Raw genomic sequence first — 56328 nt, forward strand, 5'->3', positions numbered from 1 at the left:
CGACCCGGACGGCGTCTTCAACCCCGGCGTGCTCGTGGACCCGGAGCCCATCGACCAGGGCGTGCGCCCCGGGCCCGGCGCGCGCACGTTCGAGCTGACGCCCGTGCACGCGTTCTCCCGCGACGGCGGCTCGTTCTCCAGCGCGGTCAACCGGTGCGTGGGCGTGGGCGCGTGCCGCTCCGACGTCGGCGCCATGTGCCCGTCCTTCCAGGCGACCCACGACGAGGTGCACTCGACCCGCGGCCGCGCCCGGTCCCTGGCCGAGATGCTGCGTGGGGAGTCCATCACGGACGGCTGGAAGTCGAAGGAGACCCTCGAGGCCCTCGACCTGTGCCTGTCCTGCAAGGCCTGCGCGTCCGAGTGCCCGGTCAACGTGGACATGGCGACGTACAAGGCCGAGTTCCTGCACCACCACTACCGGCACGGCCTGAGCTCCTTCCTGGGCCGGAACCGGCGGCCGATGGCCCACTTCACGATGGGCTGGATGCCGCTGCTGATGCGGATCGTGGAGAAGGTGCCCCTCTCCTTCCGGCTGATCAACCTCCTCGAGTCCAACCGTGGCGTCGAGGAGCTGACCAAGCGGCTCGGCGGGATCGAGCCGAAGCGGCGGATGATCTCCTTCGCCGAGCAGCCGCTCACCCGGTGGTTCCGCGGCCGTCCCGCCGCGCGGTCCGAGGGCGGGCCCGCCGAGGCCGGACCGTCCGTGGTGCTGTGGCCGGACACGTTCACGAACTTCTCCGCCGACGCCCCCGGCAGGGCCGCCGTGGAGGTCCTCGAGGCCATGGGCTACCGGGTGCTGATGCCCATGGGCAACGTCTGTTGCGGGCTGACCTGGCACTCCACCGGGCAGCTGGAGATGACGCAGAAGGTGCTGCGCCAGACCCTGGACGTGATGGAGCCGCTGATCGAGGCCGGGTACCCGATCATCGGGCTCGAGCCCTCGTGCACGGTCATGCTCCAGGAGGAGATCACCGAGCTGCTCCCCGGCGACCCCCGGGCCCGGCGGGTCACCGAGCTGACGACGACGATCGGCGCGTTCGCCGCCCGCCACCTGGCCGAGGGCGGCGCGTGGCCGTTCCGGGAGCTGGCCACCGAGGCGGGCCCCGCCGGTGCCGTGTGCCAGGTCCACTGCCACCAGCAGTCCATGAGCGGCTACGGCCCGGAGCTGGAGGTCCTCGCGAAGCTGGGCGTGGACACCGCCGTGGTCGGCGGCGGGTGCTGCGGGCTCGCGGGCAACTGGGGCTTCGAGCCCGGCCACTACGAGGTCTCGCAGACCCTCGGCGAGCGGGAGCTGTTCCCCGCGATCCGCAGTGCGGCGGACGGGACGATCGTGCTCGCCGACGGCTTCTCGTGCCGCACCCAGATCGCCCAGGGCACGGGCGCGGACGGCGTCCACCTCGCCGAGGTGATGCGCGCGGCGCTGCCCCCGGCGGAGCCCGGCGAGCGGTAGCCCCGCCGGGAGCGGCCCCGGCCGGGGCGGGCGCCGCCTCCGGCAGCGGTGTCGGTGGCCCTGCCTAGAATGGAGCACCTGGGAGGGATCGCTTCCCGGGACGTGGCACGCCACGACGTCCGTCCGAGGAGGATATCCCCCCGTGTCTTCGCTCTCCCCCGCCCCCCGCCCCGTCCTGGGGGCCCTCGCCCTCGCCGCAGCCCTGTTCCTCACCGCCTGCGCGGGCGAGGAGCCGGAGCAGACCGGCACCGCCGGCGCCCCCGCCGAGAGCGGGCCGGCCACGCCCTCGGCGGCGCCCCCGGAGACCGCCCCGGCCACCGGGACGGAGGACGCCACGGCGCCGGCCGAGGACCGGGCCGGCGGCCAGGACACCTCCGGGCCGGCGGAGGACCCGTCGGCGGAGGACCCGGCGGCGGAGCCCGCCGCGGACGGGCCGGACGACGACGGGGCCGACGACGACGGGACGGACGAGCCGGCGGCGGAGCGGACGGACGGCGGCGCCCCCGACGCCGGCGCGGAGGGCAACGGCACGGCCGCCCGCGGCGGCACCGCGGGCACCCGCACCGGCGGCTCGCCCCTGTGCACCACCTCCCGGCTCGAGGTCGCGGCCGCCCCCGTGGGCGGCGCCGCCGGCTCCGTCCACGTGGACGTCGTCCTCACCAATGCGGGCGAGGACCCGTGCACGCTCGCCGGCTACGCCGGGGTGTCCTTCGTCGACGCCGACGGCACGATGATCGGCTCCCCGGCCCTGCGGGACGCCACCGTCCCCGGCACCGGCCAGGTCCTGGCGCCCGGGGAGTCCGCCACCGCCGGCCTGCGCGTGAGCCAGGCCGGCAACCACCCGACCTGCGACGCCCGGACCGCCACCGGTCTGCGCGTCTACCCGCCCGAGAACACGGAGTCCGTCGTGATCCCCTTCCCCGTGGAGGCCTGCGGTGATCCGCGGATCCACCAGCTCGAGATCCAGGGCTTTGGCGCCTGAACCAGCCCTGAGCCTGTTCACCGAGCACACCCGGGCCTGGTTCTCGGGTGCCTTCGCCGCGCCCACCGCCGCCCAGGAGGGCGCGTGGCGGGCCATCGCCGCGCGGCGCCACGCCCTGATCGTGGCGCCCACCGGCTCCGGCAAGACCCTGGCCGCGTTCCTGTGGGCCCTGGACCGGTTCGTGGCGGAGGCCGCGCCCGGCGCCGGGACGCCGGCCGCCGGGCCCGCCCCCGGCGCTGCGGGCGGTGCCCCGGCCCCCGGCGGGACCCTGCGGGCCAAGGCCCGCTCCGCGAGCACCGCTGGCGAGCGGCGCGGGACCCGCGTCCTCTACATCTCCCCGCTCAAGGCCCTGGGCGTGGACGTGGAGCGCAACCTGCGGGCCCCCCTGATCGGCATCTCGCAGACGGCCCGGCACGCCGGGATCGAGCCGCCGGAGATCAGCGTGGGCGTCCGCTCCGGGGACACGCCCCAGGCGATCCGCCGGGCCCTGCTCACGAATCCCCCGGACATCCTCATCACCACCCCCGAGTCGCTGTACCTGATGCTGACCTCCAAGGCGCGGGAGACCCTCACGGACGTGCAGACGGTCATCGTGGACGAAGTGCACGCCGTGGCCGGCACCAAGCGGGGCGCGCACCTGGCGCTCACGCTCGAACGGCTGGACGCCCTGCTGGAGCAGCCGGTGCAGCGCATCGGGCTGTCCGCGACCGTCGAGCCGATCGAGACGGTCGCCCGGTTCCTGGGCGGCCGGGAGCCGGTCACCGTCGTCGCGCCGCGCACGGAGAAGACGTGGGACCTCACGGTCTCGGTGCCCATCCCGGACATGACCGTGCTGGGCGGGCCGAGCGCCTCGCCGTCCCTGGCCGGCTCGGCCTTCGGGGACGACGACCTCGATGCCCTCGCCCCCACGACCACGGCGTCGATCTGGCCGCACGTCGAGGAGCGGGTCGTGGACCTGGTGCTCGAGAACCGGTCGACCATCGTGTTCGCCAACTCCCGCGGCCTCGCCGAGAAGCTCACCGCGCGGCTCAACGAGATCTACGCGTTCCGCATGGAGCACGCGGACCCGGACGGCGGGGCCCGGGACGGCGCCCCCGCGGACGGCACCGGTCCGGGCGACGACGGCGCGCCGGGGCCCCCGGCCGGCTCCGCGCCCCAGCAGGTCGGGGACGTGCTGCGCTCCGCCCTCGCCGGGCGGGAGCCGGCCGCGACCGGCGAGCCCGCCGCCCCCGAGCCCGCGGACCTGCGCCGGCAGACCGGCCGCTACGAGGGCGCGGCGCCGGTGCTGGCCCGCGCCCACCACGGGTCGGTCTCGAAGGACCAGCGGGCGGTGATCGAGGACGACCTCAAGACCGGACGGCTGCGCTGCGTGGTGGCCACCTCCTCCCTGGAGCTGGGCATCGACATGGGCGCGGTGGACCTGGTGGTCCAGATCGAGGCCCCGCCCTCGGCGGCCTCGGGCCTCCAGCGCGTGGGCCGCGCCGGCCACCAGGTGGGCGAGATCTCGCGCGGCTGGTTCTACCCGAAGCACCGCGGGGACCTGCTGGACGCCGCGGTCACGGTGGAGCGGATGCTGCAGGGACGGATCGAGCCGCTCGCGGTCCCGCTCAACCCCCTGGACGTCCTGGCCCAGCAGACGGTCGCGGCGACCGCGCTGGGGCCGATCGACGTCGAGGAGTGGTTCGACACCGTCCGCCGGTCCTGCCCGTTCCTGACCCTGCCCCGCTCCGCCTACGACGCGACCCTGGACCTGCTGGCGGGCCGCTACCCGTCCGACGAGTTCGCCGAGCTGCGCCCGCGGATCGTGTGGGACCGGGAGACCGGCACCATCGAGGGCCGGCCCGGGGCGCAGCGCCTGGCCGTGACCTCCGGCGGCACGATCCCGGACCGCGGCCTGTTCGCGGTCTACCTCGTGGGCGAGCAGGACGGGAAGAACTCCCGGCGGGTGGGCGAGCTCGACGAGGAGATGGTCTACGAGTCCCGCGTGGGGGACGTGATCGCCCTGGGCGCCTCGAGCTGGCGGATCGAGGAGATCACCCACGACCGCGTCATCGTCTCCCCCGCCCCGGGCGTGCCGGGCAAGCTGCCGTTCTGGCACGGCGACGGCCCCGGCCGGCCCGTGGAGCTGGGCCGCGCGGTGGGCCGGTTCAACCGCGAGATCGCCGGGGCCTCCGCGGAGGACGCCCGCGCCCGACTGCGCGCGGCCGGTCTCGACGAGTGGGCCGCCGACAACCTGCTGGCCTACGTGGGCGAGCAGAAGGAGGCAGTGGGGCAGGTCCCGTCGGACCGGCTGTTCGTCGTCGAGCGCTTCCACGACGAGCTCGGGGACTGGCGCGTGGTGCTGCACTCCCCGTTCGGGATGCCCGTGCACGCCCCGTGGGCGCTGGCCGTGGGGGCCCGGCTGCACGAGCGGTACGGCCTCGACGGCTCCGCGCAGGCCGCCGACGACGGGATCGTGCTGCGCGTGCCGGCCATGGAGGACGAGCCCCCGGGGGCGGAGCTGTTCCTCTTCGACGCCGACGAGCTCGACCAGATCGTCACCGAGGAGGTGGGCGGCTCCGCGCTGTTCGCCTCCCGGTTCCGGGAGTGCGCCGCCCGGGCCCTGCTGCTGCCCCGGCGCGACCCCGGCCGGCGCTCCCCGCTGTGGCAGCAGCGCCAGCGCTCGGCGCAGCTGCTGGACGTCGCCCGGAAGTACCCGCAGTTCCCGATCATCCTGGAGACGATCCGCGAGTGCCTCCAGGACGTCTACGACCTGCCCGCGCTCAAGGAGCTGCACCGGGCGGTCGAGCGGCGCGCGATCCGGGTGGTCGAGACCACCACGGAGCAGCCCTCGCCCTTCGCCCGGACCCTGCTCTTCGGCTACGTGGCCCAGTTCCTCTACGAGGGCGACTCCCCGCTGGCGGAGCGCAAGGCGGCCGTCCTGTCCCTCGACGCCGCCCTGCTCAACGAGCTCCTGGGCCGCGCCGAGCTGCGGGAGCTGCTGGACCCCGAGGTCATCGAGCGCACGGAGGCGGAGCTGCAGCGCCTGGCCCCGGACCGGCGGCTGCGCGGGGTCGAGGGCGCGGCCGACCTGCTGCGCCTGCTCGGCCCGCTCACCACCGCCGAGGCCGTCCGCCGGCTCCAGGACCCCGGGGACCCGGAGTCCGCGTGCCCCGAGGACGTCGCCGCCGGGTGGCTCGAGCAGCTCGTGGCCGCCAACCGCGCCCTGCGCGTGCACCTGCGCGGCGTCGAGCACTGGGCCGCGATCGAGGACGCCTCCCGGCTGCGCGACGCGCTGGGCGTGCCCCTGCCCATGGGGGTGCCGCTGGCCTTCGTGGAACCGGTCGAGGACCCGCTGGCCGACCTCGTCTCCCGCTACGCCCGCACCCACGGGCCCTTCACCGTGGACGAGGCCGCGGCGCGGCTCGGGCTGGGCACGGCCGTGGTGCGCACCACGCTGGAGCGGCTGGCCGCGGACCGGCGCGTGGTCGAGGGCGAGTTCCGGCCGGTGCGCCCCGACGGCGGCGGGGCCGGCCCGGCGGCTTCCGAGTGGTGCGAGTCCGAGGTGCTGCGCCGGATCCGGCGCCGCTCGCTGGCCGCGCTGCGCCGGGACGTGGAGCCCGTCTCCGGGCAGGTCTACGCCCGGTTCCTGCCGGCCTGGCAGCACGTGGGCCGGGGCCACCAGCTGCGCGGCGAGGACGGGGTGCTGACGGTGGTGGACCAGCTCGCGGGCGTCGCCGTCCCCGCCTCGGCCTGGGAGCCGCTGGTGCTCGCGGCCCGGGTGGCCGACTACCGGCCCGAGCTGCTGGACGAGCTGACCGCCACCGGGGAGATCCTGTGGTCCGGAGCCGGGTCCCTGGCGGGCGACGACGGATGGGTGTCGCTGCACCTGAGCGAGGCGGCCCAGCTCACCCTGCCCCCGGCCGAGACCCTCGAGGTCGCGGCGGCGGCCCTGGACTCCACGCTGGAGCGGCGGGTCCTCGACGTCCTGGCCCCCGGCGGCGCGTGGTTCTTCCCGCAGCTGCTGGGCCTGCTCGACGCCGCCGGGGACCCGGTTCCCGCCCCGGCGCTGACCACCGCGCTGTGGAACCTCGTCTGGTCCGGGCTGATCACCAACGACACCTTCCTGCCCGTGCGCTCGCTGCTCTCCGGCGGGCAGGCCGCCCACCGGCACCGGGCCCAGGCCCCGCGGGGACGCACCACGTCCCGCCGGGGCGCCGCCCGGCTGCGGCCCGGCGCGGCCTCCCGCCCGGGGATCGGCGGGGCGCTGCGCGCCCCGGCGCGGGCGGCCACCCTGGAGCGCCACGACTCCCCGCTCGTGGCCGGGCGCTGGTCGATGCTGCGCCCCGAGCCCCTCGACCCCACGCTGCGGGCGTCGGCCACCGCGGAGCTGCTCATGGACCGCTACGGCGTGGTGACCAAGGGCCCCGTGGCGGTCGAAGAGCTCCCCGGCGGCTTCGCCACCGTCTACAAGGTGCTCTCCACGCTCGAGGACACGGGCCGGGCCCGCCGCGGCTACTTCATCGAGGGCCTGGGCGCCGCCCAGTTCGCGCAGGCCGCCACGGTGGACCACCTGCGCACGTTCAGCACCGACGACCAGGTCCGCGCCGAGGAGCCCGTGGCGCTGGCGCTCGCCGCGACCGACCCCGCCAACCCCTACGGGGCGGCCCTCGAGTGGCCGGAGCCCGTGTCCGTGCCCGCCCCGGACGGCGGGGACGCGCCCGCGGGGCGGCACCGGCCCGGGCGCAAGGCGGGCGCCGTCGTCGTGCTCGTGGACGGCGCCCTGGCCCTGTACGTGGAGCGCGGCGGGCGCACCGTCCTCGCGTTCACCGACGACGCGGCCGCCCTGGCCGCCGCCGGACCCGCCGTGGCCGAGACCGTCCGCCGGGGCGCGGTGGACAAGCTGACCGTCGAGAAGGTCAACGGCGCCGGGGTCCTGGGGCACGGACCCGTCGAGACCGCGGTGCGGGAGTCCCTGCTGGCCGGCGGGTTCTACTCGACGCCGCGCGGCCTGAGGATGCGCCGATGAGCGCGGACCCGAGCACCGGGGGCGGCCGTGCCCGAGGGTGACACCGTCTACCGCCAGGCCGTCCTGCTGCGCCGCGCCCTGGCCGGGAGGATCCTGACCCGCAGCGACCTCCGGTTCCCGTCGATCGCCACCGCGGACCTCTCGGGGCGCACCGTGACCGAGGTGGTGCCGCGGGGCAAGCACCTGCTGGTCCGCACCGACGGCGGGCCCGACGGCCTGCCCCCGCTCACCCTGCACTCCCACCTGCTCATGGAGGGCATGTGGCACGTCTACCCGCGGGGCGCCCGGTGGCGGCGCCCCGGCCACCAGGCGCGGGCTGTGCTCGAGAACGCGGCCGCGCAGGCCGTCGGCTTCGACCTCGGCATGCTGGACCTCGTGGCCACCGCCGACGAGGACGAGCTCGTGGGCCACCTCGGCCCGGACCTGCTGGGCCCCGACTGGGACCGGGCGGAGGCCCTGGTCCGGCTCGCCCGCCACCCCCGCCGGCGCGTGGGGGCCGCGCTGATGGACCAGCGCAACCTCGCCGGCATCGGCAACGTCTACCGCAACGAGATCCTGTTCCTCCAGCGGCTGCACCCCTTCACCCCGGTGGCCGAGGTCCCGGACCTCGGCGCGGTCGTGGACCTCTCCCACCGGCTGCTGCACGTCAACCGGGACCGCTCGCAGCGCTCCACGGTGGGGGGCCCGGCCCGTCGCGGCGAGCAGTTCTGGGTCTACGGCCGCGGCCGGCAGCCGTGCCGCCGGTGCGGGGCCCCGGTCCGGGAGGCGCGGATCGACGACGCCGAGCTCGTGCCCGGCGAGCCGTACCCCGGGCCGCCGCGGGACCGGGCGGTGTGGTTCTGCGAGCGCTGCCAGCCCCTCCCCTCCTGAGTCCGGCCGTCGCGGCTTATCATGAGATCGCCGCCCCAGCGGCCCGACACCATGAGGAGGCACCATCAACACGACCCTGCTCGGCGCAGAGTACTTCGCGGCACCCGAGGACGGCACGGACGGCGAGGTGTTCCGCTCCGCGTCCCGTGCCTCTGCCGCGGCCCTGGACCAGCGCGAGGACGTGGTCCGCTACAAGGACCGCTTCGCGCTGCGGATCACGGACCAGACCCCGCACGACGTCATGGTCCAGAACCTGCTCTTCCTGCGCGGGGTCCTGGACTCGGCGGGCGTCGACTACCTGCTGGTGCGGGGCAACGACGAGCGCCCCGTCATCGCCGTGGACCTCAAGGACCGGCCGCGGCTCCGGCAGGCCCTGGTGGACGCGGCCGTGGGCGAGCCGTACTACGTCAAGCCGATGGACACCAAGAAGAAGACCGTGCAGCTGCTGGCCGACGGCGAGCTGTCCTCGCGCCGCAACGCGCGGGTCCTGCGGCTGTTCCGGCCCCACTACTCCGCGGAGGCCAGGCTCTACTACGGCGCCGGCACCGGGGTGCAGGTGGAGCTGTGGGAGTTCGGCGAGGACGAGATCCGGCTGCCCATCGAGAACTCGCTGACCCGGCGCACCGTCCCGGTGGCCGAGGCCGTGCGCGGCACCGTGGAGCGCTTCGGCCTCACCTGGCCCACGATCGAGAACATGTTCGCCGATCACGCGATCGACATCGACTTCGCGGTCGACATGATCTTCTCGTGGGTGGACGGCTCCGACGAGGAGTACCGCAGGGTCCGGGCCTCGTACATGGCCGACGCCGTGGTGGGCGAGGGCGACGCGCACGAGGCCCGCTTCCGGCAGGTCGACGAGCTGAAGTACGCCCTGCGCTCGGTGCACATGTTCGCCCCGTGGGTGCGCAACATCTACATCGCCACCGACTCCCGGCCGCCGGCGTGGCTGGCCGAGCACCCGCGCGTGCGGGTCGTGCGCAGCGAGGAGTTCTTCGCGGACACCTCGGCCCTGCCGATCTACAACTCCCAAGCGGTGGAGGCGCAGCTGCACCACATCGGGGGGCTCTCGGAGCACTACCTGTACTCCAACGACGACATGTTCTTCGGCCGCCCGATCGGCCCGGCGCTGTTCTTCTCGCCGGGCGGGATCACGAAGTTCGTGGAGAACGAGACCCGGATCGGCCTGGGCGAGAACTCCGCCGAGCGCTCCGGCTTCGAGAACGCCGCCCGCGTCAACCGCCGGCTCCTGTGGGAGCGCTTCGGCCGGATCACCACCCGCCACCTGCAGCACTGCGCCGCGCCCCTGCGGCGCAGCGTGGTGGCCGAGATGGAGCGGGAGTTCCCGGCGGAGTTCGCCCGCACCGCGTCCAGCCGCTTCCGCGCGGCGGACAACATCTCGGTGACGAACTCGCTCTACCACTACTACGCGCTGCTGACCGGCCGGGCCGTGACCCAGGAGACGGCCCGCACGGAGTACGTGGACACCACCACGCGCTCCGGGCTGCAGCAGATGGAGAAGCTGCTCGGCCGCCGCAACCTCGACATGTTCTGCCTCAACGACGGCAGCTTCCCGGAGGTGCCCGGTCCCGAGCGCGCGGAGCGGATGACGGAGTTCCTGGAGCGCTACTACCCCATCAAGGCTCCCTGGGAGAAGTGACCGCGGAGAGCGAGCGGGGCCGGTGCGGGGATCCCGCACCGGCCCCGCTCGCTCTCCGCGGCTCGACGGCTGCCGCGTCCGGGCCGGGGCTCAGGTGCGCGGCCGGTCCCCGGGGCCGAGGTCGCCGTCGGGGCGGGTGCTGCCGTCGTGCAGGGTGTCGCCGTCGCTCCGGGCGTCGCCGTCGTGCCGGGTCCGGGTGTCCGGTCCGGCGTCGCCGTCCTGCCAGGGAGCCTCGTCGGAGCGCGTCCCGGAGGCGTGGTCGGTGACGTCCTCGCGGCGTCCGCGGGAGGTGTCAGCGGGGGTGGAGTCGTCCCCGTCCGGGACGAGCGAGGCGGCGTCCCGGCGGTGGGTCTCCGCCTCCTGGCGGACCTTCTCGGCGTCCTCGGTGCGCCGCTGGGCGTCCTGCTCGAGGCGGTCGGCCTCGATCCGGGCCTTCTCGGCCTCGGCGCGGGCCGCGTCCGCGTCCGCCTTCCGCTCGCGGGCCGAGAGGTCCTCCTCCTCGCTGCGGGCGCGCAGCTCGGCGGCGCGCTGCTGGTTCTCCCGCCGCTCCACGACCTCGCGCTCCTTCTTCTTGCGGCTCCCGGCCAGCGCGGCCAGGACGACCACGGCCAGCACGGCCAGGGCCAGCACGATCCAGATCCAGGTTTCCATCGGATGTTCCTCCTCGGTAGGTCCCCACGTTCCTCAATAGAAGCAGAGCCGGACGGGTCCGGCTACAGGCCCCGGCGCCCCGGCGGACGGCTCCGTGCCGGAGCACCCCGGGGTCGTGCCACCGGCACGGGGCGCACCGGCCGCCGGACGGCGTGCGCGGAGGACCCGCGCCGCCCGGGTGCGTGCTCCACCGGCGCAGTGGCCGGGGGATCGTGCCTTGCCAGCGGCGGTTCCGGCAGGACGCTTCCCGCTCCGCCCCGCCGCGCTCCCGGGCCGCCCGAGCAGCGCGGCGCCGGGCCGGGGAGCACGGGTCGCCCCGCGGGACACGAGGCGCCGGCGCCGTCGTGACCGAACATGACCCTCCGCGTCGGAGGGGGGCGCCGCCGGGCGTGCACCATGCCCCCTCGGCGCGTCCCGCATGATGCGACATGGATTTGCTTTACTTAACGAAGTCGTGCTCCGCCCGCCCTCCCGAGAGGACCTCACCATGCGCCTCAACCCCGCCGGACCCCTGATCACCATCGCCGTCGGCCTGATCCTCTGGCTGGCGCTGCCGTCGGTCGTGGGCCCGCTGAACCTCGCGCTCGCCGGCCAGATCATCTTCTGGGTGGGCGTGGCCTACCTCGCGCTGGTCCTGATCGCCGCCGCCGTGCCGTCCCGGCGCCGCTCCACCCGCCGCACGGTGGCGGACCCCGGCACCGGGGAGCGCATCGAGCGCTCCGAGACCGACCTCGTCTGAGCGGACGCGGAGCGGCTCACACCAGGGCGGGGACCTTCCGCAGTGCCTCCTGGAGGGCGCCCAGGACGAGGGCCACCGACCCGGCGTCGGCGTTGGGGCCCATCAGGCCGATCCGCCACACGGTGTTCGCGTACTCCTTCACGCCCGCCCCGATCTCCACGGAGAAGTGCTCCAGCAGGTAGGCCCGCACCCAGGCGGAGTCGACACCCTCGGGCACCTTCACCGTGGTCAGTTCCGGGAGGCGGTGCCCCTCGGCGGCGAACAGCTCCAGCCCCATGTCCTGCAGCCCGGCCTGGAGCGCGTCGCCCGCGGCCTGGTGACGGGCCCAGACGTTCTCCAGGCCCTCCTCGGCGATCCGGCGCAGCGCGGCGTCCAGGGACGCGATCATCGCCGTGGGCGCGGTGTGGTGGTAGGTCCGTGCCCGGCCCTGGGCCTCGCCCACGTAGCCGCCGAGCATGCCCAGGTCGAGGTACCAGGAGCGGGGGTGCTGCACCCGGCGCTCGAACGCGGCGTCCGAGATCGTGAACGGCGCCAGGCCCGGGGCGACCCCCAGGCACTTCTGGGTGCCCGCGTAGCCGAGGTCCACCCCCCAGTCGTCCGCGCGCAGCTCGATGCCGCCGATGGACGTGACCGCGTCCACGAGTAGGAGGGCGTCGCCCTTGAGCTCCCCCAGCGCGGCGATGTCGGAGCGCACGCCCGTGGAGGTCTCCGCGTGCACCGCCGCGATGATCTTCGGGGACGGGTGCGCCTCCGCGACGCGCTGCGGGTCGATCGGCTCCCCGTAGGGGAAGTCCACGCGCACCACCTCGGCGCCGCACCGGGCCGCGACGTCGCACATGCGCTCGCCGAACAGCCCGTTGACGGCGACGACGACGACGTCGCCCTCCTCCACCGTGTTGACGAACGCCGCTTCCATGCCGGCGGAGCCGGTGGCGCTCAGCGGCAGGGTGCGCCGGTTGTCCGTGCCCCAGACCGTGCGCAAGCCGTCGCAGGCGCTGTCCATGACGTCGAGGAAGGCGGGATCCAGGTGGCCGAGCAGCGGGTGGCCCAGCGCCGCCGTGGCCTCCGGGTAGGGGTTGGACGGGCCGGGGCCGAACAGGTGTCGCTGGATCAGGGGCACGGTGCACTCCTCAGGGGAACGGGTGGACGGGTCCGCCGACCAGCCTATGGCCTGCCCACGCCGGAGGGCGTCAGCGTGCGGCCCCGCAGGTCGCCGGAGGCCTCACCGGCGTCCGAGCCGGCGGAGCAGCGAGCCGAGGCGTCGCGCCGGAGCGCTCCGCGGATGGCCGCCCGGGCCGCCGTCCGGCCGGCGGGGCCGCTGGGCGGTCCGGGACCAGGAGGCGAACATGGCGCTGCCCTCGGTGGCCGTCATGCGGTCCTGGAGCGTGGGCCGTCCCGCGGGGCCCCGGACCACGCCGGTGCGCTTGTCGTAGGTGAAGCCGTCGTCGAGGACGATGTGCCGTTCCGTCTCGGCGACCACGGTGTATAGCACCGCGTGCTCGCCGGAGCCCGCTCCGGGGTGGACGGCAGCGCGCGCGCCGGGGTGCGTGGCGCCGCCGTGGTTGAAGTCGAACAGGTCGGCCATGGGAGGGGCGTCCTCCTGAGAGCTCGGGGACTCCGGTCGCCGGCACGGCGCCGGCGACGGTCCGGCCCGGGCCCGGTGGGGTGCGGACCCGGTGCGGCGGGTGGGCGCTCCCCACTCTAGCGACCGGTCGCGGGGCCCTCGAGGCCCGGGGCGCTCCCCCGACCGGGACCTCCCGGGCCGCACGGCGGCACCCGGGAGCTTCCCGCCCCGCGGGCTCGGTCCCGTGGGCTCGGTCCCGCGGGCTCGGTCCCGTGGGCTGAGTCCCGTGGGCTGAGTCCCGCGGGCACAGTCCCGCGGACTCAGTCCCGCGGGCCGGCCGGGACCGGCTGGTGGGTCTCGTACATCCGCACCGCCACGACCAGGGCCGAGACGGCGCTGATGCCGGCGGCGGCCCAGACCGCGGCGTGCAGACCCAGCAGGTCGGCCACGATCCCCCCGAGGACGGCCCCGACCGCGTAGCCCAGGTCGCGCCAGACCCGGTAGACGCCCACGGCCCGGCCGCGCCAGACGGGGTGGGCGACGTCGCCCACCACCGCCAGCAGCGTCGGATAGACCATCGCGGTGCCCGCCCCGAGCAGGACCGTCCCGGCGGCCCAGCCGCCGAACCCGTCGCCCAGGGCGATGACGGCCAGGGCCGCGGCCTGGGTGCTCATCCCGGCGGTGATCAGGTGCTTGCGCCCGACCCGGTCCGACAGGGCGCCGGTGACCAGCTGCCCCACGCCCCACACCCCGGGGTAGAGGGCGAAGAGCAGACCGATCTGGGACACGGTGAGCTCGGCGGTGGCGAACAGCAGGGGGAACAGCCCCCAGGAGAGCCCGAAGTTGAGGTTGTTGACCAGCCCCGCCTGGCTGGCCGAGGACAGCGCGGGCTCCCTCAGGCTGGTCTGGGCGAAGATCTGGCGGTCGGTGAGCTCCGCGTGCAGGTGGTCGTGCAACCCGTCGGCGCGGGGGGTGTGCCGGCCGGCGTCGAGCAGCGCGTGACCGCGGGTCTCCCGCACGAACGCCCCCGACAGCAGCAGCGCGAGAGCGGTGTAGGCCAGGCCCAGCAGGAACGGGGCCGGGCGCAGTCCGTACTGCTCGGCCAGGTACCCGGCCAGCAGGGAGGTCACGGCCACCGCACCGTAGCCGGCGGCCTCGTTGAGCCCCATGGCCAGCCCGCGCTGGGCCGGGCCCACGAGGTCGATCTTCATCACCACGGTCGTGGACCAGGTCAGGCCCTGGTTGACGCCGAGCAGCACGTTGGCGGCCACGACCCACCCCCAGTCCGGGGCGAAGATCAGCATCAGCGGCACCGGCACGGCGAACAGCCAGCCCACCAGGAGCACCGGCTTGCGCCCGTACCGGTCGGAGAAGGTGCCGGCGAACCAGTTGGCGATCGCCTTGGTGATCCCGAACGCGGCGACGTAGGTGAAGATGAAGGTGTAGCCGGTCAGCCCGAACTCGTCGGCGGCCAGCAGCGGCAGGACGGTCTGCTGCTGCCCGACCATGCCGCCGACCAGGGCGTTGACCGCCACCAGCAGGGTGAACTGGGCGGCGTTGGCGCGCAGCCCCAGGCGGACGGGCTCGGGCGTGCCGGGGGGTCTCGTCTGCCGACCCATGGCCGCTCCTTCCGGTGTCGTGGGCCCGCCGGACGGCGTGCCCGCTGATGCTCCGAGGAACCGGGAGCAGTGCTGTCAGCAGTGTTCCACTGTTCGTCGGAGGATCGACCGAGGGACGGGCGGCGTGACGAGGCGCGGGCGGCACGGCACGCGGAGTGCGGCGCCCCTCCCCCGCCGGCACGCCGGGGCGCCTGTTGTGGTCGGGCACACTCCTCGGTAACCTCTGGACAGGCCCACGGCGGGCCCGGATCCCCGGGCCATCTACCAGGCAGAACCGCACCATCGACCACGCAGCGGCCGCCGTCGGCGCACGTCCCCCGTCCCGACCCGGGAGGCTCCCGGCGGCATCTGCCCCCACCCCGGGAGTTCCGCATGGACACTGACCGCACCCCGCCCGCCGACGCCCGGCAGCTGCTGCTGGAGGCCATCGACCTGGCGGTGGGCAACGCCGCCGTCGACGGCGGCCCCTTCGGCGCGGTCGTCGTCACCGCCGACGGCCGCCGCTTCAGCGGCGTCAACCGCGTCACGGCCGACAACGACCCCACCGCACACGCGGAGGTCATGGCGATCCGCGCCGCCTGCCGCGAGCTGGGCACCTTCGACCTCTCGGGCGCAACCCTCTACACCAGCTGCGAGCCGTGCCCCATGTGCCTGTCCGCCTCGCTGTGGGCCCGGCTGGACGCCGTCTGGTTCGCCGCGGACCGGCACGACGCTGCCGCCGGCGGCTTCGACGACGCCGAGTTCTACGAGTACTTCGCCAAGCCCGAGCACGAACGGTCGCTGCCGGTGCGCCCGGTGGCCCTCGCCGAGCGCACCGCGCCGTTCGAGGCCTGGGCCAGGAACGTCGCGCGCACGGCCTACTGAGCGCCTCGGCGGGCGCGCTCCCGGGCCGCGGAGACGGCCTACCGGAGGACGTCACCGCACGTCGGAGCGGGTCCGTGTCCGGATCGTGAGCTGCCTTACTTCGTCAAGCCCGGCCGTCGGGCGTCCCCCCGGGCGACAATGAGGTCAGGATAGTCAGCGGTGTCCGAGGGGGGAGCACCATGAGATCGTCCAGGAGCACACGGGTCCGGCGCAGGAGCGCGGCCGCACTGGCCGTCAGCGTCCTGCTGGTGAGCGGATGCGGGCCGGGGGACACGACGCCCGAGGACCAGGTCGAGCAGGCCGGAGCGGGCGGGCCGGCCGCTCCGGGAGCATCGGCCGGCGCCACGGACATCCCGCACCACGAGGAGAACGGACTGACCGTGTCCGGTCAGCTCCCCCCGGGCGAGGACCACCCGCCCGACCTCACCACGCAGCAGATGCACGCCCTCGGCGACACCTCGGTGTTCGCGATCCAGGGACGCCGGCCCGACGACTACCTGGGGATGGGCACCGGGTTCGTCGTGGACAAGGACGCCGGGATGGCCGTCACCAACGCGCACGTCGTCCAGGGCCTCGCGGCGATCTCGGGACGGTTCAACACCGGTCAGAAGGCGTCCCTGCACGTCATCGCCCTGGACCCGTGCACGGATCTCGCGGTCGTGCACTTCTCCTCCCCCCTGCCCGAGCAGACGCACCCGCTCGTCATCGGCAGCTCGGACGCGGTGACCCCGGGGGACACGGTCACCGCGCTCGGCTATTCCACCGCCCCGCCCGACCAGCCCTCCGGCCAGAAGCTCCTCATCGCCTCGGGACTCGTGAACGCGACCAAGGTCCCGGCACAGCCGCAGGGCGCCCCGGAGTACAAGGACACGATCCAGCACGGCGCCACCGTCAATCCCGGCAGCTCGGGAGGGCCTCTGCTCGACCACCACGGCCGGGTGGTGGGGATCAACACCTCGACGCAGTTCAGCGGCCGGAACGTCGTGGAGGAGGGCCAGTTCTACTCCATCGCGATCGACTCGGCCCGGACGGAGATCGTCGACAAGCTGCTCAAGGGCCAGTCGCAGAACGACATGGGGTGGGCCGTGGAGGAGTACTACCCGGGCTACTTCACGGCCCTCGACCCCGCCGGCGGCCCTGCGCTCGATGCGAGGATGGCGCGCAGCGGCATCGAGGGGGGCCTCTACGTCAAGGCCGTCACCCCCGGCTCCGGGGCCAGCAAGGCGGGGATCAGGCCGGGCATGCTCATCACCAAGATCCAGAACACGTCCACGGCGACGGTCGCGGAGATGTGCGCCATCGTGGAGTCGGTGCTGCCCGGCACGGTCGCGGCGGTCGAAGGACGCTATCTCCTCTCGGACTCCGAGCGCTTCGACACGCAGTTCTACAAGGAGTTCGCGCTGCCCGGTCCGCACTGAGCCGGAGCGGCGGGCGCCCTACCGTGCGATCCAGACGGTGACGGTCGAGTTCTGCTGCACCGGGGTCCCCTCGACCGGGTCCGTGCGGACCACCTCGCCCGGCGCCCGGTCCGTGCCGTCCTCGTACTTGACCGTGACCTGCACCCCGCTCGCCCTGATCCGGTCGATGACGGGCTGGGCCGGTCGCCCCACCATGTCCACGGGCAGGTACACCACCTCGGGGTCGGGGGCCGCACCGGGGCCGGCGTCCGCGGGGTCCCCCGACGCGCTGTCGGTCCCGGCCTCGCTCCCCGGCTCCTGCAGCCCTCCGGCAAGGCCCCGCGGACCGGTCGAGTGGACCACCGTGATCTCGGTGTCCCGCTCCACCCTGCCGGTGGGCCCCAGGCCGAGCACCGTGCCCTCCGCGGTCCCGTGCGGCTCCCCCCGCACGCGCACCCCGAGGCCGAGCTCGTCGAGCTCCCGGACCACCTCGTCCACCGGCCGGTGGAGGTAGGCTGCGGCTTCCACCTCGACGGTGCCGATCCGGGCCAGCGCCCACCACACGAGCGCCCCGGTCAGGAGGAGCAGGAGCAGGGCCGGCCACCGCACCCGCGCGTGCCGCCGACGGCGCTGCGCAGCCGGGCGGGCCGTCGGCGCAGGTGGTCCCGCCGCCGGCGGGGGACGCTCCACCACCGGATCGGGACGCTCGGCCGCCGGGCCGGGATCCTGCACCACCGGATCCGGGTGCTCGGCCACCGGTTCCGGACGCTCGGCCACCGGACCGGGATCCTCAACCACCGGAGCGGCAGTCCCGGCCACCGGCGGTTCCGCCGTCGGGGGCGAACTCCCGGATCCGGCCGGGGACGGGACCGGCTCGGCCGGCGCCGCGGCGAGGGCCCCGCCGGCGCGCGAGGACCGGGGGACCTCGGCGGCCCGCCTCCGCTCCCGGGGTCTGCGGATGCTGAACAGACGGGTCTCCAGACCCCTCAGGTAGAGGACCGGGGTGATCCACTCCAGCGTGTGGCCGTTCATGCCCAGGATGGACACGCGCCCGCTGCGCACGGCCTGGTCCACAGGCCGCCCGGCGGCGACGGCGGAGTAGAAGCCCCGGGCGAAGGCTGCGGCCGCGGGGTCGGTGATCTCGAACTGCATGGCCACCACCGCGCTGACGCCCCCGCGCACCAGCGCAGAGGCGGTGCCCGAGAACAGGTCCACCGACCCGGAGACGGCCGACTGGCACGAGTTGAGCACCACGAGCCGGGGCATCGGGGTCGCCTCGTGCAGCAGGTCGGCGAACCGGCTGGCCTCCACCCGGTGCGCCCGCCCGTCGCCTCCCACGAGCGCCAGCACGCCCTCGTCCAGCTCCACGTCGAAGTCCCCGTGCCCGATGAAGTGGACGACGTGCCACTCCTGGCCCAGGAGCATGTCGTGCACGCCGTCCCACGTGGCGTCGCGCACCCACGTCAGCTCGATCTGTCCCCGCTCGAGGGGCTCCGCGAGCGCCTGGGCCAGGTACTGCTCCTCGGCTTCGACATCGAGGGCCGGGAGCCCCCGGGGAGAGGCGGTGATCCCGAGGATCCGCACGGGCTGCTGCACCCGCAGCGGCGGCGGGGCGGCCGCGACGGGCACATGGCGCACCAGGGGGTCGATCCGGGCGACGTAGGTGCCGGCCTGGGCGTCGTACATGGCCTCCCAGGGCAGGGGCGTCAGCTCCGGTGCGGCCAGACGCAGCACCAGGCGCAGCGGCTCACCCCGTTCGGCGGCGACGTCCACGCTGGACCGGTAGCGGGCCCCGATCGCGGGGTGGCCCAGCAGCATGTCGAAGAGCTCCTGGCCCACCGTCCGGACCGTCGTCTCGGGGCCGGCGACCAGCCGGCGGGTGCTGGCGGCGGAGGCCAGGAGCGCGTCCTGCCAGCGGTCGCGCCCCTGCATCAGCCCCGCGCAGTCGATCGCCACGGTGGCCGAGGCCTCGCCCACCGGGGAGTGGACGATCTCGACGTCGTAGCGGCCCTCCTCCGTGGACCGGACGACCGACAGCTCCAGCACGCTCACCGGTTCCTCACCCCATGGCTCCTGATCGGGCGGTCCCCCGGCTCGGGGCAGGACGGACCGCCGGTGGATCGTGCCCGCTCATTCCGTGCGCGTGTCCTCCCAGGTGAGCTTGACCGTGAAGTTCGCGGCGCCGCCCGTCTTCGCGATGAAGGCACCGGCCTCCGCGTGCAGGTCGACCCCGAACTCCACGCACACCCCCGAGGGGCGGTGGGCCAGGGACACGAGCTGGTCGATCAGGGCCTGGACCGCGGGCTGGATGTGCGCCACCGCCTCCTCGAAGGTCCGCTGGGCCTCCAGCACCACGCTCTCGCGGTGACCGCCCCGGGTGACCGGTCCTCCGGACCCGTCCGCGGTCTCCACCAGGACGCTGCGCCCGTCCGCGGTGGGAAACTCGACGATGTTGCCCATGGTGGCACCTCTCCCTCGTCCCGCACCGCACCGTAAGCCCACTGTGCTCCCCCCGTTCACGGGCTGGCAAGGGAGAACACCAGGATCGGCGGTCGGAGACACATTGAGACAGCTCCCGGCGCCCCGCACGAGCACCACAGCACCCCGGCCGCGCCCGTGGCGGTCCGGGTGCTGCCGCGGCACGCCGCGGCCCGCCGCGTTCCCGCACGTCGGAGCGGGAGACCGCCCGGACTGTGAGGCGGCTTACGAAATGATGAACATTTATTTACATGTCAGTACCCTTGCATCGACGAGCCGCGGCCGGCTCACGGGTCCGATGTGCGATGCACGTGGGGGGACACCGGAGCACAGTCGGCCGAGCTCTCCGGGCGCCGCTCTCGACCCGATCCCTCCGGGGGCGGCGCCCCTCGACCGCCGACACACCTCGGACCCGGTCCGGATTCACCGAAGCACTTGCGCCTCGGGCCTCGTAGCCCAGGAAACTCCCAGTAAACTGTGTACTGCGTCACATCTCATTCCGTCGCTCTCACCGAGAGGCCGATCCCGTGAAGAAGTCCGCGCTGCTCGCAGCCCCCGCCCTGGCCCTCGCCGCCGTGGCCCTCCCCGCAGCCCCTGCCGCCGCGGCCGAGAGCTGGTCCGTCCGGGCCGAGCTCGTCCCGGTCAACAGCAGCTCCACCACCGGCAGCGTGGTCGTCGACGTCACGGGCGGGGAGGCCGTGCTGACCGTCGAGGTGACCGGTGCCCCCGCCCTCCTCCGGGGCGCACCGTATCCGCACGCCCAGCACCTCCACATCGGGGGGCAGGGGCTCTGCGCTCCCCCGACGGCCGACGCCGACGGGGACGGCGCGGTCAGCTCCATGGAGGGCCAGCCCTGGACGGGTGGGATCGGGGCCTCCCTCACCACCTCCGGCGACACGACCCCGGCCTCGGCCGGGGCGATCGACCGGTTCCCCGCCGGTGACGCCTACACCTACCAGCGGACCGTCCCGGTGGACGCCGCGATGGTCGCGGCCCTGCAGAACGGCACCGCCGTGGTCAACGTCCACGGCGCGGACCCGGCGGCCCTCTCGGCCGCGGCGCAGGCCAAGGTCAATCCGATGGCCCCGGACCTGCCCCTCGCCTCCGACATCCCGGTGGCCTGCGGCGTCCTGGCGCCCGCCCAGATGCCGTTGCCGGAGGGTCCAGCGGACACGGGCGTGGAGACCGCCGGGACCGGCTCGGACACGAACGGGATCATCGGTGCGGCCGTCCTCGGCATGCTCGCGCTGGGCGCCGCCGTGGGCGTGCGCCGCCGGGTGGCCGGCGGACGCTGACCGGCGGGCACCGGATGGCCCGGCACCGCCGCGAGCCCCGCCACCTCCGCACGGGGGTGGCGGGGCTCTCCGTGGTCCTGGCCCTGTGGTGCACCGGTGACAGCCCCGCACCGGGGACGACGACGGAGCGCGGATCGGTCACGGAGCACGTCGTGCCCCTCGCCGCGGGCACCCTGTCGCCGCCGCCCGTTCGGGCGAGCGCCCCCGCGGACGAGGCGCAGGCGCCGGCTCCCGCGCAGGAGGCCCTTCCCGAGTCGCCGCCGGAGCGCCTGTCGGTGGAGCGCATCGGCCTGGACGACGAGCTTGTGCAGCTCGGGCTGCGCCCCGATCGGAGCCTGGAGGTCCCTCCGGAGGGCCCCGGCGCACCGGCCGGCTGGTACCGGCACTCACCGACCCCGGGCGAGGCCGGCCCGTCCGTGCTGCTGGGCCACGTCAACGCCACCGGCGGCGGCCCCGGCGTGTTCGCCGACCTGCACCGCCTGACCCCGGGGGACCTGATCACCGTGACCCGCCGGGACGGCTCCGCGGCGGTGTTCGCCGTGGACGCCGTCGAGCGGTACGAGAAGGCGGCGTTCCCCACGCTGCGCGTCTACGGCAACACCGCCGGCCCGGAGCTGCGCCTGATCACCTGCGACGGCTACGACCCCGCGACCGGCTCCTTCGACGAGAACCTGGTAGTCCACGCGTCCCTGGTCCACGGCTGAGCCGCCGGGGGCCGCACCGCGACCGTGGCAGGACACGGCCCCGGGCCGCGGACCGGGCCCCGGGACGGGCCGACGGTCCACGGCCCGGGGCTGCACCGGGGGGAGCCGCTAGACCAGCTCGTCCGTGAGGTGGTTCGGCGTGCCGAACCGGTGGGCGGTGATGCTGATCGCCTGCTCGTGCAGGAACGGCAGCAGCTCGACCCGGCCGGCCCCGGTGACGGGGTGGGCGTAGACGGCCAGGTCCGGGCGCGAGCCCGTCGCGGCGATGAGGGCCGCGCGGTCCCCGCCGATGAGGCGGACGCGCCCGCCGCCGAGGGCCGGGGCGCCGGCCAGCCATGCGGCGTCGTCCTCCACCCGCACGGGCACGCCGCGGTCGGTGAGCACGGCGCGCACCGGGGCGGGCAGCTCGTGCGCCGTGGAGACGGTCAGCGCGGAGCCCGCCCGCAGCCCGGCGGCGACGACGCGCAGCAGGTCGGCGAGCGGCTCGCCCTCGGACAGGCGCACCGTGACGGGCAGGGGCAGGTAGCGGAAGACGTTGCGCTCGGCGTAGAGCCCGGTGACGTCCTCGGCGACGCCGAACTCCTCGGCCCAGGCGGCCTCGTCGCTGCGCAGCGCCTGCTCGAGGCCCTGCGCCTCGGCCGGCCCGAGGTCTGCCGTGCCCGAGTGCGCGGCCTGCAGCAGCTCGACGGCGGCCGCGTCGGCCACGGGGAGCCCGGCCCCGCGCAGCGGCGCCGGCTCCCACTCGCCCAGGCCCATGAGGTAGCTGGGCCCGCCGGCCTTGGTGCCGGGGCCGACGGCCGACTTCTTCCACCCGCCGAAGGGCTGGCGCTGGACGATGGCCCCGGTGATGTGGCGGTTGACGTACAGGTTGCCGGCCTGGACGTGCTCGAGCCAGTAGCCGATGTCCTCCGGGTCCAGGGAGTGCAGGCCGGCGGTGAGGCCGTACTCCACCTCGTTCTGGAGGGCCACGGCCTCCTCCAGGGTCTCGGCGGTCATCACGCCGAGCACCGGGCCGAAGTACTCCACGTGGTGGAACTCGGAGCCCCGCTGCACGCCGGTGCGCACGCCCGGGGACCACAGCCGGCCGGTCCCGTCGAGCTGCTGCGGCTCGATCAGCCAGGACTGTCCCTCCTCGAGGGTGGTCAGGGCCTGGAGCAGCTTGCCCTCGGCGGGCTCGGTGAGCGGGCCCATCTGCGCGGCAGGGTTGGTCGGGTGGTCGACGGTCAGGGAGGTCACGGCGTCCACGAGCTGGTTGCGGAAGCGGTGGGACTGCGCCACGGAGCCGACCAGGATCACCAGGGAGGCCGCCGAGCACTTCTGCCCGGCGTGGCCGAACGCCGAGTAGGCGACGTCCTTGGCGGCGAGGTCGAAGTCGGCGCTGGGCGTGACGATCAGCGCGTTCTTCCCCGAGGTCTCGGCCAGCAGCGGCAGATCGGAGCGGAAGGAGCGGAACAGCTCCGCCGTCTCGTAGGCGCCGGTGAGGATCAGCCGGTCCACCGCCGGGTGGGAGATCAGCTGGCGGCCGAGGGCGCGCTCCTCGAGGTCCACGAGGGCGAGCACGTCGCGGGGGATCCCGGAGGCGTCGAGGGCCTCCCAGAGGGCCTCGGCGACCACGGCGCCGCAGCGCTTGGTCGGGCCGGCCGGCTTGAACACCACCGGGGAGCCGGCGGCGAGGGCCGCCAGCGCGGACCCCGCCGGGATGGCCACCGGGAAGTTCCACGGCGGGGTCACCACGATGAGCCGGGAGGGCACGAAGGACGCGCCGTCGACCTCGTCCAGCTCACGGGCGCGCTCGGCGTAGTAGTGGGCGAAGTCGATCGCCTCGCTGATCTCCGGGTCGGCCTGGTCGAGGGTCTTGCCGGCCTCGGCGGCGGCGACCTCGAGCAGCTCGGCCCGGCGGGCGGACAGGGCGTCGCCCGCGCGGTGGAGCACCTCGGCGCGCTGGGCGCCGCTCAGCGCGGCCCAGCCGCGCCCGGCCTCGAGGGCCGCCTCGATGACACGGTCGAGCTGCTCCTCCGTGCGCAGCGCCGCGGCCGTGACGGTCGCCACGCCGGCCCGGGAGCCGGGGACCCGGGCGAGGATCGCCCGCCCCCAGTCCCGGTTGGCGGCCACGGCCGGGTCGGTGTCCGGCGTGTTGGTGAACGCGTCGGCCGGGGCGGGCGGCTCGGGCAGGCTGCGGTCCTGGACCCGGTGGGGAGCCGGCACGGTGTCGTCGAGGCCGGCCAGGGAGGCGAGGAAGCGCTGCTTCTCGCGCTCGAAGAGCTCCTCGTCGTCGGCGAGCTCGAAGACCGCGGACATGAAGTTCTCGCGGGACGCGCCCTCCTCGAGCCGGCGGATCAGGTAGGCGATGGCCACGTCGAACTCGGCCGGGTGCACCACGGGGGTGTAGAGCAGCAGGGACCCGACGTCGCGCTTGACGGCCTCGGCCTGGCCGGTGGCCATGCCGAGCAACATCTCGAAGTCCACGGCCCCGGCCACGCCGCGCTCGGTGGCCAGCAGCCAGGCGAAGGCGATGTCGAAGAGGTTGTGCCCGGCGACCCCGATGCGCACGGCGTCCGTGTGCTCGGGCTGCAGCGCGTAGTTGAGGACCCGCTTGTAGTGGGTGTCCGAGTCCTGCTTGGTGCCCCAGGTCGCCAGGGGCCAGTCGTGCAGGGACGCCTCGACCTGCTCCATCGGCAGGTTCGCGCCCTTGACCACGCGCACCTTCACGGGGGCGCCGCCGGCGGCGCGGCGGGCGGCGGCCCACTCCTGCAGGCGGATCAGCGCGGCCAGGGCGTCGGGCAGGTAGGTCTGCAGGACGATGCCGGCCTCCAGGTCCTTGAACCGGGGCTGGTCGAGGATCCGGGTGAAGACCTCGAGGGTCATGTCCAGGTCCTTGTACTCCTCCATGTCCAGGTTGATGAACTTGGGCGCGGCGAAGGAGGCGGCCCGCTCGTACAGCGGGGTGAGCTTCTCGACGACCTCGGTCACGGCCTCGTCGAAGGCCCAGGGCGAGTGGGGGGCGACGGTGGAGGAGACCTTGATGGAGACGTAGTCGACGTCGGGACGGGCCAGCAGGTCGTGGGTGCCCTGCAGCCGGCGGGCGGCCTCGCGGTCCCCGAGCACGGCCTCGCCCAGGAGGTTGACGTTGAGCCGGACGTCGTCCTTGCGGATCTTCGCGATCGACCTCCCCAGCTTGGCCTCGCTGGCGTCCACGATGAGGTGCCCCACCATCTCGCGCAGCGCCTTGCGGGCCGCGGGGATGACGACCTGCGGGGCCACGGGGGCGAGGGCCCCGCCCGCGCGCACCGCGGAGCGCAGGTACCAGGGCAGGAAGCCGGGGACCTTCGGCGCCAGCCGGGCCAGGTTGCGGGCCGCCACCCGGAGGTCCTCGGGGCGGATGACGCCGTCGACGAAGCCGACCGTGAAGTCCAGGCCGGCGGGATCCTTCAGCACCCCCGCCAGCTGCTCCCCCGAGGCGTCCCTGGGGAACTGCTCCGCCTCGGTGAGCCAGCGGCGCACCGTGGCCACGGCCTGCTCGGGGAGCGACGCCGGGATGGCGGCGTGGGGAAGGGTGCGTCCCACCGCGGGGAGGCCGGGGGCCTGCGCTGCCGGGGGGACGGGGATCGTCGTCATGGGTGGTACTCCCTGGGTTGGGTCGAAAGCACTGCGGTACGTCCAGTGTGCGCCCCGGGACGATTCGGATAAAGTGAAGAATTCCACAGATGATTCGTCAGCAATACTAATCTTTGGGAGGCGGCGGAATGCTGGACGTGCGCAAGCTGCGGCTGCTGCGGGAACTCGCGCTGCGGGGCACCCTCGCGGAGGTCGCCGCCGCCCTGAACTTCAGCCCCTCGGCGGTCTCCCAGCAGCTCTCGGCGCTGGAGAAGGAGGCGGGGGTGGCCCTGCTCTCGAAGGCCGGCCGGCGGGTCCAGCTCACGCCGCAGGCGGAGATCCTGGTGGCGCGCACCACCGAGCTGCTGGACGTCCTGGAGCGCACCGAGTCGGACCTGGCGGCCTCGCTGAGCACGGTCACCGGCACCGTGCGGGTCGCCGTGTTCCAGTCCGCGGCCCTGGCGCTGCTGCCGGAGGTGCTGGGCGCCATGCGCCGCGAGCACCCGGACGTGCGGGTCGAGATGGTGCAGGCCGAGCCGGAGCGGGCCCTCTACGAGACCTGGGCCCGGGAGTTCGACGTGGTCGTGGCGGAGCAGTACCCTAGCCACGCCGCCGCCCACCACCCGGACCTGGACCGGCGGCGGCTGATCACGGACGCCATCCGCCTGGCCGTCCCCCCGGGCCCCGAGCACGCGTCCGTCGCCTCCCTGCGGGACGCCCGCGAGCTCCCGTGGGTCATGGAACCGCGGGGAGCCGCCTCGCGGCACTGGGGCGAGCAGCTGTGCCGGCGAGCGGGCTTCGAGCCGGACGTCCGGTTCTCGACGGCGGACCTGCAGGCGCAGACCCGGCTCGTGGAGTCCGGCAACGCCGTGGCGCTCATGCCGGACCTGATGTGGGCGGGCGGGGACTCGCCCTGCCGGCTGGTCGACCTGCCGACCGGGCCCCGGCGGACGGTGTTCACCTCGATCCGCGGGGCGAGCGCCCACCGCCCGGCGATCCTCGCGCTGCGCGCCGCCCTCGAGACGGTGGCCGCCGGCCTGGCCGGACGGATGGAGTGAGCCGGAGGGAGCCGGCCGGGCGGAGCGCTACGGGCGGAGCGCGGCCCGTCCCGTGAGCGCCCCGCGCAGCCGGTCGTCCGCGATCTGCTCCAGCAGCCACGGGCTGAGCAGGAACGGCGCGGCCTCCGCCGCGGCGAACAGCTCCTCCGGGGCGATCCAGGCGACCTCCGCGACCTCGGCGGGCAGCGGCCGGGGCTGCCCGGTGGCCCGCGCCACGTAGACGGGGCAGAACTCGTTCTCCACGATCCCGGAGGCGTCCACCGCCCGGTAGCGGAAGTCGGGCAGCACCTCCGTCATCCCCGTCACCTCGAAGCCCAGCTCCTGGCCGGCGCGGCGCGCAATGGCCTCGACGAACCCCTCGCCGGGGCCCGGGTGACCGCAGAAGCTGTTGGTCCACACCCCGGGCCAGGTCTTCTTCGCGAGCGCCCGGCGGGTCAGCAGCAGCCGCCCGTCGTCGTCGAGGACGTAGCACGAGACCGCCAGGTGCAGGGGGGTGTCCGTGGTGTGCACCCCGGCCTTGGGCGCGGTTCCGATGGGACGGTGCGCCTCGTCGAGGAGGACGACTTCTTCGGCTGACATGGGCCTCGTTCCGGTCGGCGGGCGGGTGCGGGTGCTCCCCCATTCTCGCAGGATCCGCGGGGCGGCGGTACGCGGGCCCGCCGAGTGGACAACGGGGCGCGGGCGGAGCACGATCGGGAACCATGCGACGACGTCGGCCCGCCACCGCCCCCCTGCCGCTGCGGGACGGGGTGGACCCGGTCCGGGTGCGGCTGCCGGCCGCGGAGGCCGCCGCCCCCGGGACCGTCCGCGGCTATCTGCTGACCAGGTTCCCCGCGTCCGCGCCCGAGCTCGAGGAGCTCTTCGCGGCCGGCGGGATCGTCGACGACGCCGGGCGGCCCCTCCCCCACGACGCCCCCCTCCGCCCCGGCGCCTCGGTCTGGTACCACCGCGCCCTGCCCGAGGAGCCGGAGCTGCCCGGGGACCTGCCGGTCCTGTTCGAGGACGAGTGGCTGCTGGCGGTCGACAAGCCGCACGGGCTGCCCACCACGCCGCGCGGCGGCTTCGTGGCGCAGAGCGCGCTCGTGAAGCTGCGGCGCGCCCGCCGCGAGGACCGGCTCTCCCCGCTGCACCGGCTCGACCGCGGCACCGCCGGGGTGCTGCTCCTCTCGCGGGACCCCGGCACCCGGGGCCGGTTCCAGACCCTCTTCCAGGAGCGTGCGGTGGCGAAGGAGTACGAGGCCGTGGCCGGGCACCGGCCCGGGCTGCGCCTCCCGCGGCTCGTCGAGTCCCGCATCGTCAAGGACCGCACGTCCCTGCAGGCGCGGGAGGTGCCGGGACCCGTCAACGCCCGCACCGAGGTGGAGAGCGCCGGGCCGCCGTTCGCGGACGAGGAGGGGACGTGGGCCCGCTACGCCCTCCGGCCCGAGACCGGGCGCACCCACCAGATCCGGGTGCACCTGGCCGGCCTCGGCATCCCGGTGCGCCACGACCCCCTGTACCCGCGGGTGCGGCCGGCCGGCGCCGAGGACCCCGGCCGGCCGCTGCAGCTGCTGGCCCGCCGCATCGCCCTCGTCCACCCGGTGACCGGCGAGCCGCTCGTGCTCGAGAGCCGCCGCGCCCTGCCGGCCGGGGACGCCGCGTGAGGGCGCCGCACGCTCCTCGGGCGGCGGGCCGCGTCCCGGCGCCGGACGTGGCCCGGGGGCTCATGCTCTGGGTCATCGCGGTCGCCAACGTCACCGTCTGGATCTGGGCGGCCGGGCCCACGGACGGCCCCCGGGACCGGACGCTGGGCACGGGTGCGGGCACCGCGGCGTGGACGGCGGACGACGTCGTCAACATGGCCATGTCGATGCTCGTGGACGGCCGTGGCTTCCCCCTGTTCTCGTTCCTGGTCGGCTACGGCGTGGGCCAGATCGCCGCGCGGGAGGCCGCCCGCGGCACGCCGCTGCCCCTGGCGCGCCGGCTGCTGCTGCGCCGCTACGGGTGGCTGCTCCTCATCGGGGCCCTGCACGCGTGCCTGCTCTTCCCCGGGGACATCATCACCGCCTACGCGTTCGGCGGGCTCTTCCTCGCCGTGCTGATCGCCGAGAGCACGCGCACCCTCGTGATCCTCTCCGCCCTCGGCTCGGTGCTCATGGTCCTCTACGGCGCGGCGAGCTGGTCCGTGCGGACACCCGGCACGCCGCCGTTCCCCAGCCTGGTGGCGGACTCGGTCCCGGAGCGGCTGGCCCTCGGGCTCGTGGAGGGGCTCGGGGTGGTGTCCTTCGCCCCGCTCCAGCTGCTGGGCCTGCTGCCCATGCTGCTGCTCGGGCTGGCCCTGAGCCGGTACCGGGTGCTCGAGGACCCCGGGCCCCGCCGCGGCCGGCTGCTGGTCACGGCCCTGGTCTGCATCGGGCTCGGGCTGCTCACGGGCGTGGGCACCGGGCTCCTGACCACGGACCGGCTCGAGCCCTCGCCGACCGCCGGTTCCGTGCTCACCGGCCTGGACGCGGTGACCGGCGCCGCGCAGGGCATCGGCTACGCGCTGCTCGTGGCGCTGGTCTGCGACCGCGTGCTGGGCCCCGGGGCCGCGGCCCTCCGGGCGCGCGAGCATCCCGCGCTGTGGTCGCTGCAGGCCCTCGGCCGCCGGTCGATGAGCGGCTATCTGGCCCAGTCCGTGCTGTTCACCGTGCTGCTGCCCCCGTTCGCGCTGGGGCTCGGCCGCTCCCTGACGCCCACCGCCGCGCTGCTGCTCGGCTCCGCCGTGTGGCTGGTCACGCTGCTCGGCGCGGCCCTGCTGGAGCGGCGCGGCCTGCCCGGACCGGCCGAGACCCTGCACCGGCGGCTCTTCCTCGGCCCCGGCGGGAACCGCGCCGAGGACCGCGGCGGGCCGCCGGCCCCGGCGAGCGCCTAGGCTCGGCACCAGCACCTCTCCCCCGCCAGCACAGGAGTTCCCATGCCCTCGACGACCGGAGCGGGCGCCGCGGCCACCGCGGCGACCCCCGAGCCCACCGCACACCCCGCGCCCGCCGAGCACCCCGGTGCCGCCGCACCGGGCGCCGCGGCCGCGCTGCGCGCCGACAGGGCCGCCCACTCGGTCCGGGAGCTGTTCGCCGGACGGGCGCTGGGGGTGCCCGGCACGCTGCTCGGCGCCCCGGCCCACCCGCGCCCCACGTCCCCGAAGGCCCCGTGGCACTACTGGTGGCAGGCGCACCTGCTCGACGCGCTCGTGGACGCCGGGCTGCGGCACCTGGACGACCCGGCGCGGGCCCGGCGGTTCCGCCGGGAGGGGCACCGCCTGCTGCGGGGCATCACCCTGCGCAGCGGCGGCCGGGTGACCCACAACTCCTACTACGACGACATGGCGTGGCTGCTGCTGGCCGTGGGCCGTCTCGCCGAGCTGGACCGCGCCCTGACCGGCCGGCCGGACGTCGCGTGCCTGGACGCGGGCAGCGCCCTGCTCGCCCGGCTCGAGCGGGGCCACACCGGGGACCTCGGCGGCGGGGTCTTCTGGAACACCCGCCACGACGTCAAGAACACGGCGTCCTCCGCGCCCACGGCCCTCGGCTTCCTGCGCACGCACCGCCGGGAGCAGGCCGGCGCGGTGCTCGGCTGGCTGCGGGCCACCCTCTGGGACCCGGAGCGGAAGGTCTTCCACGACGGTCTGCAGCTGGTCGCCGCCGGGTCCGGCACCGAGGTGACGCGCCGGGACGAGAGGCTGTTCAGCTACAACTCCGGGCCGGTGCTCGGTCTGCTCCTCGAGCTCGCGGACGCCCCGGGAACGGGCGAGCAGGACCGGGCGGACCTGCTGCGCACGGCCGCCGACGTGGTGGCGGGCGCCGCGCAGGAGTACAGCCGCGACCTGGACGGACGCCCCGTCCTGCGCACCCACGGCGGCGGGGACGGCGGCCTGTTCAGCGGGATCCTGGCCCGCTACCTCGCCGACGCCGCCCTGCACCCGGGACTGCCCGCCGCGGCGCGCCGCACCGCGGCCGCGCTCGTGACCGGCACCGCCGACGCCCTGTGGGCGGGTCGGCGGGAGTTCGATCCCGCGGTGGACTTCAACGCGCCCGCCACCGCGCCGGCGGCCCCCGGCGAGACGGTGGCGATCTTCTCCCCGGACCCGGCGCGGCACGCCGACGAGTCGCAGCGCCCCGGTGTGCCGGTCGAGCTGTCCACTCAGGTGCAGGCGTGGACGGTCCTGGAGGCCGCCGCCCGGCTGGCCCGCCCGGGAGCGGACCCCGGGGCCACCGGCTCCGCTGAGCGCTGAACCGGCCGCCCCGGGCGGTGCGGGCCGTGGCCCCGCCCGGGGTCTTGGGATAGAACAGCAGTATGAACTTCCTCCGCACCCCCGATCCGAACCCCGGTTGGCTCAACGAGGACGACCTGCAGGAGGCCCGGCGCCGCCTGCCGATGGTCTACGTGCAGGCCCTGCCGGTCCGGCTCGATCCGCTGGGCTACCTCTCCGAGATCGGGCTGCTGCTGCAGGCGACCCCCGAGGGGAAGATGATGTACACCTTCGTCTCCGGCCGGGTGCTGTACCGGGAGACCATCCGGGCCGCGCTGCTGCGCCACCTGGAGAAGGACCTGGGGGCCATGGCGTTCCCGCAGCTGCCGGTCTCCACCACCCCCTTCGCCGTGGCCGAGTTCTTCCCCTCGCCGTCCGAGACGGGGCTGACCGACGACCGGCAGCACGCGGTGGCGCTGAGCTACATCGTGCCGGTGCGCGGGGAGTGCAGCCCCCGCCAGGACGCCCTCCAGCTGTCCTGGATGAGCCCCGAGGAGGCGCTCAGCCCCGAGGTGCAGGCGGAGTTCGCGGGCGGTCGCGGAGACCTGGTGCGCCAGGCCGTGGCCCACGCCGGCTGGGGCCGCTGAGCGGCGTCACCGGCGCACGGGCCCTCCCTCGGGCCGCGGCGGCCAGCCGGCGCCGCCGCGGCACCACGCTCTCCGCCAGGGGCGCTCGCCGTCACCCGCCGCCGGGGCGGTGACGCACAATGGACGGGTGCCCGCTCCAGAAGAGACCCTGCTCCCCGCCGCCGCCCGCTCCGACTTCGGCTTCGCGGTGGAGCACCGGCTCGCCGAGACCGCCACCATCGCCGGCGGGCGCCTCGAGGCCAACGGCGGCCCGTTCCTGGGCCGCACCGGGACCATCACCACCCCGCACGGGACGATCCGCACCCCCGCGTTCGTCCCCGTCGGCACCGCCGCCACCGTCAAGGCGGTGCTGCCCGAGTCCATGGCGGAGCTCGGCGCGCAGGCCCTGCTCGCCAACGCCTACCACCTCTACCTCCAGCCCGGCGCGGACGTCCTGGATGCCGCGGGCGGGCTCGGGGCGTTCATGAACTGGTCCGGCCCCACCTTCACGGACTCCGGGGGCTTCCAGGTCATGTCCCTGGGCTCGGGGTTCCGGAAGGTCATCGACATGTCCACGGTCGCGGCCTCGGTGGCGGGGGACGACGACGTCGCGACCGGCAAGGAGCGCATGGCGCGGGTCGACGACGACGGGGTCACGTTCACGTCCCACATCAACGGGGACGTCCACCGCTTCACCCCGGAGATCTCCATGCAGGTGCAGCACCGGCTGGGCGCGGACATCATGTTCGCGTTCGACGAGCTGACCACGCTGCACAACTCCCGCGGCTACCAGGAGGCGTCCCTCGAGCGGACCCGCCGGTGGGCGCTGCGGTGCGTCGCCGAGCACGCCCGGCTCACCGAGGAGCGCGCTGACCGGCCGTACCAGGCCCTGTTCGGCGTGATCCAGGGCGCCCAGTACGAGGACCTGCGCCGGAAGGCGTGCCGGGACCTGGGCGCGATGGACTTCGACGGGTTCGGCATCGGCGGGGCCCTCGAGAAGGAGAACCTCGGCACGATCGTGCGCTGGTGCAACGAGGAGCTGCCCGAGGACCGCCCCCGGCACCTGCTGGGGATCTCGGAGCCGGACGACATCTTCACGGCCCTCGAGAACGGCGCGGACACCTTCGACTGCGTCTCCCCCACCCGGGTGGCCCGCACCGGGGCCGTGTACGCCCCGGACGGCCGCTTCACCGTCAGCAACGCCCGCTTCCGCGCGGACCTCGCCCCGATCGACAGCGGCTGCGACTGCTACACGTGCGCCCACTACACCCGGGCGTACCTGCACCACCTGTTCAAGGCCAAGGAGCGCCTGTCCGCGACGCTCACGTCGATCCACAACGAGCGGTTCGTCGTGCGCATGGTGGACGGCGCCCGCGCGGCCATGGTCGACGGGACGTACTTCGAGTACCGGGACGAGGTCCTGGGCCGCTACTACGCGGGACGTTCCTGAGCCGGCCCCTCCGCCTCGGGGTGCTCGTGGATCACGAGCACCGGGCACTTCGCGTGGGCGACGCACGCGGCGCTGACCGAGCCCAGCAGCAGCCCGCGGAACCCGCCGTGGCCCCGGCGCCCGACGACGAGCATCGTGGCGTCCTCGCTCTCGTGCACCAGGACCTTCGACGGGTGGCCGAACACCACGGAGGTGGTGAGCCCGGCCGGCACGTCGTCGCCGAACGCCTCCCGCACCGCCTTGTCCACCTGCTTCTGGGTGACCTCGTCGAAGTTGTCGCTGCCCAGCGGGACGTACCCGGCGTACTCGGGCGGGTAGTCCCACGCCCCGACCGCCCTGATGCTCGCGCCGAAGGACGGCGCGATCCGCGCCGCCCAGCGCAGCGCCTCGACGGACTGCTGGGAGCCGTCGACCCCGACGACGATCGCTGCTGCGGTTCCGTTGCTCATGCCGAATCCTTTGCTCACGTGATCACGCTGACGTGCTCAGTATCACAGAGCGGGCGGCGCCACGCGCACCGTCGCGGGAGCATGTTGTGGGGACACCGCGGACGAGTTCCTCCGGCCCCGGGCGGGACGGGCGGCGCCCTCAGCCGGCGGACCCGGCCCCCTGCGCCTGCCCGGAGTCCTCCGCCCGCCCGGCGGCGACCGTCTCGTCGGGGAGGACGAGCACCGGGCACGGGGCGTGGGCGACGCACGCGGAGCTCGTCGACCCCATCAGCAGCCCCTTGAAGCCGCCGTGGCCCCGGCGTCCCACGACCAGCAGCTCGGCCCCCTCGCAGTGGCGCATCAGCACCTTGGACGGGTGGCCGAACTCGACCACGGTGCTGAGCCCGGCCGGCACGTCCGCCCCGAACGCCTCCTGGACGGCCCGCTCCACCCGCTCCCGGGCGAGCTCGTCGAACCGGTCGTCCTTGAAGTGGACGAAGCCGACGTACTCGGGCGGGTTCTCCCACGCCCCCACCACCTTGACGGTCGCCCCGTACGCCGGGGCGAGACGCGCGCCCCAGCGCAGCGCCTCCACGGACTGGGGGGATCCGTCGACCCCGACGACGACGACTGCTTCCGCTGCGTTCTCCATGACCGGTCCTCCGATGCGGTGACGAGGGTGCTGTGCGGCCAGTATTCCAGAGCCCGGCGGGCCGCGCTCAGAGGTGCGAGAGGATGACCGAGCTCCTCGTGTGGTTGATGCCCTTCCACTCCCTGATCCGGACCATGACGTCCTCCAGGTGGGTGGTGTTCTCGGCCCGGATGAGGAAGATGCCGTCCGCCTCGCCGGTCACCGTGTAGGCCGCGGTCACCTCGGCGATCTCGGCGGCCATGGTGCGCATCATCGACGGCGAGAGCCCGCCGTCGCAGTGCAGCTCCACGAACGCCTGGATGTTCCACCCCATGACCGAGGGGTCGAGCTCCGCCGTGAAGCGCTTGATCGCCCCTGTCTGCTGCAGGACGTCGACCCGCCGCTTCACCGCGGGGGCCGACAGACCCACCTTGTGGCCGATGGCCGCGTAGCTCTCCCGGCTGTCCTGGACCAAGGACGCAACGATCTGCTGGTCAATCTCATCAAGACGCAACGATTCACCTCTTTCGTGAGGGTTCTCACATTGATTGATTCACTATCGGCCCGTTAGACTTCAGATGTCAACCGAGGGCCATTGCTCGCCGGGCCACCCGGTCACGTGCCCTCGGACCCCAGGACCTCCTCGCACCACCCACAGAAAGTTGCCTGCTCCCATGGCTCTCCTCCTCGTCTTCGGCCTCCCCGCCCTCCTCTTCACCGCCATCGGCCGGGCCGCGGCACCGGCCCGCGCCACCTCGGTGGGCGGCGCCCTCCGCAGCGCCGGCAGCGACCTGGCCCGCGGCCTGCGCGTGTGCGCCATGACCGCTCCCCAGTTCCTGGCCGGCGGGACCCGCGCCGGTCGCTGACCCGGCGCCGGCGGCGTCAACGGTGACACCGCCCCGGCACCGCCTGCGGCCCGGCCTCCGCGCGACGAGACGTCCTCGCGCGGAGGCCGGGCCGCTGCGTGTTAATTCTTTGTTGCCACGGCAAGATGGCTCTTTCGGCGACAAGCGTGTCTGTTGCCAACCGGCTGTCCACAGGGTGTAGTGGGGAGATGCAGATCACGCAGGCGTTACCCATGACTACCGTCACCGACGACGTCGGGTGGCTCGCAGCGATCGACAACGCCATCAACAGTGCGTTCGCTCCGATCACCGAGGTCTTCTCGACCATCGTCTTCTACCCCATCACCATCGCGGGGGTGAGCTTCCCGTTCGTCGTGGCCTGGCTCATCGCGGCCGGCGTGATCTTCACGATCTACTTCGGGTTCATCCAGTTCCGCGGTCTGAAGGTCGCCGCCGACGTGGTGCGGGGCAAGTTCTCGACCAAGGACGACCCCGGCGAGGTGCCGCACTTCCAGGCCCTGACCTCCGCGCTGTCGGGGACCGTGGGGCTGGGCAACATCGCCGGTGTCGGCGCGGCCATGGCCCTCGGCGGCCCCGGCGCGACGTTCTGGATGATCTGCGCCGGTCTGCTCGGCATGGCGACCAAGTTCGCCGAGTGCACCCTGGGCGTGAAGTACCGCGAGGTCCACGAGGACGGCACGGTCAGCGGCGGGCCCTTCCGCTACCTGCCCATCGCCTTCAGCAAGTTCGGCCGCATCCCCGCCAAGATCCTCACCGGCGTCTTCGCCGTGGCGATCCTGTTCTTCGGCGCGGCCGGCGGCAACATGTTCCAGGCCAACCAGACCTTCGCCCAGGTGCAGAACGTCACCGGCGGCGCCGACGGCTTCCTCGGCAGCGCCGGGGCGGCTCTGATCTTCGGCATCGTCCTCGCGCTGTTCGTGGGCCTGGTCATCATCGGCGGCATCAAGTCGATCGGCGCCACCACCAGCCGGCTCGTGCCGGCGATGGGCGCCGTCTACGTCACCGCCTGCCTGATCGTCATCCTCGCCAACCTCGACCACGTGCCGGGCGCGATCGCCGCCATCATCGACGGCGCGTTCTCTCCCGAGGGCATGGCCGGCGGCGTCCTGGGCGTCATGATCGTGGGCTTCCAGCGTGCCGCGTTCTCCAACGAGGCCGGCCTGGGCTCCGCCGCGATCGCCCACTCCGCCGTCAAGACCCGCCGCCCCGTGAGCGAGGGCTTCGTGGCCCTGTTCGAGCCGCTCGTCGACACCGTGCTGATCTGCACCATGACGGCCCTGGCCATCATCATCGCCGGCGCGCCGAGCCTGCAGGCCGGCATGGACCAGGTGCAGGCCGGCGGGGGCGCTCCCGACGGCGTCATCCTCACCTCGGACGCCTTCGCGACGGTCATCCCCTGGTTCCCGGTCGTGCTGGCCGTCGCGGTGGTCCTGTTCGCCTTCTCCACCCTGATCACCTGGTTCTACTACGGGCTCAAGGCGTGGGAGTACCTCTTCGGGCGCAGCCGGCTCAGCGACAACATCTTCCGCGGCATCTACCTGTTCTTCACGATCGCGGGCTGCGTCCTGACCTTCAGCGAGGTCATCAGCTTCGCGGACGCGGCGCTGTTCGTCTGCGGCTTCGTTAACCTGCTGGGCGTCTACCTGCTGCTGCCCGTCATCAAGCGGGACATGAAGGAGTACCTCGCCGACCGCAAGAGCGGCAAGCTCCACCTCCTCGGCAACGAGCCGACCGACGGGTCCACCGCGGTCCGCCCCCAGGCCTAGGCCCGAGGGCAGCACGGCCGCACCGGCCGGTCACCCCGAACGGCGTCCGCCCGGTCCTCGCCCCGAGGACCGGGCGTCGCCGTGCTGTGGCCCCGCGGCGCGGCCGAGCCTAGTCGGCGCTCCCCACGCCGTCGGCCTCGGGCGCGCGCTCGGACTCGCCGCGGGAGCGCCGCCAGGCGAGCACGCCCACGACCACCACGACCGCCCAGGAGGCGGCGACCGCCGCGAGGGCCGGCCACGACGGCCGGGACGTGAAGGCCCCCACGGCGGCGAAGCTCACCTGGCCCGGCATCCCGCCGAGCAGGGTGGCGCCGAGGTAGTCGCGCTGCGGGATGCGCACGAGCCCCGAACCGTAGCTGAGGGTCCAGTTGGGCAGGACGGGCCGGAGCACGAGCACCGTGAGGAAGCCCTTGCCGACGAGCTTGCGCTCCACCAGCTCGACCCGGTTGCCCGCGAGCCGGTACAGGGCGTCGCGGCCGAGGAACCGCGCGAGCCAGTACCCGAGCCAGGCTCCCGCCGTGGTGGCCACGACCCCGACCACGCTGCCCTGGGCCATGCCGAAGAGGAATCCCCCGGACACGGCCATGATCGTCACCGGGACCGGCGTGGCCGCCACGAGGACGAAGACCGCCGCGAAGACGACGGGCCCCCACGCGCCGAAGCCCTCGACGAAGACCCGGACCTGCTCCACGGTGGGCAGCTCGTGGCCGATGAGGTACCAGACCGCCACGGCCAGCAGCAGCAGGAGCGCACCGCCCTTGAGCGCGGTGACCCAGGCCGGCCGCGGGCCGGGCTCGCGGGGCCCCGGCTCCGGCGCGGGTTCGGTGCTCACGTGCGCCACTGTACCGACCGCCGTGCCCGGGGGCCGAGAGCGACCGGGGACAATGGGGGGCATGGACGTCACCGATCTGGACCCCGCGGAGGTCTTCTCCGTCTCCCGCGCCCTCGCGCACCCCCCGGCCGCGGTCTTCGCCGCCTTCACGGAGCCGGACCGGCTCGCCGCCTGGTTCGGTCCGCCGGGCTGGAGCGTGCCCCGGGAGTCGGTGCTGCTCGAGGTCAGGCCCGGGGGCCGGCAGCGCTTCCGCATGGTCCACGACACCGACCCCGCCCAGGTGGCACCGGTGCACGGCACCTATCTGCGGGTCGAGCGGGACGTCCTGCTCGAGGGCCGCGAGGCGCTGCCCGGACCGGACGGCCGGCCCACCGCCGGCCACGTGCTGACGCGCACCGAGTTCGTCCCCACCCAGGAGGGGGGCACCCTGCTGGTGCTCACGCAGGGGCCGCTGCCCGCCGCGGTGCACCCCGGGGCGGCCGCGGCGTGGCGCGGCTCCTTCGCCCGGCTCGAGGCCCTGCTGGCCGCGGGGTGAGCCGGGGTGCCGGTCCCCCGCCGGGCTCGGATAGTCTGCCCGCATGACCCAGGACGCCGGCATCCGCACCACCGCTCTGACCCGGCGGCTGACCGCCCCCAACCCGGGTCCCATGACCCTGGACGGCACCAACTCGTGGCTGGTCGGGGCCCCGGGGCAGCAGGACGTCGTCGTCGTGGACCCGGGGCCGGCCGACCGCGGACACCTCGCCGCCCTGGCCGCGGCGGGACGGACCGTGCTGACGCTGATCACGCACCGCCACGCGGACCACACCGAGGCCGTCGACGACTTCCACGTGCTCACCGGCGCGCCCGTGCGCGCCGTCCTGCCGCAGTTCTGCCGCGACGCCGGACCGCTGCTCGACCGCGAGACGATCGAGGCCGCCGGGTGCCGCATCCGGGTGCTGCACACCCCCGGGCACACCTCCGACTCCGTGAGCTTCCACCTGCCCGACGACACCCCGGTCGCGGGCGAGGCCACCGCTGCCGCGGGGCGCACCTCGGGCTCGGTGCTCACGGGCGACACGGTCCTGGGGCGGGGGACCACGATGCTCGACCACCCGGACGGGAGCCTGGGCGACTACCTGCGCTCCCTGCAGCGCCTGGCGGTGCTGGGCGACGCCCTGGTCCTCCCGGCGCACGGGGACGTGCGGGAGGACGTGGAGTCGGTGTGCGAGGAGCTCCTCGAGCACCGGATGGAGCGTCTCGGCGAGGTCCGGGAGGCCCTGCGGGCCCTGGGCCGCGCCGCGACGCTCGAGGCCATCACGGCGCGGATCTACGCCGACGTCCCGGAGCACGTGCTGCCCGCCGCCCGGAGCTCGGTGGGCGCCCAGCTGGCCTATCTCGGCTTCTGAGCCGTGCCGGCGGCGCCCGGCCGGCCGGGGGCCGTCCCCGGCCGGCGGCGGCGCCGGAGCCCGCGGTAGAGGAAGAACAGCAGGACGGCGACGGCGGCCAGCAGCACGAGGACGAGCAGCGGCAGGAGGACGGCCACGAGGGACAGCGTGAGCGCGGAGACGTCCTCCACGGTCGAGACCACGGGCGCCGCGGCCCCGGCGCTCAGGGTGTTGACGGCCGGCCGCGAGACCGTCTTGGTCACGTGCACCACCAGGGCGATCACCACCCCGGTGGCCACGGGGATCCAGGCGTGCGAGGAGAGGAACGCCTCCGGGTCCGTGACGGTCGCCGTCTGCCCGCCGAGGTCGATCCCGGCGATCTGGGCCGTGGCCGAGGAGCCGAAGACGATGCCCCCGGCGGTCGGGCGCACGAAGGTCTGCAACAGGTCGTTGAAGGAGTCCACGACCGGGACCTTGTCCGCCACCACCTCCACGGCCAGCAGCACGGCCAGGAGCGTCAGGACCCACCCGTTCGACAGCCAGGCGAAGCCCGGGCCGAGGTCGACCACCTCGGTCCAGCGGTCCAGCAGGCCCAGCACCACGAGCGGGATGTAGGCGTTCAGCCCCGCCGAGGCCGCGAGTCCGGTGCCCGTGAGGAGATCCATGCGCTCATCGTAGGCCCGTGCACCGCCCCGGCCGGGCGGGGCGCCCGGGCCCGTCAGCGCTGGGGCGCGAGGGCCGCCCCCGGGACGGCGGTCTCGCCGTAGGTCGGCTCCCGGCGCTTGAGCCAGCCGATCACGGCGTAGGTCACCGGCATGACCAGCACCTCGACCAGGACCTTGTACACGTAGCCCACCACCACGTAGTTGAGGAAGTCGGCCGCGGTGGTGATGCCGATGACCGGGGCCGCCACGGTGCAGAAGATCACGGTGTCCACGAGCTCGCCCACGAGCGTCGAGCCGATGAGCCGGGCCCACAGGTGCTTCTCCCGCGTGCGCGCCTTGATCCGGACCATCACGAACGCGTTCAGCAGCTGCCCCGCGAGATAGCCCAGCAGGGAGCCCGCCACGATGAGCGGGACGGGGCCGAGCACGGACTCGAAGGCCGCCTGGCCCTCGTAGAACTCCGCCGGGGGCAGGGCGATGACCAGCCAGAACACGACCGAGGAGAACAGCCCCGCGGCGAAGGACGTGACGATGGCGCGGCGCGCGGCCCGGAAGCCGTAGACCTCCGCCACGACGTCGCCCAGGACGTAGGCGAGGGGGAAGAGGAAGAAGCCTCCGTCGGTGATGACGGGGCCGAACGCGACGCCCTTGGTCGCGGCGACGTTGGAGAGCACCAGGACCACGCAGTACGCCGCGACCACGAGGTCGAAGTACGTGCGGGGACGGCGGGCGAACCCGGCGGGGGCAGGATCGGAGGAGGACACGGTCGGTCACCAATCTGTCGTGACACGGCGCCGGCCCGCGCGGGGCGGACGCCGAGGGTCGATCTGTGCGGTGTGCTGGACGGACCCGGGGCGCCCGCCTGCCACCCGGGAGCCCCTTTCCCGCCGCCGCGGGTCCCTGCGGGGACCGCGTGCCGGCCGGAGACCGTCCGACAGTCTAGCCCCCGCGGTTGGCCCCGGCACCGCGCAGGGGCGCAGAATGGCTCCCATGACCGACACCAGCACCGTTCCCACGCCCGCCGCGGCGGGCCCCGCCGACCAGCCGTCCGTCGCCCTGACGATCGCCGGCTCCGAGGCCACCGGCGGCGCCGGCGCGCAGGCGGACCTCAAGACCTTCCAGGAGCTCGGGGTCTTCGGCTCCCTCGCGCTGACCTGCATCGTGTCCTTCGACCCGTCCGCCGACTGGGGCCACCGCCTGTTCCCCGTGCCGCAGGACGTCCTGCGCGAGCAGCTCGAGGCGATCACGGCCGCCCACGCGCTCGACGCCGTGAAGATCGGCATGCTGGGCAGCCTTGAGACCATCGCCACCACCGCCGAGGTGCTCACCGCGCTGGCGCCGCGCCACCTCGTCCTGGACCCGGTCCTCATCTGCAAGGGCCAGGAGCCCGGCGCGGCCCTGGACACGGACGAGGCGCTGAAGGCGAAGATCCTGCCGCTGGCCACGTTCGTGACCCCGAACCACTTCGAGTCCCTCTCCCTGGCCGGCATGGACGAGATCAGCACGGTCGAGGACCTCGAGGAGGCCGCCCGGCGGATCCACGAGACGTCCGGCGCCGTGGTCCTCGCCAAGGGCGGGGTCCGCCTCGCGGGCCCCGACGCCGTCGACGTCTTCTACGACGGGACCACCCTCGAGGTGCTCTCCGAGCCCAAGGTCGGCGAGGTCCCGGTGGCCGGGGCCGGCTGCACGCTGGCCGCCGCGGTCGCCGCGGAGCTGGCGAAGGGGGCCGCGCCCCTCGAGGCGGCCCGCACCGCGAAGGCCTTCGTCTCCGCCGGCATCCGGCGCCGGATCACCTCGCGCGCCCCGTTCGACTCCCTCTGGCAGGGCGGCTCGGCCGCCGAACGGTGAGCGGGCGGCGGGCCCGGCCGCCGGATCGGCGCCCGGGCCCGCCGTGCCCCACCCCACCCGTGCTGGGGGTTTCCTGGACGTTTCCCCAGACTGTCTGCGCGAACGAGCCCGAACGCGGGAAACGGTGGTGTCATAGTCAGACACACCGTCACCAAGGCCCAGAAAAGTGTGCATAATTTGGTGACACGGACAGATAAGGTGTCATCATGCCTCGTATTTCTGCGGCCACCAACGCCGCGCAGCGGGAGAACACCAAACGAGCGATCCTCGACTCCTTCGGCCAGCTGCTCTACCAGCAGGGCCTCACCGGTCTGACCATGACGCACGTGGCCAAGAACGCCGGCGTGGGCCGCACCGCGGTCTACAACTACTTCGCGGACATGGGCGAGCTCCTCGTGGCCTACGCCCTGGACGAGACCGAGCGGTTCATGACCGACCTGCGCCGCGACCTCGAGGGCGTCGCCAACCCGGTCGACCGGCTCGCCGTCTACATCCGCGCCCAGATCGAGGACCTCACCCGGCGCCACCTGCCCCCGGGCCCCACCATGCGCACGGTCCTCTCCCCGGAGGACTACCAGAAGCTGGGCGAGCACGTGGGCGAGCTGCAGGGCCTGCTGGCCGCGATCCTGCGGGACGCGATCGGCCGGGCCTACCTGCCGGAGGGCGACATCTCGGAGCTCGCCGCCCTGGTCCACGGGTCCCTGACCGCCGCGGCGGACCGCGGCCAGAACTCCGACCAGGACCGGGCCGCGCGGGAGCAGCACATCCGCTCCACCGTCCGCTTCATCCAGCAGGGTTTGGGGGCGCAGTTCGACGCCGGGGGCCACCCCGTGCCGCTCGCATCCGAGCGGCCTCCCCTCAGCGCGGCATCCTGACCGCGCCCCGCTCGCTCCCCGCCCGCGCGCCCGGCGCGGGTGCGAGCTCCAGCACGCGCGCGTGCAGCACGGTGCGGTGGTGCAGCGCGGTGCGCAGCGCCCGGTGCAGCCCGTCCTCCAGGTAGAGGTCGCCCTCCCACCGCACCACGTGCGGGAAGAGGTCGCCGTAGAAGGTGGAGTCCGCGTCCAGCAAGGTCGCCAGGTCCAGGGTGGTCTTCGTGGTGACCAGCTCGTCCAGCCGGACCTGCCGCGGCGCGATGCCGGACCAGTCGGTCGGCGTGACGAGGCCGTGGTCCGGGTACGGGCGGGAGTCGCCCACGGCCTTGAAGATCATGCGTTCATCCTAGGGGCGGGCCCCGCAGGAGGCACCTGCGGGGCCCGCCGGCCGGCGCGTGCCCGGGGTCAGCTGCGGGTCACGGTGACGGCCCGGGTGGTGGCGTTCCACTCGATCCGCCCACCGGTGTAGTTCTGGGCCACGCCGCCCGGAGTGCTGTACTCGTCGGTGGTCGGATAGCCCAGACCCCGCTCGTGGCCCAGCGCCGCCCACTTCCGGCCGATGGCCCCGTACTCCTTGACCGCGTTCGAGCCGGTGCGCGCGGACCACAGGATCTTGGTCCGCTTCCCGGACGCGTCGAAGAGCTGGTAGGCGCCGCCGTCGGCGGCCCGCTGCTCGTCCGTCCGCGGCGGGCCATAGCTGCCCGCGTAGCCGCCGGCCGCGAACTTCCGGCCGATGGACCCGCCGTAGTCGACCACCCGGGTCCCGGTGGTCCCGGACCAGTAGAGAGCCTTGTCCCGTCCGTCGGCGCCGGCGAAGCGCTGGTAGACGGAGCCGTGCCCGGAGGCGTACTCCGCGCTGACCGGGGTGGCCCACGCGGTGCCCCCCAGCGCCGCCCACGTGCGCCCGATCGCACCGGTGAGCTGGTACCCGTCGACCACCTCGTTGCCCGTCGGCGCGACGGTCTCGGGCTTCGGGCCGGCGCCGGCGTAGAGGCGGTCGACGTCGTCGCCGACCAGGTCGGCCAGGTCGTAGTTGGTGTGGTGCAGCCCGGGCATCACCACGCGGTCCGCCTTCGTGAACCCGGCCTTCTGGTACGCGGCGGCACCCTTGCCGGCCGCTTCCAGCGCGGACCAGGTGGACGGCTGGGTGGCGCCGTAGCTGTCGAGGGAGCCGACGTACCAGGTCGGGTCCGTGGCCCGGAGCGCGGCGTCGGGAGTGCTCTCGAGCCTGCCGTTGTAGACGCCGCCGCCGCCGATGAGGGTCGATCCGCCGCCGCGGATCCAGCCCGCCCGGTCGGAGAGCACCTCGGTGGAGATGAACTCGGCGCCGCCGGAGTACCCGGCCAGGTGGATGCGGGTCGCGTCGACGCGCTGCTCGGCGACGACCTTGGCCGCCAGGGCGCGGAACCAGTCCCCGACCGCCTCGCTGTTGGAGGTCCAGGACCGGTTGGCCGGGGCGACCGGCACCACGAGGATCATGTTCCTGGCCGCGGCCCGGGCTGCCATGCTCTTGAGCATCGACGTGGTGGGGCGCTGGGCGTAGTACTGTCCGTCGCCGTCGAAGTAGAAGACGACTCCCACGGTCTTCGAGCGGTCCACCCCGGCGTCGTAGAGGTGGTACTGGGAGGAGATGCCGGCGGCGGTGTGGACCGTGTTGGTCGTCGAGGCGTGGGCCGGGGCGGCCGCGCCGGCCATCGTCCCGGCGAGCATCGCGCCGGCCAGCAGAGCGGCGGGCAGAGCGGTCGAGGGCATGGGGAATGAAGGCAGCTTCATGAGGACCTCTTGGGGGGAGAGAGGACGGGGGGCGCGCAGCCGGGGGGCAGCTGCGAGTGCGGCGGAACAGCCCGTTCCGCCACATCAGCAGGGTATTGCATTAGTGAACGCAGGGGACGGAACGACGTAAAGTTACGGTGTGCTCCTGTCCCGCCCGCTTCCCCCCGGAGAGACCGCCCCCATGACCCTTCGCCCCCTGGCGCTGGCCGCCCTGCTCCTGCTCGCCCCCGTGCCGGGAGCGGCCCACGCCGCCGAGACCGCACCGCCTCCCGCGCCGGGCGCGGAATCCCCCGCCGGAGTCCCGTCCCCCGCACCCCCTTCCGACGACGAGCCGGCCGACCACCGGCCCGGGACCGGCCCCGCCGAGGCTCCCGACACCACGCCCAAGCCCGGCGGAGCCCCCGCGCCGGAGCCGGGCGGCACGGCGCCGGACGCGCACCCCTCCCCCGCTCCCGGCGGGCACGCGGCACCGGAGCCCGGCGGAGTCCGTGCCGAGGACGGCGGTGTCGGAGACGCCCGTGCAGGGGACGGCGGTGCGGGGAACGACCGTGCAGGGGATGACCGCACGAAGGCGGCCCCCGGCACGCCCTCGGAGGCGGACTCGAACCCCGGCTCGGACCCGGTCCGGGACCCGGACTCGGGGGAGCTCTCCGCCCTGGAGCGCGTCTCCTACGTCGGGCCCGGTGCCGCCGTGGCCCACCGCCCCGGCTCCGGAGCGCTGGTCCGGGACGGGTCCGCGCTGCGGGCACAGGTCCTGGCGGGGCAGCAGCAGGTGACGCCCGGGACGCTCACGCGCATCTCGGTGGGAACCGTGACCCGGGTTCCCGTGCAGGACGCGGCCGGGGACTCCTCCACCGCGTGGTGGGTCGGTGGGCTCGCGGCACTGGGCGCCGCGGCGGCCGGCGTCGTCGTCGCCCGCGGGTCCCGCGCGCGCCGCCCGCGCTGAGGGACGGCCGCCGGGGCGCCTCGGCGGCCGGGGCCGCGGGCCGGTAACCCACGAGCCGGCGGAGGAACAAGAAAGAGCCCCGCACCGGGATGAACGTCTCCGGTGCGGGGCTCTTGCTGCGAGTGCGGAGGATGGGGGATTTGAACCCCCGAGGGCGTGAACCCAACACGCGTTCCAGGCGTGCGCCATAGGCCGCTAGGCGAATCCTCCAGGCACGCACGACCGGCGGCCTGACGGCGCCGGAACATGCGGGGTCCAGCATAACCGAACCGCCGGGCAATGCCGAATCCACGGCGCCGGGATCGGGTTTCGACCCGGCCCGCCGCATCCGCTAGACTCGTCGACAGCCCCTCGCGTGGCGTCATCCTGTTGAACTCCCCCAGGACCGGAAGGTAGCAAGGGTAAATGGGCTCTGGCGGGTGCGCGAGGGGTCTTCTCGTCCCCGCGGCGGCCCGCGTCCCCAGCGCCGATCCGCCCGGCCCGCCTGTCGGATTCCGTCGCTAAGGTGTCATCTGTGACTACCGCCCTGTACCGCCGCTACCGCCCGGAGACCTTCGAGGACGTCATCGGTCAGGAGCACGTGACCGAGCCGCTGATGACGGCGCTGCGCAAGGACAGGGTCAGCCACGCCTACCTCTTCTCCGGCCCGCGCGGCTGCGGCAAGACCACCTCCGCCCGCATCCTGGCCCGCTGCCTCAACTGCGCGGAGGGCCCCACCGCCACCCCGTGCGGCCGCTGCGACAGCTGCCGCGACCTGGCCCGGGACGGCGCCGGCTCCCTCGACGTGATCGAGATGGACGCGGCCAGCCACGGCGGCGTGGACCACGCCCGCGACCTGCGGGAGCGCGCCACGTTCGCGCCCGTCCGGGACCGGTACAAGATCTTCATCATCGACGAGGCGCACATGGTCACGCGCGAGGGCTTCAACGCCCTGCTCAAGATCGTCGAGGAGCCGCCGGAGCACATCAAGTTCATCTTCGCGACCACCGAGCCGAGCAAGGTGCTCACGACCATCCGGTCCCGCACCCACCACTACCCCTTCCGGCTGGTCCCCACCGAGCCGCTCATGCACTACCTCGAGCAGCTCTGCGCCGAGGAGCACGTGCAGGTGGCCCCGGGGGTGCTCTCCCTCGTGGTCCGCGCGGGCGCCGGATCCGTCCGCGACACCCTCTCCGTCCTCGACCAGCTCATGGCCGGCTCCGACGAGCAGGGCATCGGCTACGACCTCGCCGTGGCCCTGCTGGGCTACACGCACGGCGCCCTGCTCGACGACGTGGTCGACGCCTTCGCGTCCGGGGACGGCGCCACGGTCTTCCGCGCGGTCGACCGGGTGGTGCAGACGGGCCAGGACCCGCGCCGCTTCGTGGAGGACCTGCTCGAGCGGTTCCGGGACCTCATCATCGTCAACGCGGTCCCGGAGTCCGCGGGCAACATCCTGCACGGGATGCCCCAGGACCAGATCGCCCGGCTGCGCAACCAGGCGTCCCAGCTCGGGGCGGCGGAGCTCTCCCGGGCCGCCGACATCACGAACACGGCCCTCACCGAGATGACCGGGGCCACCTCGCCCCAGCTGCACCTCGAGCTGCTGTGCGCGCGCATCCTCCTGCCGTCCTCGGAGGACACCACGCGCGGCGTCACGGCCCGCGTCGACCGGCTGGAACGGCGCCTGAGCATCGGCCGGGGCGCCGCCGCGGCCGGTCCGGACGAGACCGCCGACGCCCCCGCGCCCTCTCCCGGGGCCTCCTCGGCCGCGCCGACCGCCCCGGCGGGTCCGGTCGCCCCGCCCGAGGGCCGGAGCCTCTCGCAGCCCGCCCCCGTGCCGGAGCGACCGGCACCGCCCGCGCCCGGCGGGGACGCGCAGCAGGCGGTCCCGGCGGTCCCGCGGGGGACGGATCCGTGGGAGCGGACCGGGCAGGGCTCCGGGCAGGACGCCGGGCACGCCGCGGCGGCTCCCGAGCGCCCGTCCGCCCGGGAGGACAGCCGGCCGGAGCGGCCCACCGAGCGGGAGGCGCCCACCGCAGCGGAGCGTCCCGCCGCGCCGCGGCAGGACGCCGCGGCGCAGGCGCCCCGCCAGGACACGCCCCGGGCGGGCGAGCCGGGCGGCAACGAGATCGACCTGCTGCGGGCCTCCTGGCCGGAGATCGTCAACGCCCTCGCGGACATCCGCCGGGTCGCGTGGTTCACGGTCCAGCGCGGCACCCCGCAGTCCTTCGACGGCAAGGTGCTGCGCATCATGTTCGACGCCGAGGGCGACCTCATGAACTTCCCGCGCTTCGAGGACGACCTGCGGCAGGCGGTGCAGCAGATCCTCGGCATCGACTGCCGTGCGGAGGCCGTCCCGCCGGGCGGCGGCGGCCACGGCCGGGGCGGTGGCGGCGGCGGAGCCCCGCGCGGCCCGGAGCCGTCGACGCGCCCGCCCGGGCGCCCGGACGAACCGGGGCCCGGGACCGACGGGGAGCACCCCGAGCGGCGCGCCCCCGAGGACCGGTCCCGCGGAGGCCAGGACCGGCGCTCCCCGGCCCAGGACGGGCCGGGCGGACCCCGCGGCCGGGAGCAGCAGCCGACCCCGCCACGGGCCGCGAGCACGCCCCCGGGCGGCGCACCGGGCACCGCGACGGACTCCGCGCCGGAGCCGGCCGCGGACGCGGCGTCCCCGGACGGGGACGGCGGCGGCCAGGACCCCTGGGACGCCCACGGCCGACCCGCCACGGACGCGCCGGCGGAGTGGACCGACCCCGCCTGGGCCCAGGAGCCCGTGCACAGCTGGTCCGTGGCCGCCATCCCCCAGGGCGGCGCCCCGGCTACGGCCCCCGCCGGGTCCCCTGCCGCACCCGCCCCCCGGGCTCCGGCGCAGCCCGAGACCCGGGGCGTGGGACCGGCCCGGACGGCGGAGGACCCCGCCGTCGCCCAGCCCGCCGACGGGCCGGCACCGCAGACCGGAACGCAGCCCGGAGCACCGTCCGGCCCCGGGCGGACCGGGCGCCCCGGCCCCGCCTTCCCCGGCGAGGCCCCGGGGGCGCGGGACCGGGACGTCCCCCCGTCGGACGACGACGTCCCGCCGCCCGAGGAGCCCCCGTACCCGGACGAGCCCCCCTACCCCGACGACCCGGACGCCGCGCCCCCGGAGCAGTGGCGGCCCGCGGCCCCCGCACGGCAGAGCTCTGCGCCCGCTCCCGGCTCCGGGGGCGGGCCCGGGAACCGGTCGACCGGCAGCGCCACGCCCCCCACCGCCCGCCCGGAGGGGTCCCGGACCGCGACGGGCGCCACTGCCCCGGCTCCGACGGCGAACCCGGCGGCCCCAGCGGCCCCGGCGGCCCCAGCGGCCCCGGCGGCCCCAGCGGCCCCGGCCGCCCCGCAGCAGGACGCCCCGGCGGCGGCACCGGCCGGCGCCGACCGGAACGCTCGGCTGAGCTTCCGGGAGCGCCACGCCGCGGCCATCGCCGCGGGGCGCAAGGCACCCGCCTCCGCCGCGGCCCCGCAGGACAGCGGCGTAGAATGGGACGACTCCTTCGTGCCCAGCTCGGACGACGAGGCGCTCGAGGACTCCACCCTCTACGGCCGCGCCGCGATCGAGCGGATCCTCGGGGGGATGCTGATCGAGGAGCGGGACCTCCACACCGGGGAGTGAGCCGGGACCGCCCCACGCACCGGCACCCCGGTGACGTCGTGGCCGAGGACGATCAGGAGGGCCGTGCACCGGCCCGGAAATCGAGGGAAACGTGTACGAAGGCGCTGTTCAGGATCTGATCGACGAGCTGGGCCGGTTGCCCGGCGTCGGGCCGAAGTCCGCGCAGCGGATCGCGTTCCACCTCCTCGACGCCGACAAGGAGGACGTCCGGCGGCTGGCCGACGCCATGACGGCGGTCAAGGACAAGGTGAAGTTCTGCCGGATCTGCGGGAACGTGTCCGAGCTGGACGAGTGCGCCATCTGCCGCGACGCCCGCCGGGACGACAGCGTCATCTGCGTGGTCGAGGAGTCGAAGGACGTCATGGCCATCGAGCGCACCCGCAGCTTCCGCGGCCGGTACCACGTCCTGGGCGGTGCGATCAGCCCCATCCAGGGCATCGGCCCCGACCAGCTGCGCATCCGGGAGCTCATGACGCGGCTCTCCGGCGACACCGTGCAGGAGGTCGTGCTCGCCACCGACCCGAACCTGGAGGGCGAGGCCACCGCCACCTACCTCTCCCGCATGCTCAAGACCCTCGGGATCCGCGTGACCCGCCTGGCCTCCGGGCTGCCCGTGGGCGGGGATCTCGAGTACGCCGACGAGGTGACCCTCGGCCGCGCGTTCGAGGGCCGGACGGTCGTCGCCTGACGCACTCGCGTAGGATGTCCTGGTGCCCTGCCGCGGGGAGCGGGCGCACGGCCCGGCCCCGACCGCCGGCCGCCCTCGAGCACAGGAGTTGAACCCATGAGCCTGATCGTGCAGAAGTTCGGTGGATCCTCCGTCGCGGACGCCGACGGCATCCGCCGCGTTGCACGGCGGATCGTCGAGACGCGCAACAGGGGCCACGACGTCGTCGTCGTCGTCTCCGCGATGGGCGACACCACGGACGAGCTCCTGGACCTCGCCCACGAGGTCACCCGCAAGCCCCCGGCCCGCGAGCTCGACATGCTGCTCACCGCCGGCGAGCGCATCTCCATGGCGCTGCTGGCCATGGCGGTGTCCGGGATGGGCGCTCCCGCCCAGTCCTTCACCGGGTCGCAGGCGGGGATGGTCACCGACGGCGCGCACGGCGCCGCCCTCCTCGTGGAGGTCAATCCGCTGCGCGTGCGCGAGTCCCTGGACCAGGGCAACATCGCGATCATCGCCGGGTTCCAGGGCGTGCACCGCCAGACCAAGGACATCACCACCCTGGGCCGCGGCGGCTCGGACACCACGGCCGTGGCGCTGGCGGCCGCCCTCGACGCCGACGTCTGCGAGATCTACTCCGACGTCGACGGCGTGTTCACCGCCGATCCCCGCATCGCGCCCAGGGCCCGCAAGCTGGACGTGGTCAGCAGCGAGGAGATGCTCGAGCTCGCCGCGAACGGCGCGAAGATCCTGCACCTGCGCTGCGTCGAGTACGCCCGCCGCTTCGGCGTGAAGCTGCACGTCCGCTCGTCCTTCTCCCACAACGAGGGCACCTGGGTCATCCCGGGCCCCGAAGACGCCGTCACCTCCCCGAAGGAGATCCCGTTGGAACAGCCGCTCATCTCCGGCATCGCCCACGACCGCACGCAGGCGAAGGTCACCGTCGTCGGAGTGCCGGACAAGCCCGGCATCGCCGCCCGGATCTTCCGGCTGCTCGCGGAGGCGAAGGTCAACGTGGACATGATCGTGCAGAACATCTCCACCGGCGACGACCCGCTGACGGACCTCTCCTTCACGGTGGACGAGTCCCAGGGCGATCTGGCCATGAGCCTGCTGCGGGCCGCCGAGGAGAAGATCGGCTACGCGGGCCTGGAGTACGACGACGAGGTCGGCAAGCTCTCCCTCGTGGGCGCCGGCATGAAGTCGAACCCCGGGGTGACCTTCACGTTCTTCGAGGCGCTCGCGGCCGCGAACATCAACATCGACATGATCTCGACCTCCGAGGTCCGGATCTCGGTGGTCACGGCCGCCGACCGGCTCGACGAGGCCGTGCGCGTGGTGCACAGCGCCTTCGGCCTGGACTCCGACGAGGAGGCCACGGTCCACGCGGGGACCGGCCGCTGATCCCCGTGCCGCGCTCCACCGGTCCGTCGACGACGGGGCGGGTCCCGTGACCCGCCCCGTCGTCGTCCTGTCCCGCGCGGAGTGGGCGCCGCGGGCGCACGCCCACGAGCAGCGCGCGGCACGCCGCGCGGACCCGTTCGTGGCCCGCCGCCACCGCGGGCACCAGCACCCGGTCGAGGACTTCCTGTTCACCTACTACACCCTCAAGCCCGCGCAGCTGAAGCGCTGGCATCCCGGGGCGGGCACCGTGCTGCTGGACGCCGCGGACCGCGCCGGGGAGAAGTTCTACCGCGCGCTCACCGGCGCCGAGCTCACGGCCCTGGGGCTCAGCGCCCGGGACGGGGCAGTGACCGTCGACGACGACGCCCTCCGGGACCGGCGGGCCCCCGCGATCGACTTCGCCCGGGCGGTGCTGGGCGCGCACGCGGGCAACCCGGGCTTCTTCGGCTGCTTCGGCCTGCACGAGTGGGCGATGGCCTACCGCTCGGAGGACAACGACCTCCGCCACGAGCAGCTCGAGCTGCGGCTCGGGGCCGCGGGCACGGACGCCGTGGTGGAGTCCGCCCGGATCCGGTGCACCCACTTCGACGCGTTCCGGTTCTTCCAGCCGCAGGCCGTGCCGCTCAACGAGCTGCGGCCCACCCGGGAGTCCCAGCGCCGGATGGAGCAGCCGGGCTGCCTGCACGCCACCATGGACCTCTACAAATGGGCGTACAAGCTCGTCCCGGGGATCCCCTCCGAGCTGCTGATGGACTGCTTCGAGCTGGCGTGGGACGTGCGGGAGACGGACATGCGGGCCGCCCCCTACGACCTCTCCGGCTGGGGCTACGAGCCCGTGCGGATCGAGACGCCGGAGGGCAAGGCCGAGTACGTGCGCCGGCAGCGGGAGTTCGCCCGGCGTGCCGAGCCGCTGCGCCGCCGGCTCGGCGCGGCCCTCGAGGTCCTCGACCCGGCCCGCGCCACCGACGGGGCGGCGGCGTGAGCGCGCCCGGGGAGCCCGCCGGCGGCTGGGAGCGGATCGTGGCGGTCTCCGCCGTGCCGGACCCGCTCGACTTCGTGACGGCGCCCTCCAGCACGGGGCCGGTCCTCGTCACCCGTGACGCCGGGGGCGCGCTGCACGTGCTGCGCAACACCTGCACGCACCAGCAGGCCACCGTGTGCCGGGAGTCCGCCGGGCGCGCCGATACGTTCGAGTGCCCCAACCACTTCTGGGTCTTCGCCGCCGACGGGCGGTTCGTGGGGTCCCGCCTGGCCCTGGCGGCCGGCCGGGAGGCACCGCCGGACCCCGCCAAGGACCTCCTCCGGGCGGCGGCGGTCGACGTGGTCGAGGGCTGGGTCGTGGCCCGCTTCGGCTGAGGCGGAGTCAGTGCGGCGCGGGCGCGCCGTCGTCGTCGCGCCGCTGCCGCCCGGCGAGCCAGGCCTGGACGTCCGCGCGCCGGATCCGGCGGTGGCTGCCCCGGTACTGCACGGGCAGGGTGCCCTCGGTGGTGAGGTTGCGCAGATAGGTGGCCGAGATCCCGGCGAGCGCGGCCGCCTGCGAGGTGGTCAGCAGGTCCTCCGGGGAGTCGGGGACGGCCCCGTCCTCGCCGTGGCGGGCGAGCCAGGCCTGGACGTCCGCGCGCCGGATCCGGCGGTGGCTGCCCCGGTACTGCACGGGCAGGACGCCCTCGGTGGTGAGGTTGCGCAGATAGGTGGCCGAGATCCCCGCGAGCGCGGCCGCCTGCGAGGTGGTCAGCAGGTCCCCGGGGTCCGCCGGCGGCTCCGCGGCGGAGGTCACCGCGGCGGACGTCACCGTGACGGTCTCCCCGCGGGTCATCCGGGAGAGGAGGTCCACCACGGCGTCGCGCGCTCCCTCCGGCAGGCGCAGGGAGGTGCCGTCCACGAAGACCGTCACGTCCCGGGCCTCGAGGGCGTCCGCGAGCCGCTCGGCCTCCCGGCCGCTGAGTCCGGGGGTGGTCGTCGCTGGGTGCTGGGTCATGGGCCCATTGTTCCAGCACCGCTCCGTTCCCCTCCGCCGGCGGCGGACCGGGGTCAGTCCGTCCCGCGCCGCCAGCGGAGGACGGCGAGCCACAGCAGCACCCCCGCCAGGCCCATCGTGCCGGGCACGAGCACGGGGGACGGCCCGACGGCCCCGCTGGTCGCCGCCCACAGCCGGGCCGCGCCCGACATCGCGTCCCAGGCCTCGGCGTACCGCGGGTCCAGCGGTCCGGCCCGCAGGTTCGCCAGGACGTGCTCGTAGACGCCGTAGGCGCTGCCGAGCACGGAGACGACCGCGGCGACCCGCACGGTGCGGGCCGTCCCGGTGGTGCGCCGCACCAGCCACGCCACGGCCCCGAGCAGCAGCACGGCCAGCACCGCCCACGGCACCAGCTGGGCGGGCCCCTGCCAGTGCCGCAGCATCGCCAGCTCGGTCAGCGCGCCGAGGACGGTGCCGATCCCCAGCAGGGTCAGGACCCGGCGGTAGACCGAGACCAGGCGTGCGTCGTCGGTGCGGGCCCCGACGCCGGCTCCGGTGCTCCCCGGTGCAGTGCTCATGGCACCAGGGTCTACCGGAGGCGCCTTGGAGAACACCTGGAAGCCGACCGGTGACCCCTACCACACCCGGTGGGCGGTCCGGGCCCGGCGGGCCCGGCGTGCGGCGAAACGATAGGATGGTCACCGTTCGCCGGATCCCGGCCCGCTGCTCGACCCTCAGGAGTTCCCCGATGGCCCGCATTGTTGTCGACGTCATGCCCAAGCCCGAGATCCTCGACCCGCAGGGGAAGGCGATCGCCAACGAACTGCCCCGCATCGGTCTGGACGGCTTCGCCGGTGTCCGGCAGGGCAAGCGCTTCGAGCTGACCGTCGACGGCGAGGCCACCGAGGACGCGCTGGCCCAGGCCCGCGAGGCCGCGGAGAAGCTGCTCTCCAACCCCGTCATCGAGGACGTCGTGCGCGTGGCCGTGCTCGACGAGACCGAGGAGAACTGAGCATGGCCGGTCTCGAGACCCCCCTGATCGCGGACCTCTCCGGCCCCGCGCCGGACGCCGGGCTCGCCGGCGCGCGCGTCGGCGTCGTGACCTTCCCCGGCACCCTCGACGACCGCGACGCGGCGCGGGCCGTCGAGCTCGCCGGCGGCACCCCCGTCCCCCTCTGGTACGCCGACGAGGACCTGCAGGGCGTCGACGCCGTGATCCTGCCCGGCGGCTTCTCCTACGGCGACTACCTGCGCGCCGGGGCCATCGCCCGGTTCGCCCCGATCATGGCGCCGATCATCGACGGCGCGAACGCCGCGGGCACCTCGGGGTCCGCCCCGCTGCCGGTCCTCGGCATCTGCAACGGCTTCCAGATGCTCACCGAGTCGCACCTGCTGCCGGGCTCGATGATCAAGAACGAGCGCCTGAAGTTCCTGTGCCGGGACCAGCGCCTGCGCGTGGAGAACAGCACGACCGTGTGGACCACCGAGTTCGAGCAGGGCCAGGAGATCGTGGTCCCGCTCAAGAACCAGGACGGCCAGTACGTGGCGGACGAGCGGACCCTCGACGCCCTCGAGGCCGAGGGCCGCGTGGTCTTCCGCTACGTCGGGGGCAACCCCAACGGGTCCCGGCGGGACATCGCCGGGATCTGCAACGCCGGCGGCAACGTGGTGGGCCTCATGCCGCACCCGGAGCACGCGGTCGAGCCGGGCTTCGGCGCGGACTCCTCGGCCTCCGGCGAGGTCGGCATGCGCGACGGCACGGACGGGCTGGGCCTGTTCGTCTCCGCCCTCAAGGCACTGGTCAAGTAAGGGACACCGAGCACTCCATGAGCGACAAGCACTTCAACCTGGACACCGTCGAGCACGCGACGGCCACCCCCGACACCGAGCTGCCCTGGGCCGAGCTGGGCCTCAAGGACAACGAGTTCGAGGAGATCAAGAAGATCCTCGGCCGCCGGCCCACCGCCGCGGAGCTGGCGATGTACTCGGTCATGTGGTCCGAGCACTGCTCCTACAAGTCCTCCAAGGTCCACCTGCGCCAGTTCGGCGAGAAGGTCACCGAGGAGATGAAGAAGGACCTGCTGGTGGGCATCGGCGAGAACGCCGGCGTCACCGACCTCGGGGACGGCTGGGCCGTGACCTTCAAGATCGAGTCCCACAACCACCCGTCCTACGTGGAGCCCTACCAGGGCGCCGCCACGGGCGTCGGCGGGATCGTGCGCGACATCATCTCGATGGGCGCCCGGCCCGTGGCCGTCATGGACCCGCTGCGCTTCGGGGCGATCGACCACCCGGACACCGCGCGCGTGGTGCACGGCGTGGTGGCGGGCGTGGGCGGCTACGGCAACTCCCTGGGCCTGCCCAACGTGGGCGGGGAGGTCGTCTTCGACTCCTGCTACCAGGGCAACCCGCTCGTCAACGCGCTCGCCGTGGGCGTGATGCGCCACGAGGACATCCGCCTCGCCAACGCCTCCGGCGTGGGCAACAGGGTGGTGCTGTTCGGCGCCCGCACCGGCGGCGACGGCATCGGGGGCGCCTCCGTGCTCGCCTCGGAGTCCTTCGACGACGCCAAGCCGTCCAAGCGGCCGGCCGTCCAGGTCGGCGACCCGTTCGCGGAGAAGGTGCTCATCGAGTGCTGCCTCGAGCTGTTCAAGGGCTCCCTCGTGGAGGGCATCCAGGACCTGGGGGCCGCGGGCATCTCGTGCGCCACCTCGGAGCTGGCCTCCAACGGGGAGGGCGGCATGCACGTGGACCTGACCCAGGTCCTCCTGCGCGACCCCACCCTGACCCCGGGCGAGATCCTCATGTCGGAGTCCCAGGAGCGCATGATGGCGGTCGTGACCCCCGAGAAGGTCGCCGCCTTCGAGGCCGTGATGGACAAGTGGGACGTCGAGCACTCCTGGATCGGCGAGGTCACCGGCACCGGCCGGCTCGTGATCGAGTGGGACGACGAGGTCATCGTCGACGTCGACCCCCGCACCGTCGCCCACGAGGGCCCCGTCTACGACCGGCCCTACACCCGTCCCGCGGACCAGGACCGGCTCCAGGCGGACCGCTTCGCCGGCTCCTCGGCCGACGCCGGGCGGCCCTCGGGCGCGGAGCTCAAGCACGCCGTCCTCGAGCTCATGGCCTCCCCGAACCTCTGCGCCAAGGACTGGGTCACCGACCAGTACGACCGCTACGTGCAGGGCAACACCGCCATGGCGATGCCCGACGACGCCGGGGTGGTCCGCGTGGACGAGGAGACCGGCCTCGGCGTGGCCCTGTCCACCGACTGCAACGGCCGCTACGCCTACCTGGACCCGTACGCCGGCGCGCAGCTGGCCCTGGCCGAGGCCTACCGCAACGTGGCCACCGCCGGCGCCCGCCCCGCGGCCGTCTCCGACTGCCTGAACTTCGGCTCCCCCGAGGACCCGGAGACCATGTGGCAGTTCGCCGAGGCCGTGCGCGGGCTCGCCGACGGCTGCCAGCAGCTGGGGGTGCCCGTGACGGGCGGCAACGTGTCCCTCTACAACCAGACCGGCGGCGTGGCCATCCACCCGACGCCCGTGGTGGCGGTGCTGGGCGTGCTCGACGACGTCCGGCGGCGCACGCCGTCGGGCTGGCGCGAGGACGGCCAGGCGATCTACCTGCTCGGGACCACCCGGGACGAGCTGGACGGCTCCGAGTGGGCGAACCTGCGCGGGCACCTCGGCGGGCTCCCCCCGGCCGTGGACCTCGCCCAGGAGAAGCTGCTCGGCGACCTGCTGATCAACATGTCCCGCGACGGCATGATCGACGCCGCGCACGACGTCGCCGAGGGCGGCCTCGCGGCGACCCTCGCCGAGATGGCGCTGCGCTTCGACACCGGTGCGCGCATCGGGCTGGGCGAGGTGTGCGAGCGCGACGGCGTGGACCTGTTCACCATGCTCTTCTCGGAGACCCAGGGACGGGCCGTGGTGGCCGTGCCGCGCAGCGAGGAAGTACGGTTCAAGGACATGTGCACCATGCGCGCCTATCCGCACACGCGGATCGGCGTGGTGGACACCGAGAACCGCGCGCTGGACGTGCAGAGCGAGTTCGGCATCGGTCTGGACGAGCTCCGCACCGCGCACGAGGGCACGCTGCCGAAGTACTTCGGCTGATCCGCCGGGGGCGGATCCCCGCCCCCGGCACCCCGCTCCACGGATCCACCCAGTCCACCCTCGGCACCCGGACCCGCAGAAAGCAGCACCAGCATGACTGAGGACCTCGAGGCCCAGCGCCCCGCACCCGTCCTGGAGACGGAACGGCTCCTGCTCCGCCCCTTCACCGCCGAGGAGCTCGACGCCGTGGCGGCCGGCGAGCACGGCGCCCACTTCGCCCACGGCTTCCCGACCGCCGAGGACATGGACTTCGCCCGCGAGTCCCTCATGGCTGGGGGCTACTTCTTCACGGAGTCCGTGTACGCGCGGATGGCCGTCGTGGAGAAGTCGACCGGCGAGAT

At 74.5% G+C, this 56328-nt stretch carries 50 protein-coding genes, 1 tRNA gene, 1 other RNA gene and 1 pseudogene (2 of these 53 cut by a window edge); 33 read left to right on the forward strand and 20 right to left on the reverse strand.

Annotation, left to right across the window (positions count from 1 at the left end):
• The 5 genes from AC6CH6_RS14915 to AC6CH6_RS14935 all read left to right on the forward strand — a co-directional run.
• Positions 1 to 1450, forward strand: partial view of an FAD-binding and (Fe-S)-binding domain-containing protein gene (locus AC6CH6_RS14915; protein ID WP_498255707.1) — the 3' portion only. The gene continues 1421 nt to the left of window position 1, outside the view; 1450 of the gene's 2871 nt are visible here — the last part of the coding sequence; its start codon lies beyond the left edge, outside the window; its stop codon occupies positions 1448 to 1450.
• A gap of 142 nt (positions 1451 to 1592) precedes the next feature.
• Positions 1593 to 2432: a DUF4232 domain-containing protein gene (locus AC6CH6_RS14920; RefSeq protein ID WP_498255708.1), complete on the forward strand. Its 840-nt coding sequence runs from the start codon at positions 1593 to 1595 to the stop codon at positions 2430 to 2432.
• On the forward strand, positions 2422 to 7440 hold the full coding sequence (locus AC6CH6_RS14925; protein WP_498255709.1) for an Lhr family ATP-dependent helicase: 5019 nt from the start codon (positions 2422 to 2424) through the stop codon (positions 7438 to 7440). Before AC6CH6_RS14920 ends, AC6CH6_RS14925 begins: the two co-directional genes overlap by 11 nt.
• Before the next feature lie 27 nt (positions 7441 to 7467).
• Positions 7468 to 8310: a DNA-formamidopyrimidine glycosylase family protein gene (locus tag AC6CH6_RS14930; RefSeq protein ID WP_498255710.1), complete on the forward strand. Its 843-nt coding sequence runs from the start codon at positions 7468 to 7470 to the stop codon at positions 8308 to 8310.
• Between the two features lie 127 nt (positions 8311 to 8437).
• Positions 8438 to 9967: a stealth family protein gene (locus AC6CH6_RS14935; protein WP_498255711.1), complete on the forward strand. Its 1530-nt coding sequence runs from the start codon at positions 8438 to 8440 to the stop codon at positions 9965 to 9967.
• A gap of 90 nt (positions 9968 to 10057) precedes the next feature.
• Here AC6CH6_RS14935 and AC6CH6_RS14940 read toward each other — a convergent pair whose 3' ends face one another.
• A complete protein-coding gene (locus AC6CH6_RS14940; RefSeq protein WP_498255712.1) occupies positions 10058 to 10618 on the reverse strand; it encodes a hypothetical protein in 561 nt (186 codons plus the stop codon).
• Between the two features lie 487 nt (positions 10619 to 11105).
• Between AC6CH6_RS14940 and AC6CH6_RS14945 the strand changes: the two genes are divergently transcribed.
• Positions 11106 to 11357, forward strand: a complete 252-nt coding sequence (locus AC6CH6_RS14945; protein ID WP_498255713.1) for a DUF6458 family protein — start codon at positions 11106 to 11108, stop codon at positions 11355 to 11357.
• 16 nt (positions 11358 to 11373) lie between these two features.
• Here the strand turns inward: AC6CH6_RS14945 and AC6CH6_RS14950 are convergent, their stop codons facing one another.
• The 3 genes from AC6CH6_RS14950 to AC6CH6_RS14960 form a co-directional block, all read right to left on the reverse strand.
• Entirely contained in the window at positions 11374 to 12477 is a 1104-nt protein-coding gene (locus AC6CH6_RS14950; protein ID WP_035927767.1) for a pyridoxal-phosphate-dependent aminotransferase family protein, read from the reverse strand.
• 102 nt (positions 12478 to 12579) lie between these two features.
• Positions 12580 to 12942: a hypothetical protein gene (locus AC6CH6_RS14955; protein WP_498255714.1), complete on the reverse strand. Its 363-nt coding sequence runs from the start codon at positions 12940 to 12942 to the stop codon at positions 12580 to 12582.
• Between the two features lie 299 nt (positions 12943 to 13241).
• Positions 13242 to 14540 carry an MFS transporter gene (locus AC6CH6_RS14960; RefSeq protein ID WP_498255715.1) on the reverse strand — a complete coding sequence of 433 codons (1299 nt, stop codon included), beginning with the start codon at positions 14538 to 14540 and terminating at the stop codon, positions 13242 to 13244.
• Between the two features lie 372 nt (positions 14541 to 14912).
• Here AC6CH6_RS14960 and AC6CH6_RS14965 point away from each other — a divergent pair, with 372 nt between their 5' ends.
• Together AC6CH6_RS14965 and AC6CH6_RS14970 are read left to right on the forward strand one after the other, a co-directional pair.
• Entirely contained in the window at positions 14913 to 15404 is a 492-nt protein-coding gene (locus tag AC6CH6_RS14965; RefSeq protein ID WP_368795035.1) for a nucleoside deaminase, read from the forward strand.
• 179 nt (positions 15405 to 15583) lie between these two features.
• Positions 15584 to 16822, forward strand: coding sequence for a S1C family serine protease (locus tag AC6CH6_RS14970; RefSeq protein WP_081994456.1), 1239 nt, complete (start codon positions 15584 to 15586; stop codon positions 16820 to 16822).
• Between the two features lie 18 nt (positions 16823 to 16840).
• Here the strand turns inward: AC6CH6_RS14970 and AC6CH6_RS14975 are convergent, their stop codons facing one another.
• Entirely contained in the window at positions 16841 to 18853 is a 2013-nt protein-coding gene (locus AC6CH6_RS14975; RefSeq protein WP_498255716.1) for a CHAT domain-containing protein, read from the reverse strand.
• Between the two features lie 78 nt (positions 18854 to 18931).
• Complete coding sequence (locus AC6CH6_RS14980; RefSeq protein ID WP_035927776.1) at positions 18932 to 19261, reverse strand: CU044_2847 family protein; 330 nt, start codon at positions 19259 to 19261, stop codon at positions 18932 to 18934.
• Between the two features lie 545 nt (positions 19262 to 19806).
• Between AC6CH6_RS14980 and AC6CH6_RS14985 the strand changes: the two genes are divergently transcribed.
• Together AC6CH6_RS14985 and AC6CH6_RS14990 are read left to right on the forward strand one after the other, a co-directional pair.
• Positions 19807 to 20574, forward strand: coding sequence for a hypothetical protein (locus AC6CH6_RS14985; RefSeq protein WP_498255717.1), 768 nt, complete (start codon positions 19807 to 19809; stop codon positions 20572 to 20574).
• Between the two features lie 14 nt (positions 20575 to 20588).
• On the forward strand, positions 20589 to 21278 hold the full coding sequence (locus tag AC6CH6_RS14990) for a class F sortase (protein ID WP_498255718.1): 690 nt from the start codon (positions 20589 to 20591) through the stop codon (positions 21276 to 21278).
• A gap of 108 nt (positions 21279 to 21386) precedes the next feature.
• On the opposite strand, the gene AC6CH6_RS14995 is transcribed toward AC6CH6_RS14990, so the two are convergent.
• Entirely contained in the window at positions 21387 to 24893 is a 3507-nt protein-coding gene (locus AC6CH6_RS14995) for a proline dehydrogenase family protein (RefSeq protein ID WP_498255719.1), read from the reverse strand.
• Positions 24894 to 25021: 128 nt separating this feature from the next.
• On the opposite strand from AC6CH6_RS14995, the gene AC6CH6_RS15000 reads away from it, so the two are divergent.
• Positions 25022 to 25930, forward strand: a complete 909-nt coding sequence (locus AC6CH6_RS15000) for a LysR substrate-binding domain-containing protein (protein ID WP_035927786.1) — start codon at positions 25022 to 25024, stop codon at positions 25928 to 25930.
• A gap of 27 nt (positions 25931 to 25957) precedes the next feature.
• Here the strand turns inward: AC6CH6_RS15000 and idi are convergent, their stop codons facing one another.
• On the reverse strand, positions 25958 to 26509 hold the full coding sequence (gene idi / locus AC6CH6_RS15005; RefSeq protein WP_368795039.1) for an isopentenyl-diphosphate Delta-isomerase: 552 nt from the start codon (positions 26507 to 26509) through the stop codon (positions 25958 to 25960).
• Positions 26510 to 26631: 122 nt separating this feature from the next.
• Here idi and AC6CH6_RS15010 point away from each other — a divergent pair, with 122 nt between their 5' ends.
• From AC6CH6_RS15010 to tgt, 5 genes are all read left to right on the forward strand, one after another.
• Complete coding sequence (locus AC6CH6_RS15010; protein WP_498255720.1) at positions 26632 to 27573, forward strand: pseudouridine synthase; 942 nt, start codon at positions 26632 to 26634, stop codon at positions 27571 to 27573.
• Entirely contained in the window at positions 27570 to 28823 is a 1254-nt protein-coding gene (locus AC6CH6_RS15015) for a DUF418 domain-containing protein (RefSeq protein ID WP_498255721.1), read from the forward strand. Before AC6CH6_RS15010 ends, AC6CH6_RS15015 begins: the two co-directional genes overlap by 4 nt.
• 42 nt (positions 28824 to 28865) lie before the next feature.
• Positions 28866 to 30179: a glycoside hydrolase family 76 protein gene (locus tag AC6CH6_RS15020; RefSeq protein ID WP_498255722.1), complete on the forward strand. Its 1314-nt coding sequence runs from the start codon at positions 28866 to 28868 to the stop codon at positions 30177 to 30179.
• Between the two features lie 62 nt (positions 30180 to 30241).
• Positions 30242 to 30784 carry an NUDIX hydrolase family protein gene (locus tag AC6CH6_RS15025; protein WP_017833900.1) on the forward strand — a complete coding sequence of 181 codons (543 nt, stop codon included), beginning with the start codon at positions 30242 to 30244 and terminating at the stop codon, positions 30782 to 30784.
• Between the two features lie 127 nt (positions 30785 to 30911).
• Entirely contained in the window at positions 30912 to 32213 is a 1302-nt protein-coding gene (tgt, locus tag AC6CH6_RS15030) for a tRNA guanosine(34) transglycosylase Tgt (protein WP_498255723.1), read from the forward strand.
• Here tgt and AC6CH6_RS15035 read toward each other — a convergent pair.
• From AC6CH6_RS15035 to AC6CH6_RS15045, 3 genes are all read right to left on the reverse strand, one after another.
• Positions 32195 to 32662, reverse strand: a complete 468-nt coding sequence (locus tag AC6CH6_RS15035) for a universal stress protein (RefSeq protein WP_498255724.1) — start codon at positions 32660 to 32662, stop codon at positions 32195 to 32197. The genes tgt and AC6CH6_RS15035 overlap by 19 nt on opposite strands.
• Positions 32663 to 32801: 139 nt before the next feature.
• Complete coding sequence (locus AC6CH6_RS15040) at positions 32802 to 33293, reverse strand: universal stress protein (protein ID WP_498255725.1); 492 nt, start codon at positions 33291 to 33293, stop codon at positions 32802 to 32804.
• A gap of 67 nt (positions 33294 to 33360) precedes the next feature.
• Positions 33361 to 33786 carry an Lrp/AsnC family transcriptional regulator gene (locus AC6CH6_RS15045; protein ID WP_165979613.1) on the reverse strand — a complete coding sequence of 142 codons (426 nt, stop codon included), beginning with the start codon at positions 33784 to 33786 and terminating at the stop codon, positions 33361 to 33363.
• Between the two features lie 160 nt (positions 33787 to 33946).
• On the opposite strand from AC6CH6_RS15045, the gene AC6CH6_RS15050 reads away from it, so the two are divergent.
• Together AC6CH6_RS15050 and AC6CH6_RS15055 are read left to right on the forward strand one after the other, a co-directional pair.
• Positions 33947 to 34138, forward strand: coding sequence for a hypothetical protein (locus AC6CH6_RS15050; protein WP_498255726.1), 192 nt, complete (start codon positions 33947 to 33949; stop codon positions 34136 to 34138).
• Positions 34139 to 34350: 212 nt separating this feature from the next.
• A complete protein-coding gene (locus tag AC6CH6_RS15055) occupies positions 34351 to 35904 on the forward strand; it encodes an alanine/glycine:cation symporter family protein (RefSeq protein WP_498255727.1) in 1554 nt (517 codons plus the stop codon).
• 109 nt (positions 35905 to 36013) lie between these two features.
• Here AC6CH6_RS15055 and AC6CH6_RS15060 read toward each other — a convergent pair whose 3' ends face one another.
• Positions 36014 to 36736 carry a TVP38/TMEM64 family protein gene (locus tag AC6CH6_RS15060; RefSeq protein ID WP_165979612.1) on the reverse strand — a complete coding sequence of 241 codons (723 nt, stop codon included), beginning with the start codon at positions 36734 to 36736 and terminating at the stop codon, positions 36014 to 36016.
• 61 nt (positions 36737 to 36797) lie between these two features.
• On the opposite strand from AC6CH6_RS15060, the gene AC6CH6_RS15065 reads away from it, so the two are divergent.
• Together AC6CH6_RS15065 and AC6CH6_RS15070 are read left to right on the forward strand one after the other, a co-directional pair.
• A complete protein-coding gene (locus AC6CH6_RS15065) occupies positions 36798 to 37271 on the forward strand; it encodes an SRPBCC family protein (protein WP_498255728.1) in 474 nt (157 codons plus the stop codon).
• Positions 37272 to 37314: 43 nt separating this feature from the next.
• The gene (locus AC6CH6_RS15070; protein ID WP_498255729.1) at positions 37315 to 38124 is read left to right on the forward strand and encodes an MBL fold metallo-hydrolase; all 810 of its coding nucleotides are present in this window, start codon (positions 37315 to 37317) and stop codon (positions 38122 to 38124) included.
• On the opposite strand, the gene AC6CH6_RS15075 is transcribed toward AC6CH6_RS15070, so the two are convergent.
• Together AC6CH6_RS15075 and AC6CH6_RS15080 are read right to left on the reverse strand one after the other, a co-directional pair.
• Complete coding sequence (locus tag AC6CH6_RS15075) at positions 38109 to 38768, reverse strand: DUF4126 domain-containing protein (protein WP_498255730.1); 660 nt, start codon at positions 38766 to 38768, stop codon at positions 38109 to 38111. The two genes, AC6CH6_RS15070 and AC6CH6_RS15075, sit on opposite strands and share 16 nt — an antisense overlap.
• Positions 38769 to 38821: 53 nt before the next feature.
• Positions 38822 to 39532 carry a queuosine precursor transporter gene (locus AC6CH6_RS15080; protein WP_498255731.1) on the reverse strand — a complete coding sequence of 237 codons (711 nt, stop codon included), beginning with the start codon at positions 39530 to 39532 and terminating at the stop codon, positions 38822 to 38824.
• A 226-nt stretch (positions 39533 to 39758) separates the two neighbouring features.
• On the opposite strand from AC6CH6_RS15080, the gene AC6CH6_RS15085 reads away from it, so the two are divergent.
• Positions 39759 to 40616, forward strand: coding sequence for a hydroxymethylpyrimidine/phosphomethylpyrimidine kinase (locus AC6CH6_RS15085; RefSeq protein WP_498255732.1), 858 nt, complete (start codon positions 39759 to 39761; stop codon positions 40614 to 40616).
• A gap of 206 nt (positions 40617 to 40822) precedes the next feature.
• Positions 40823 to 41491 (forward strand): TetR/AcrR family transcriptional regulator, encoded by a 669-nt coding sequence (locus AC6CH6_RS15090; protein ID WP_017833887.1) that lies wholly within the window; start codon positions 40823 to 40825, stop codon positions 41489 to 41491.
• Here the strand turns inward: AC6CH6_RS15090 and AC6CH6_RS15095 are convergent.
• On the reverse strand, positions 41475 to 41825 hold the full coding sequence (locus AC6CH6_RS15095; protein WP_498255733.1) for a type II toxin-antitoxin system VapB family antitoxin: 351 nt from the start codon (positions 41823 to 41825) through the stop codon (positions 41475 to 41477). The two genes, AC6CH6_RS15090 and AC6CH6_RS15095, sit on opposite strands and share 17 nt — an antisense overlap.
• A gap of 68 nt (positions 41826 to 41893) precedes the next feature.
• Positions 41894 to 43261, reverse strand: coding sequence for a hypothetical protein (locus tag AC6CH6_RS15100; RefSeq protein ID WP_498255734.1), 1368 nt, complete (start codon positions 43259 to 43261; stop codon positions 41894 to 41896).
• 181 nt (positions 43262 to 43442) lie between these two features.
• On the opposite strand from AC6CH6_RS15100, the gene AC6CH6_RS15105 reads away from it, so the two are divergent.
• Positions 43443 to 44207: a hypothetical protein gene (locus tag AC6CH6_RS15105; RefSeq protein ID WP_498255735.1), complete on the forward strand. Its 765-nt coding sequence runs from the start codon at positions 43443 to 43445 to the stop codon at positions 44205 to 44207.
• 125 nt (positions 44208 to 44332) lie between these two features.
• Here the strand turns inward: AC6CH6_RS15105 and AC6CH6_RS15110 are convergent.
• Positions 44333 to 44417, reverse strand: a tRNA-Ser gene (locus tag AC6CH6_RS15110).
• Positions 44418 to 44549: 132 nt separating this feature from the next.
• On the opposite strand from AC6CH6_RS15110, the gene ffs reads away from it, so the two are divergent.
• From ffs to AC6CH6_RS15140, 6 genes are all read left to right on the forward strand, one after another.
• Positions 44550 to 44646, forward strand: an RNA gene (ffs, locus tag AC6CH6_RS15115) — signal recognition particle sRNA small type.
• Between the two features lie 75 nt (positions 44647 to 44721).
• Positions 44722 to 47835 carry a DNA polymerase III subunit gamma and tau gene (locus AC6CH6_RS15120; RefSeq protein WP_498255736.1) on the forward strand — a complete coding sequence of 1038 codons (3114 nt, stop codon included), beginning with the start codon at positions 44722 to 44724 and terminating at the stop codon, positions 47833 to 47835.
• A 91-nt stretch (positions 47836 to 47926) separates the two neighbouring features.
• Positions 47927 to 48523: a recombination mediator RecR gene (gene recR / locus AC6CH6_RS15125; RefSeq protein WP_017833883.1), complete on the forward strand. Its 597-nt coding sequence runs from the start codon at positions 47927 to 47929 to the stop codon at positions 48521 to 48523.
• Between the two features lie 96 nt (positions 48524 to 48619).
• A complete protein-coding gene (locus AC6CH6_RS15130) occupies positions 48620 to 49906 on the forward strand; it encodes an aspartate kinase (protein ID WP_017833882.1) in 1287 nt (428 codons plus the stop codon).
• A gap of 46 nt (positions 49907 to 49952) precedes the next feature.
• The gene (locus AC6CH6_RS15135; protein WP_498255737.1) at positions 49953 to 50888 is read left to right on the forward strand and encodes a 3-methyladenine DNA glycosylase; all 936 of its coding nucleotides are present in this window, start codon (positions 49953 to 49955) and stop codon (positions 50886 to 50888) included.
• Positions 50885 to 51262, forward strand: coding sequence for a Rieske 2Fe-2S domain-containing protein (locus tag AC6CH6_RS15140; protein ID WP_498255738.1), 378 nt, complete (start codon positions 50885 to 50887; stop codon positions 51260 to 51262). Before AC6CH6_RS15135 ends, AC6CH6_RS15140 begins: the two co-directional genes overlap by 4 nt.
• Positions 51263 to 51269: 7 nt before the next feature.
• Here the strand turns inward: AC6CH6_RS15140 and AC6CH6_RS15145 are convergent, their stop codons facing one another.
• The 3 genes and pseudogenes from AC6CH6_RS15145 to AC6CH6_RS15155 form a co-directional block, all read right to left on the reverse strand.
• On the reverse strand, positions 51270 to 51458 hold the full coding sequence (locus AC6CH6_RS15145; protein WP_368810355.1) for a helix-turn-helix domain-containing protein: 189 nt from the start codon (positions 51456 to 51458) through the stop codon (positions 51270 to 51272).
• Positions 51459 to 51503: 45 nt separating this feature from the next.
• Positions 51504 to 51884, reverse strand: a pseudogene (locus tag AC6CH6_RS15150) (helix-turn-helix domain-containing protein); the annotation flags it as partial.
• Positions 51885 to 51937: 53 nt separating this feature from the next.
• Positions 51938 to 52441 carry a hypothetical protein gene (locus tag AC6CH6_RS15155; RefSeq protein WP_498255739.1) on the reverse strand — a complete coding sequence of 168 codons (504 nt, stop codon included), beginning with the start codon at positions 52439 to 52441 and terminating at the stop codon, positions 51938 to 51940.
• A gap of 170 nt (positions 52442 to 52611) precedes the next feature.
• Here AC6CH6_RS15155 and purS point away from each other — a divergent pair, with 170 nt between their 5' ends.
• From purS to AC6CH6_RS15175, 4 genes are all read left to right on the forward strand, one after another.
• On the forward strand, positions 52612 to 52875 hold the full coding sequence (gene purS / locus AC6CH6_RS15160; protein ID WP_031283211.1) for a phosphoribosylformylglycinamidine synthase subunit PurS: 264 nt from the start codon (positions 52612 to 52614) through the stop codon (positions 52873 to 52875).
• 2 nt (positions 52876 to 52877) lie between these two features.
• The gene (gene purQ, locus AC6CH6_RS15165) at positions 52878 to 53672 is read left to right on the forward strand and encodes a phosphoribosylformylglycinamidine synthase subunit PurQ (protein WP_498255740.1); all 795 of its coding nucleotides are present in this window, start codon (positions 52878 to 52880) and stop codon (positions 53670 to 53672) included.
• A 17-nt stretch (positions 53673 to 53689) separates the two neighbouring features.
• Positions 53690 to 55987: a phosphoribosylformylglycinamidine synthase subunit PurL gene (purL, locus tag AC6CH6_RS15170; RefSeq protein WP_498255741.1), complete on the forward strand. Its 2298-nt coding sequence runs from the start codon at positions 53690 to 53692 to the stop codon at positions 55985 to 55987.
• A 93-nt stretch (positions 55988 to 56080) separates the two neighbouring features.
• Positions 56081 to 56328, forward strand: the 5' portion of a protein-coding gene (locus AC6CH6_RS15175; RefSeq protein ID WP_498255742.1) for a GNAT family N-acetyltransferase. Its footprint extends 271 nt past the window's final position; 248 of the gene's 519 nt are visible here — the first part of the coding sequence; it begins with the start codon at positions 56081 to 56083; the stop codon falls past the right edge of the window.

This window comes from Kocuria sp. GQ42 (assembly GCF_059758435.1).

What these genes read in the sequence shown, in the direction of transcription:
- AC6CH6_RS15040 (WP_498255725.1), bottom strand. Translation starts at nt 33,293, where the DNA reads ATGGAGAACGCAGCGGAAGCAGTCGTCGTCGTCGGGGTCGACGGATCC.
- AC6CH6_RS14990 (WP_498255718.1), top strand. Translation starts at nt 20,589, where the DNA reads ATGGCCCGGCACCGCCGCGAGCCCCGCCACCTCCGCACGGGGGTGGCG.
- AC6CH6_RS15105 (WP_498255735.1), top strand. Translation starts at nt 43,443, where the DNA reads ATGACCCTTCGCCCCCTGGCGCTGGCCGCCCTGCTCCTGCTCGCCCCC.
- AC6CH6_RS15095 (WP_498255733.1), bottom strand. Translation starts at nt 41,825, where the DNA reads ATGATCTTCAAGGCCGTGGGCGACTCCCGCCCGTACCCGGACCACGGC.
- purS (WP_031283211.1), top strand. Translation starts at nt 52,612, where the DNA reads ATGGCCCGCATTGTTGTCGACGTCATGCCCAAGCCCGAGATCCTCGAC.
- AC6CH6_RS14970 (WP_081994456.1), top strand. Translation starts at nt 15,584, where the DNA reads ATGAGATCGTCCAGGAGCACACGGGTCCGGCGCAGGAGCGCGGCCGCA.
- AC6CH6_RS14955 (WP_498255714.1), bottom strand. Translation starts at nt 12,942, where the DNA reads ATGGCCGACCTGTTCGACTTCAACCACGGCGGCGCCACGCACCCCGGC.
- purL (WP_498255741.1), top strand. Translation starts at nt 53,690, where the DNA reads ATGAGCGACAAGCACTTCAACCTGGACACCGTCGAGCACGCGACGGCC.
- AC6CH6_RS15000 (WP_035927786.1), top strand. Translation starts at nt 25,022, where the DNA reads ATGCTGGACGTGCGCAAGCTGCGGCTGCTGCGGGAACTCGCGCTGCGG.
- AC6CH6_RS15090 (WP_017833887.1), top strand. Translation starts at nt 40,823, where the DNA reads ATGCCTCGTATTTCTGCGGCCACCAACGCCGCGCAGCGGGAGAACACC.
- AC6CH6_RS15100 (WP_498255734.1), bottom strand. Translation starts at nt 43,261, where the DNA reads ATGAAGCTGCCTTCATTCCCCATGCCCTCGACCGCTCTGCCCGCCGCT.
- AC6CH6_RS15055 (WP_498255727.1), top strand. Translation starts at nt 34,351, where the DNA reads ATGACTACCGTCACCGACGACGTCGGGTGGCTCGCAGCGATCGACAAC.
- AC6CH6_RS15070 (WP_498255729.1), top strand. Translation starts at nt 37,315, where the DNA reads ATGACCCAGGACGCCGGCATCCGCACCACCGCTCTGACCCGGCGGCTG.
- AC6CH6_RS14960 (WP_498255715.1), bottom strand. Translation starts at nt 14,540, where the DNA reads ATGGGTCGGCAGACGAGACCCCCCGGCACGCCCGAGCCCGTCCGCCTG.
- AC6CH6_RS14980 (WP_035927776.1), bottom strand. Translation starts at nt 19,261, where the DNA reads ATGGGCAACATCGTCGAGTTTCCCACCGCGGACGGGCGCAGCGTCCTG.
- purQ (WP_498255740.1), top strand. Translation starts at nt 52,878, where the DNA reads ATGGCCGGTCTCGAGACCCCCCTGATCGCGGACCTCTCCGGCCCCGCG.
- AC6CH6_RS15065 (WP_498255728.1), top strand. Translation starts at nt 36,798, where the DNA reads ATGGACGTCACCGATCTGGACCCCGCGGAGGTCTTCTCCGTCTCCCGC.
- AC6CH6_RS14995 (WP_498255719.1), bottom strand. Translation starts at nt 24,893, where the DNA reads ATGACGACGATCCCCGTCCCCCCGGCAGCGCAGGCCCCCGGCCTCCCC.
- AC6CH6_RS15035 (WP_498255724.1), bottom strand. Translation starts at nt 32,662, where the DNA reads ATGAGCAACGGAACCGCAGCAGCGATCGTCGTCGGGGTCGACGGCTCC.
- AC6CH6_RS15155 (WP_498255739.1), bottom strand. Translation starts at nt 52,441, where the DNA reads ATGAGCACTGCACCGGGGAGCACCGGAGCCGGCGTCGGGGCCCGCACC.
- AC6CH6_RS14945 (WP_498255713.1), top strand. Translation starts at nt 11,106, where the DNA reads ATGCGCCTCAACCCCGCCGGACCCCTGATCACCATCGCCGTCGGCCTG.
- AC6CH6_RS15020 (WP_498255722.1), top strand. Translation starts at nt 28,866, where the DNA reads ATGCCCTCGACGACCGGAGCGGGCGCCGCGGCCACCGCGGCGACCCCC.
- AC6CH6_RS15085 (WP_498255732.1), top strand. Translation starts at nt 39,759, where the DNA reads ATGACCGACACCAGCACCGTTCCCACGCCCGCCGCGGCGGGCCCCGCC.
- AC6CH6_RS15010 (WP_498255720.1), top strand. Translation starts at nt 26,632, where the DNA reads ATGCGACGACGTCGGCCCGCCACCGCCCCCCTGCCGCTGCGGGACGGG.
- AC6CH6_RS15025 (WP_017833900.1), top strand. Translation starts at nt 30,242, where the DNA reads ATGAACTTCCTCCGCACCCCCGATCCGAACCCCGGTTGGCTCAACGAG.
- AC6CH6_RS15130 (WP_017833882.1), top strand. Translation starts at nt 48,620, where the DNA reads ATGAGCCTGATCGTGCAGAAGTTCGGTGGATCCTCCGTCGCGGACGCC.
- AC6CH6_RS14965 (WP_368795035.1), top strand. Translation starts at nt 14,913, where the DNA reads ATGGACACTGACCGCACCCCGCCCGCCGACGCCCGGCAGCTGCTGCTG.
- AC6CH6_RS15075 (WP_498255730.1), bottom strand. Translation starts at nt 38,768, where the DNA reads ATGGATCTCCTCACGGGCACCGGACTCGCGGCCTCGGCGGGGCTGAAC.
- AC6CH6_RS14940 (WP_498255712.1), bottom strand. Translation starts at nt 10,618, where the DNA reads ATGGAAACCTGGATCTGGATCGTGCTGGCCCTGGCCGTGCTGGCCGTG.
- idi (WP_368795039.1), bottom strand. Translation starts at nt 26,509, where the DNA reads ATGTCAGCCGAAGAAGTCGTCCTCCTCGACGAGGCGCACCGTCCCATC.
- AC6CH6_RS15050 (WP_498255726.1), top strand. Translation starts at nt 33,947, where the DNA reads ATGGCTCTCCTCCTCGTCTTCGGCCTCCCCGCCCTCCTCTTCACCGCC.